Below are 57,520 nucleotides of genomic sequence, written 5' to 3'. Positions count from 1 at the left end.
AGCAGTTATCCATAACCAATTGACTCTCGGCATCGTGGTTGCTTCCGAAGACCAGACAGCAACGGCTTTGGCCATGAAAGATATTCTGATTTTAGCACACGATATTGGTCTTACTGTGCGCTTTAAACCGATCGATTCAGAAGATTATGAGCAATGGGTGAAAGAGGGTGGACGTACACGATATATCGTGACGGCATTGGCACCTGAACTTACTGCAGCACATTTGCAAGCAGTGACTAATATTGTTTCAAGTCAAGGGTTTAATATTGAAACAGTCACTCGTTTGTCTGGTCGCCCAACGTTGAATCATTTTGAAAATGAACCAAAACGTGCTTGTGTGCAATTTGGTTTGAGCGGTCAGATGTTAGATGCTGCAACGATGCGAGCGGCATGTTTAAGTTTATCAAATGACCTTAGTGTCGATGTTGCAGTACAAGAAGACACGCCGTACCGTCGTAATCGTCGTTTAGTTTGCTTTGATATGGATTCAACGCTGATCGAACAAGAAGTGATTGATGAGCTTGCAATTGAAGCAGGTGTCGGTGCACAAGTCGCAGAAATTACTGAGCGTGCTATGCAAGGTGAGCTGGACTTTCAGAGCAGTTTCCGTGCGCGTGTGGCGCTACTGAAAGGTATGGATGCTTCTGTATTGCCTAAAATTGCAGAACGTTTAACGATTACTGAAGGTGCAGAACGTCTTATTTCAACCCTGAAATCTTTGGGTTATCGTACGGCTATTTTATCTGGTGGCTTCCAATACTTCGCTGAATATTTACAAGCAAAACTTGGGATTGATGAAGTTCATGCCAATATCTTGGATGTTCAAGATGGGCAGGTCACTGGCGAAGTTAAAGGGCATATTGTGGATGGCGCTCGTAAAGCATTTTTATTAGGCCAAATTGCGGATGAAATGGGCATTTCACTTGAGCAAACGATTGCAGTAGGTGATGGTGCGAATGATTTGCCAATGCTCTCTATAGCGGGCTTGGGCGTTGCATTCCGTGCTAAACCATTGGTGCGTCAAAATGCAAATCAAGCCATCTCAAGTGTTGGTTTGGATGGTGTTCTGTACCTGTTAGGTGTACATGATAAAGATTTAAGTCGAGCTTAAAATCAAAAAAAGCTTATTAAAAAGGCGACCAAATGGTCGCTTTTTTTTATCTAAGTAAATCATTCTTAGACAAATTTTAATCAGTTAAGTTCAGACGAAAAAACAGATGATCATCATCGAAAAAAAGATGTTTTGACAAAAAATTACGAGGTATTTTTTTGTAATGACACGCCAAGTTTGACTGATTCTGACTCTATGAAAAATGTCTAATCTTAAAAAATGTAATGACAAAAGAATGTTGCGACAATATGTGTCGCTTACAAAAGCATCAGGTCTTTTTTTCTGAAAAAAACTCACCATAATGCTTTCATAGACGCCAACAAGACCATTGAAGAAAGTGAAGCGTTATTTAATTTGTTGTGAAACACCATTAGGCAGTATTTGAAACATCTAAATTTTGACGGAGATTTTTATGGTCACTTTAACTTTTGCAACGATACTCGGATTTGCTTTGATCGCTGTAGCATTGGCGGCCGTATTCTTTTCACCTTATCGTCATTGGCTAGGCTTTATGTTAGCGGGTATGGTCTTCTGGGGTTTACTTGAAGGTATTCGTTATAGTGTTCAACACGTCTTTGACATGTCCTTGGCATATAGTTATTTAACAGCGATTAGCTTAGCCATGGTGGCTTTAACGGCTTTCTTACTTCGCGAAGATAGTCGTGCGCAAAAGGCTTTAGAAAATCGTCGTTATATTGAACATACTCCTGTATATGAGGACGATTAAATCCAGCTCATGACAGATGAGATGTAGACCAAAACTGCGTAGTAACAATTTTATATTTAAAGGTGTATCAAAATGATATACCTTTTTTTTGCCTATACGTTTTGTTAAACAAAGCTGCATTTCCTTACTTATAAGATATGCTAGGATGAATCAATTATTTTTGATATTAAAAAAACGGACTTAAATTGTCATGAAACTATCTTCAATACCTGTTGTGAAATTACCTATCGTTGATGCAAGCACAGATCCACTAGACCTTTTGGTGTTAGGTTTGGCGTTGCGTATGAAACAATTGTCACGTACGAGTCCAAAATTTATTGAGTTAATTCATGATCGTCAGTTCCGTATTCAAATTGGTACAGATCTAGGTGTTGCACGTCAGATTTTAGTCAACAATGGCCAGATTGATTCTGTTTCAGGTGATGCAGAGAAAGCAGATTTCGTACTTCAGTTTGCTGATAGCGAGCAAGGTGTTAAAACCCTGATGAAAGGTGATCCAACTGCATTCATGACGGGTATGCAAAATGGCAGTATTAAAATGGAAGGTGATTTCAGCTTATTGGTATGGTTTAACCAAGTCGCTAAATTAATTCCACCAAAAATTCCTAAACCTGTAAAAGAAAAAATACAATTTGCTCGACAATTTATTAAAGAAAAAACGGGTAAGTAATACAGCACCTATACGGACTTTTCTCGTTTTGATTCTAGAGATAAAAAAGCCCTCATAAGAGGGCTTTTCTAGTCATTCAACTTCAAGATTAAAGGTTACCGGACCATCATTGATGAGATGCACTTTCATATCCGCTGCAAAGATTCCTGTTTGTACAAGTTCAAACTGAGATTTTGCGTATTCAACTAACTGTTCATACAGTTCTTTTGCTTCGAGAGGCGGCATTGCAGGGCCGAAGTCAGGACGCAAACCTTTTTGGGTTTGTGCCATCAGGGTAAATTGCGAGACTAATAATAATCCGCCTCCGGCTTGGCTAAGATTCCAACCCATTTTTCCTTGGTCATCATCAAAAAAACGGTATTTTAAAATCTTATCGATGAGCTTCTTACCTTTTTCAAAGTTATCTTCTTTGCCAATACCAATAAAAACTAAAATCCCTTTTTCGATTTGACCAGTAATCTCACCATCCACAACGACTTTCGCTTCAAGGACGCGTTGGAGTAAAGCACGCATAATTCAACCAAGTTTGATGTTTTTTAATTCAAATGAATTGTATCAAATTGGAAAAAAGAAAAGGGATAAAGTCGTCATCAATCCTCATAAGTTATTGATAAAAAAATAATTAATCGGAGTATATACTTTTGATCTAATAAAGCGATTGAAATAATAAAAATTAACCTTTTTACCAATTTTGTTAAAGAAGGTAATTTACGCGTGCAGGAAAGGTAAATTTGAGAGAGAAAACGATGTTTAAGCGTTCAATGTTGGTTGCAATGCTTGCAACTGCGACAGCAGCATCAGCTGCACCATTAACAAAAGATAACGGCGCACCAGTGGGTGATAACCAAAACTCAATCACTGCAGGTCCAAATGGTTCTGTATTATTACAAGATGTACAGTTGATTCAAAAACTTCAACGTTTCGGTCGTGAGCGTATCCCTGAGCGTGTTGTACACGCACGTGGTACGGGAGCTTATGGTGAATTCGTTGCAACTAAAGATTTATCAGATCTTACTATTGCTTCACTTTTCAAAGCAGGTACGAAAACTCCAGTATTCTTACGCTTCTCTACAGTAATTCATGGTAAGCATTCTCCAGAAACTTTACGTGATCCACATGGCTTCGCAATTAAGTTTTATACTCAAGAAGGTAACTGGGATTTAGTTGGTAACCAAACGCCTGTATTCTTCATTCGTGATGCGATCAAGTTCCCAGACTTCATCCACGCAATGAAACCAAGCCCAATTGACAACGTTCAAGACGCTAATCGCGTATTTGACTTCTTGTCTAGCCAGCCATGGGCAACAAATATGTTGACTTATGTATATGGTAACCAAGGTGTTCCTACGAGCTACCGTGAACAAGACGGTTTCGGTGTACATGCATTTAAATTGTACAACGACAAAGGCGAATATAAATACGTTAAATTTAACTTCCGTTCTAAGCAAGGTGTTAAAGGTCTAAACGTTAAAGAAGCTGCTGAATTACAAGGTAAAGACTTCAACCACTTAACGAATGATCTTTATAAGAACATCAATGCGGGCAATTTCCCGAAATGGGATCTTTATATCCAAGTATTGGATCCTAAAGATTTGAATAGCTTCGATTTCGATCCACTTGATCCAACTAAAATCTGGCCTACTGATTTAGTACCAGAAACAAAAGTGGGTACTTTGACGTTAAATCGTATGCCGAAGAATTTCTTCCAAGAAACGGAACAAGTGGCAATGGCTCCGGGTAATTTAGTACCAGGTATCGAGCCATCAGAAGACCGCTTACTTCAAGGTCGTATCTTCTCTTACTCTGATACACAAATGTACCGTTTAGGTGCAAATCACCAGCAAATTCCAGTAAACCGTCCATTGGTAAATGTGAACAACAATAACCAAGACGGTTATATGAATGTTGGTGCAACTTCATCTAATGTGAACTATGAACCAAGCCGTATGGAGCCAAAACCATCGACTCCTAAAGCACGTGCTGTTGAAACTCCACTTTCTGGCACAGTTCAGCAACGTGGTGTGAAAGAGCAAAACTTTAAGCAAGCGGGTGATTTATACCGTTCATACTCTGCTAAAGAGAAATCTGACCTCATTATGAACTTAGCAGTTGATCTTGGTAACGTAAAAGATTCAGAAACTAAACACATCATGTTGTCTTATTTTTATAAAGCAGATGCGGATTACGGCACACGTATGACTAAAGCTGTAAACGGTAACTTAGCGACTGTTAAAGCGAAAGCGGCAGCTTTAAAAGACTAATCAAGATTAGTCCTTGAATTGGTGATTAGGGTCTAAGGTGTCACCTCAAAAAAGTCCTGTAAAACTCAATTCCTTTCCTGCAACCCTAGGGGAGTTTTACAGGCATTCATTATCGAATTTAAACTCAGGTGAGGGAAGAATGAAAAATATTGTATATAGTTTATTAATCGCTTTACTGAGTTTAAGTTCAGTAATGCTTCACGCTCAAACGACGTCTGTCAGTAGCTCACAACAATCAGATCAGAAAGAAGTGATTGACTTATTTTTTGCAGCAGCGAAAACAGGAAACAAAGAAGTTATTCATGAATTTTTGAAACATGGTTTTCCAGTCAATATTAAAAACCATGCTGGTTTTACACCATTAATGATGGCGACCTACTATGGTCATCAAGATATTGTAACGACTCTATTGGAAAACGGTGCAGACCGCTGTGCTCGTGATAATAAGGGTAATACAGCTTTGATGGGTGCTATCTTTAAGCTTGAATGGTCGATTGCCAAACAATTACGCCAGGTCGATTGTGATGCTCAAGCGAAACAGACAGGACATAAGACCACAGAAGAATTCGCAAAAGTTATTGGGCAAGATAAAGCATTGAAAGCTTTGACTGAGTCATATAGTCAAGACAATGCAAAAAAATAATCAGTTTAAGTTTTAGTAATTAGTCGAATAATCTTCGACAATTACTAAAACGAGCTATGAATCGCAACAAAATGTGCTTTAATGCAATAAGTTGCTAAAAACTGAAAAATAATATGTCTGCCATTATTCAATCCTTACTTGATACTGACTTGTATAAATTCACGATGTTACAAGTGGTATTACATCAATTTCCTCAAACGGATAGTGTCTATCAATTTCGTTGTCGTAACCTTGAAGATACAGCCTATCCACTCGTGGATATATTAGAGGAACTGAACGAACAGTTAGATTTACTGTGTCAGCTCAAATTTAAAGAAGACGAATTACAATATTTAAGAAGTTTGCGCTTTATTAAAAGTGATTTTGTAGACTATTTAGAATTATTCCAACTTAAGCGCCGCTTTATTAAAGCCAGTATCGATGATCAAGGTCGTTTAGATATTCGTATTGAAGGACCTATGGTTCAAGCAATGATGTTTGAAATTTTCGTGCTTGCAATCGTCAATGAACTCTATTTTCGTCGTATTCGCGATGAGCAGGTATTGGCAGAAGGAGAGCGCCGTCTTAAAGCTAAAATTGAATTGTTGAAACACTATGAAAGTAGTCAACAACCGAATGATCCACCATTTCTTGTTTCCGATTTTGGAACACGCCGTCGCTATAGTTTTGACTGGCAGAAACATGTGGTGGAAGAGTTTAATAAGGCTGCACCACATATTTTTCGTGGCACCAGTAATGTTTTATTGGCAAAGCAGTTGGGTATTACACCCATTGGTACGATGGCACATGAATTTTTACAAGCTTTCCAAGCACTGGATGTTCGCTTACGTGATTTCCAAAAAGCTGCACTTGAAACTTGGGTGCAGGAATATCGCGGAGATTTAGGCATTGCACTGACAGATGTTGTTGGTATGGATGCATTCCTAAGAGACTTTGATTTGTATTTTGCCAAATTGTTTGATGGTCTACGACATGACAGTGGTGATCCATATGCGTGGGGCGATAAAGCCTACGCACATTATAAAAAGTTAAAAATTGACAGCAAAACTAAAATGCTCACTTTCAGTGATGGTCTAAACTTAGAGAAGGCATGGGATTTGCATCAATATTTTAAAGATCGTTTCCAAGTCAGTTTCGGGATTGGTACTAACCTCACCAATGATATGGGACAAACTGCTTTGAATATTGTTCTAAAGTTAGTCGAATGCAATGGTCAATCGGTAGCTAAACTCTCTGATAGTCCAGGAAAAACGATGACTGATAATGATACCTTCCTCGCATATTTGCGTCAGGTATTTGATGTTGAGTCTCCTTAATCATAATTTCCCTTTTCTGATTTTTTGCTAATACCATGCAAAAAATCAGAATAATTTTGAAAAAGTCTTGTGCTAAGATTTGAACAAGGCCAATAGAACTATTCAATAAATATGACCACTAACGCTTTTGATTTCGGTCTGCTCATTGAAGCAGAACAACTTGTTCCTCATTTAGGAAGTGAAAAGTTACGTATTGTTGATTTGACCCGAAGTTCGGTCTATGAGCAATTACATATTCCGCATGCTATACATCTGAAGCCAAAATTTTTAGTGCGCCAAGAGGAACAAGCTACGGGTTTATTGCCTGATGATGAAGGGCTTCAGCAGCTAGTCCAGATATTAAACATATCACCTGAGCATCATGTCGTGGTCTATGATGATGAAGGTGGGGCATGGGCTGGTCGACTGATATGGAATCTACACTGTATGGGTTTTTATAACACCAGTTTATTAAATGGTGGTATTCATGCATGGTTAGGCGCCAACTATCCTACTTCTTCAGAAGTTGAAGAGGTTCAGCCAGTCACATGTCTTTTTCAAGTTAAGATATCCAATGTTGATCAACACCGTATTGATTATTCAACTTTGATAAAAAAAATTGAAAATAAAACTTGCCAAGTATGGGACTGCCGAACGGCTGAGGAGTATACCGGGCAACGTCTCGCGGCACGTCGTGGGGGACATATTCCAACGGCTAGACATTTTGAGTGGAGTACTGCACTTAATCGTCAAAATCATTTAAAATTGCACCCCTTAGAACGCACGCAACAACGTTTAGAACAATTGGGCTTTCAATTTGATCAGCCAGTCGTCGTATATTGTCAGTCTCATCACCGTTCAGGTTTAGCTTACATTATTGGTCGATTACTGGGTTGGGATATCCAAGCTTATGATGGTGCGTGGAGCGAGTGGGGCAACCGCCTCGACAGTCCAATCATTACTGGAGAGTCACCTGAGTGAGTCTGACAAATTTAAAAAAGAAACTATTTATTCAAGCGCAGCAAATCGTCCCGCAACAAAAACTCAGCCGTTTGGTGGGTAAAGTCGCAGCCAGTGAAAACCCAGTATTAAAGAATGTTGTCATTCAAGCATTTAAAGCAAAATATGGCATTGATATGTCAATTGCTGAGCAACAAAATGCCTTGAAATTTAAATCCTTTAATGAGTTTTTCACTCGCTCTTTGAAAACAGGCGTTCGTTCAATTGATCCTAATCCTAAAAGTGTCGTGTCACCTGCAGACGGTGCAATTTCACAATTAGGTAAAATCAATGAGGGCGATATTTTTCAGGCAAAAGGTCAAAGCTTTTCAGTTGAAAAGTTAATTGGTGATCCTCAATTGGCAGCACCATTCAAAAATGGTGAATTTGCAACAGTGTACTTATCACCGCGTGATTATCATCGTGTGCATATGCCTTATTCTGGTACATTGACTGAAACTTTATATATTCCAGGTGAATTATTTTCAGTCAACCAAACTACAGCTGAAAATATTCCGGGTTTGTTTGCACGTAATGAACGAATGGTATGTTTATTCGATACTGATATTGGTCGTATGGCTGTTGTTTTAGTTGGCGCAATGATTGTTGCTGGAATTGAAACTGTTGCGACAGGTAAAGTAAAACCAACAGGTCGCTTAGAGCTGAACCATCATGCGATGAAACTTGAAAAAGGTGATGAGCTCGGACGTTTTTATTTGGGTTCAACGGCTGTAGTTTTGTTTGAGAAAGATAAAATGCAATGGGACCAAGCATTTAAGGCGAACTCAACTGTAGTAATGGGTGAAGCGTTGGGTCATCTTATTTGAGTATATCTTTTGAATAAGAAAAGCGCCTAAGGCGCTTTTTTTTATTCGTGCATTTTATACAAGCGTTCTTTGGGAAACACGGCAATAAATGTAGAGCCTTCGTTTTCTTTCGACTCGATTTCAATATGTGCGCCATGTTGCATAAGTACGTGCTTAACGATGGCAAGGCCTAAACCAGTACCACCTGTTTGACGACTGCGTGCACTATCCACACGATAAAAACGCTCAGTTAAACGCGGTAAGTGTTTTGGATCAATTCCAATACCAGTATCCTGAACAGAAAAATAGCCACGTTCTCCATCATCATGCCAGCCGATGGTGATGGTGCCACCTTTCGGGGTGTACTTTATGGCATTGGTAATTAAGTTGCTAAATGCACTCGCCAATTCCATATCTGAACCAATTAAGTCACAGTGGCTGTCTATATCAAGGTTAAGTGTATGACCATAATCAATATTGTAAGCTTGCGCATCATCAAACAGATGGTTCATTAAACTTGGCATTTCGATAATTTGATTTTTCGCAATTTGTTTTTCATTTTCTAAACGAGACAAAAGCAAAAGATCATTGACCAATGCATTCATGCGTTTAGTTTGCGATTGCATTTGTTCAAAGGCACGTTTCCAACGCGGATTGATATCTTCTTGATCTGTGAATGTTTCGATATACCCACTTAACACTGTGAGTGGTGTTCTTAATTCATGTGAAATATTGTCAACAAAATCTGAACGCATTTGCTCGAGATTTTTCATACGCGTAATGTCGTGCGCAACTAAGAGGCGACTTTCATTGCCAAAGCGAGTCAGTTTGATTTGCGCGTACTTATTATCATGGTTCACCAATTTAATTTTTACACCATCTGGTGCTTGATTGGTATTATGAAAATATTCAATAAAATCTGGCTGGCGAATAATCGTGAGCAGGTTGCGGCCACGATCAACAGCTTGAATGCCAAATAACTTTTCCGCAGCAGGATTCCACCATTCGATTTGATGGGAATCATCCGTAAGAATAATCGCTTCTGATAAAGCCACGAGAGAAGATTGAGTTCGATCGATCAGTCCAACCATTTCAGACTGAACAATACGTTCTTGGCGTTGAGCCCGATATACATTGAACAGTAATGCCCCCCAGATTCCATTTAAATTTGGTGGTACATCGTAAGGACGATTCGAAATCCAATCATTGACTAAATATAATGAGCGTAATTGGATACCAAAAAATATGAGACAGGCAATGCCTAAGCATATCCAAAGATAGCCAATCCCTAACCCGATACAGCCCGCAATAATCAGTAGAAATACCAGTAAACGTAAGTCTTGCTTGGCAAAAGTCCATAAACTGCTATATAGAAACTTTTGATGTTCACGTGCCAATTCTGGGACGGGGTAGGGTTCGTACATAAAATCTAAATTAACCTAAAGCAACATCAGCTCGTGTTGAAAAACGATAGCCAGTACCACGCACAGTTTGAACATAACGGTCTGCACCATAAGGTTCGAGCACCTTACGTAAGCGACGGATATGGACGTCGATGGTTCTGTCTTCAATATACACATTTCCACCCCATACCTGATCAAGTAATTGAGCACGGGTATAGGCACGTTCTGGATGAGTCATAAAGAATGCCAATAGACGATATTCTGTTGGCCCCATATCAAGAATATTTTGATTATAGCTGACACGTTGGCTTACTGGGTCAAGAATTAAGCCATTTGCATCAATGGTTTTTTCGCCATTTAACGCATTTGCACGTCTTAACACTGCTTTAATACGGGATACCAACTCACGTGTTGAAAATGGTTTCGTCATATAGTCATCTGCACCAGCATCAAGACCTTGAACTTTATGGTCTTCTTCGCCACGCGCAGTCAACATAATGACTGGAATTTCTGAAAGTGTTTCATCACGCTTAAGGCGACGACACAAATCTACGCCACTCACGCCACCCGGTAACATCCAGTCGAGTAGGATAAGCGCTGGACGTTGATCAACAATCATTTGATGTGCTTGTTTCGCATCTTCTGCTTCCAAGCATTGAAAGCCTGCCATATCTAAAGAAGTATGGATCATTTCCCGAATTGGGAGCTCGTCGTCGACAATTAAAATGTAGTCATCTTTCACAACGCAATATCCTATGATGAACGGTGAACCGTTTTATATTTATGACAGGCTTATTACAAAGATTAATTATGACAGTATCATTGCAAGATGGAAATCGAAGTTAAATATAGCAATGTTTTGTGACAATTAGGCTGATATTTTGTCTCATTGATATTTATTAATCTGAAATTAAATCAATATCTTAAATTTACTTACGATTTGTCACAATTTCTTCATCTTAATTTGATGCTACTTTTTCATTAGATCATTCAATAGGGCGAGAAAAACGGTTTTACATGCCTGAACGACCTCAGCACGTGGAAGTTTAAAACCACCTACTACCCAGCGAACAGCAACTTGAGTGACATAGCCATTTAGACCAGTTGCAATCAAGGAGATCTCTTTTTCAGTGAGATGGGTATGTGGCATCATTAATGTGACAAAGGCATGAATCATTCGGTCGAAACGGCCCATTGTTTCTTGAATGGTTGCATGATTATGAAGTTCTTGGACGAGCATTGCATCAATATAAATAATCCGAGCGGTACGCGGATCATCTTCTAAAAAACTAAAGAACGCATTTAGACCTGCATCAATCATGTTGAGAGGCTCAGGAGAGGCTTTCATAATAGCTTGCATTAATGTTTGTTGAAGCTTCTCAATCAGTTCTAAAAAGATCGTTTGGAATAAGTTTTCACTTTTCTTAAAAGATTCATAAAAGTAACGTTCAGTTAATTTCGCTTGTGTGCAAATATCTTTAACGGTTACTGAGAAAAAACCATGAGTTCCATATGCTTCAATACCCGCTTCAATAAGTTTCTCACGGCGTGCTTGTTTGCGTTCAGTTAAGGACATCCCTTTAAATTGACGCTCTTTTGCGGGAGGCTTTTCAATCGCTTGCTCGTGTTCTGATGGAGTGAGGTTCTCTGGGTTCATAGCAATTCGAGTCTTTTTATAAAAGTGTTATGCTGCGGTCAGTATAGAGTACTGATCAGCTAAAGATACTAAATTGGCCTATAGTAACAATAAAAATGGTCGATAGTTACATTGACAATAATAATTGTCAAAATTATAGTGAACATGAATGACCCAGATCAACGCTGTGGTGCATAAAAATCAAAAAAAGGATTCACAATGAAAAATTTTAAAAACAAAGTGGCTGCAATCACAGGTGCAGGTTCTGGTATTGGTCAACAACTTGCGGTGTTACTGGCCAAGCAAGGTTGTCATTTGTCTTTAAGTGACGTAAATGAAAAGGGCTTAGCAGAAACAGTTGAACTGACGAAGAATGCAAATGTACGAGTCACAACCAAGAAAGTAGATGTTGCGAATCGTGACGAAGTTAAAGCATGGGCGGCTGAAACTGTACAGAATCATGGTTCAGTGAACATGATTTTCAACAATGCTGGGGTGGCATTGGGTTCGACCGTTGAAGGCGCAACATACGAAGAGTTGGAATGGATTGTTAACATTAACTTCTGGGGTGTCGTGTACGGCACCAAAGAATTCTTACCATATATTAAGAAAACAGGTGATGGACACATTATCAACATTTCAAGTTTATTCGGTTTAACTGCGCAACCAACTCAGTCTGCGTATAATGCAACTAAATTTGCTGTACGTGGTTTCACTGAATCTCTTCGTCAAGAGCTAGATATTGAAAATGTGGGTGTGAGCGCGCTTTGCGTACATCCAGGTGGCATTCGTACCAATATTGCGAAAGCTGCAAAAATGAATGACAGTTTAAAATCTTTGGGCATGAATCCACAGAAATCTGCACAGACATTTGATAAATTATTACGTTGTCCACCTGAAGAAGCAGCGCGTCAAATTCTAGAAGCAGTGCAAAAAGATCGCCGTCGTTTACTGATTGGTAACGATGCGAAAGTGATTGATTTAATGCAACGTGTGATGCCAACGGGCTATCAAAAAGTGACTGCATTTGCGACTAAAATGAGTAAACGTTTCGATTCTAAATAATCGTTAAAAAAACCCGCGTCATGCGGGTTTTTTATTTTCTTGATTTCTAATTTAAATCAGTACTTGAACAGTTTTCTTTTTCCAAACAAATTGATAATACAAACCTTGCATCACACATAAGCAAACGAAAGCCAAAGCATAAGCGTACCAGATTCCCGCCAGCCCCCACCATGCGCTAAATAGATAAGCTGCTGGGAGTTCTATACAGAGTATGGCTACAATATTGATGATCATTGGCATAGTCACAGTGCCACTTGCACGCATAATTGAGGCGAAAATAGCACTCGCGCCAAAAAATAAAATTGACCACAGCACAATAAACAATAATTGTTGCCCGAGTATCACGACTTTTTCATCTGTAATAAATAATGCCATGAGATATTTTGAGAACAAATAAGCCAAGATTACGAGCCCGCCTGTAAAGACAAAATTCATCCCCAGTGCTGTTTTAGTTACACGTGATAAAGAATCCGCTTTACCTGCACCGATCGCTTGAGCCCCAAAAATAGAGGCAGCAATTGCGATAGACAGAGCAGGGAATTGGATGTAGTTCAAAACCTGATTAACTGCGCCATAAGCAGCTGTTGCTTCTGAACCATAGCGATTGACCAAGCCGACAATGACTAATCCTGCCACAGAGGTCGTGACCATTTGAATGCCTGTAGGAACGCCAAGTCTGAGAATAATTTTGCTCAGTTCAGGATTGTGGCGTACATGTTTACACATTGCTAAATCTGGACGTAATGGATGATTTTTTTTATTTAAATAAACGTACAGAAAAATAAGCACGGCCAGATAACCCACAATCGTGGCGATGGCAGGTGCAATGATACCCAATTGAGGAAATCCAAAATATCCAGCGATGAGAACAGGGGTAATAAAGAGCCCAATTAAACTGGTCATTCCCAAAGCGATGAGAGGTGTAATGCTATCACCGACACCACGTAAGATAGAGGTATAAATAATATAAATAAAAAGGAGTGGGCTACCTGCTAACATCCATTGAACATAAGGCAAAGATAAATGCATGACACTTGGGTCTGTGCCCAAGGCCTCAAGAATGTGGCGTGCAGATAGAACACCTAAAATGGCAATAATCGTCCCGCCGATCAATGTCATAAAAATAGTAGAGCCGACAACCGCTCTTACTTTTTCTAAATTTTGTGCTCCCCACGCTTGACCAACCAATACCGTCGAGCCAGCCGAAAGCCCAATTACAAAAGCCAAGAGACAGAACAAAATAGGGAAGAAGACGGAAACAGCAGCAATTGCTTGAACGCCCATCATTTGCCCGACGAAGATCGTATTAATTGTGCCGGATAAATTTTGCAGGATATTGGTTGCAATCAGCGGAACTAAAAAAACTAAAAAAACTTTCCAGAAACCAGGTTCATCAATCGGCCGTAAGGTTCTCGCCATATATAAGTCTTATCCATTATTGTTTTCTATATCAACGGATTGACCTTAGCACCTTATCATTCAAATTGATTTAGTAATAAAGTAATCCGTCTCGTCTCTTTTCGTTATTGTGATTGAACCTTCGTTAAAATTTCTCCTGCAAGATGCAAGGTTTCCTCTCGTTTTGCAAAACAGACCCGAATGAGCTTCAGATCTTGAGGTGGCTGTTGATAAAACACTGATATAGGAATCGCTACCAGTTTGTGTTGTTCTGCAAGATATTGGCACATTTCTATATCTGTGAGCTCAGGTCTTAGTGTACTGAAATCTAAGTTTTGAAAATAAGTTCCTGGTGACGGCACATATTGAAATTTTGAATGTTGAATTCCATGGATGAATAAGTCACGTTTAGCTTGATAAAAATTGGGGAGATCTAAAATATGTTCAGGATGTTGTTCGATGAATTGATTAAGCGCGATTTGAATCGGATGGACACCACAGAAATTGGCAAATTGATAAATTTGACGAAATACTTTCATCAGTGCCTGAGGTGCAACGCAATATCCAGTTTTCCAACCAGTAACATGAAACGTTTTTCCGAATGAACCAATCACAAAACTACGATCTCGAAGTTCAGGAAAACTAAGCGCAGAATAATGTTGTTGACCATCAAACACTAAATATTCATAGACCTCGTCAGATAGTACACAAATGTTTTTATCCTGAATCAACTCGATCAGTTGTTGCCAATCTTGCTTGGACCAAATTGCACCTGAGGGATTATGTGGTGTATTTACAATGATTAATCGCGTTCGTTCATTTATTCGATCTTTCACCACATTCCAGTCAACATGGAAGTCTGGATGTACCAAGTTGATATGGATCGCTTGCGCCCCAGCGAGTTTCACTGCAGGTGCATAACTATCATAAGCAGGATCGAAAATAATTACTTCATCTCCAGCATTTACAACAGCTTGAATCGCACACAAAATTGCAGTCGTTGCACCAGGTGTAATGGTGATTTCGCTGATCGGGTCTAAATCGACTTGGTCTCGTTGGCAGAATTGGGCTGCAATTTTTTGTCTTAAACTCAGCAGACCGTCACCAGGTGGATATTGGTTATAGCCTTGTTGTGTGGCTTGAGCTAAAGCTGCAATTAATTCAGGAGGAGGTGGAAAATCAGGAAAACCTTGAGAAAGATTTAACGCGTTCAACTTTTGGGCGAGTGCTGACATCACGCTAAAAATAGTGACACCTAAGTCTGGTAATTTAGATTCAATTTTAATCATGCTGGATAGTAATATTTAGCCCGTTTCTTCGTAGTTTAGCAGTTGAAATGCCTGCACTAAATACAAATATCTGCGACATATTCGTTTTAATTTTCATAAGATTCTAATGATCTTCAATTAAGTTTAAAACCTTAGATGATCTATGTGATCTCATGTTAAAAATGATTGATCTGACTTTGCTTCATTTCATTTTTTAACCAATTTAAAAAAATAATCTTCCGAGGATCTTCAATAAATCTAGTATGGGACAGTAGATAATAGGCAGAACCATCCTGAAGAATTGGTGTTATTTTTTTTACAGACTTGAGCTCTAATTCTTTTTCAATCATGTAGATAGAAATGATCGTCTTTCCTAGGCCAGCCAAGCAGCCTTCTAAACATAAGTAAAAATGCTCTAATTCTATTTTGGAATGTTTCTTCAGAATATCTTTGAGTTCATCCAATTGGTGTAATTTTTTTGAAAAATAAGGGCGTGATTTAGAAATTAACAATTCTTTGGTTTTAGGGTGGTGAGATGCTTGGACTGCCACAATATATTCATCGCCAATTTTCTCACTAAACAGATGCGATCCCCATTCAAAATCATTTCTTCGTATTGCGATATCGATATTATCTTTTTCAAAGTCGACTACACCACCACCTGTGAGCAAAACCACTTCAAAATCATGTCCAAGTTTTTTAAATTCAACAAGTCGTGGAATTAACCACTTCATCGAAATGGTTGGTTCACAGGACAGTACCAATTGTTTGTTTTCAGTTTTATTTTGAGTTAGTCCAATTAAACAATCATCCAATTGATTGAAAATATTCTGAGCGCAATGAAAAAGAGTTTCTCCTTCTTTGGTGAGTATCAAGGTTTTATTTCGTCGTTCAAATAATGTGATATTTAATATTTCTTCGAGATTGTAAATTTGCTTACTGACGGCACTTTGCGTAACAAATAATTTCTTTGCTGCAATCGTGACACTGCTGTATTTAGCGACAAAATAAAAAAACTTCAGTGAATTCAAAGATATTTTTTCTATCATTCCAAAAACTCATATATTTTTAGTCGATTTTATTGATTTTATTTTTTTAACTTTTGTTCAAAATGAAGATTACCAAAAGCAAAATAAAGCTAATACAATGGAAAATATATTAAAATTCAGTCCATTTAACAAGCAGCATCTCCATGAATACACATATTCAAAAGAGATAATCAAAAAGGGTTATGCGTTTATTGATTTAAATACATTCCAAGAAATACAGAAAAATAATAATTTTCACGATGTTAATGAGCAAGATGTCAGTGATTTTATAGACAGTTGGAACGCTCTAGATTTAGATCAATTTATGTCGGATAAAGGTAAATATCGAACAAGAAAACATGCAACTTTTACTATTAATGATAAGCATAAAATTTTACTGAAAAATTCTTATATTCCTCATTTTCAGACGATTGAATACAACACTTTGAATGGTGGAATTGCGAGATATTTTTCAGAGATTGATAAAAATACAATTGAAAATCCAATTTTTAGAAATTTACTACAATTCGCATATCTCACCTTTTCAGAAATTGAAACTGAAAATTGGTTTATCGAAGCGCATCAATTTCGCATTGAAGCAAAATTTAACGATAGTGGTAAGCCAACCCCTGAGGGGATACATCGAGATGGGGTGGATTTCGTTTTAATGGCCATGATCAACCGTCAAAATGTTCAGGGTGGAATGACCCGAATTTATGACTTAAATAAGAATTTGAAAGCAGAATTTATGCTTGAAAATTTTTTAGATATCGCACTTGTGGATGATCATCAGGTCTATCACAGCGTAACGGAAATCAAAGTCAATGATTTTACGTTGGGTGATACTGGATTAAGAGATGTATTAGTGATCACGTTTAAAAAGGCATAATGAATGGGTGAGTTTATAGCAGTTATTCTCATCACCATACTCGCTGTTGTGAGTCCTGGTGCTGATTTTGCTATCGTGACAAAAAACAGTTACTTATATGGTAGAAGGATAGGTGTTCTCACTTCACTGGGAATTTCTTTAGGTGTTTTGATTCATGTGACTTATACGCTTATTGCTGTCGCATTTGTCATGGCGTATACACCTCAAATTCTAAATATTGTGAAGTATATTGGAGCCATCTATCTCATCTATATCGGTTATAAAACTTTTGTACAAAGTCCGGTTGTCGAGACGTCATCAACTGCTGCAATTAATCCTTTTCAAGCAGTGAAATATGGCTTTTTCACCAATGCACTTAATCCTAAAACGACTTTATTTGTGATTAGTACATACACTCAGATCATCAGTGTGAGTACGCCGAAAGCGATTCTGGTCGGTTATGGGCTATTTATGTCTTTTGCTCATTTTTTATGGTTTGGATTGGTGGCTTTGCTTTTTTCATCGATTGTTTTAAGACAGAAAATGTTAGCTAAGCAAGTACAGATTAACAGAGTGATTGGAACTGTATTATGTCTGCTAGGGATAGCACTTCTGTTTGCTAAATTTCAATAATAGGGTAGCAATATGAAAAAGATGGCTTTTATCGATATGGAAGGTGTTCTTGTCCCTGAAATATGGAAACACTTCTCAAATGTATACAATATCCCAGAGTTGGCGATTACAACTCGAGAAGTCGCAGACTATAAGTCTCTGATGGAATTTAGAATTAATTTACTGAAAGAAAATAAAATTCCTTTAAAACAATTAATCGATGACATTAAAGAACTGGATGTCATTCCAGATGCTAAGGAGTTTTTAGAATATTTGCAAAAGGCTGAAAATTTTGAAGTTAACATTATTTCAGATTGCTTTTATGAGTTTTTATTTCCCTTTTTTGAAAAATTAAATCTTCCTGTTAAAAATACATATTGTCATCACTTAGAAATTGGACCAGATGGATTTATAGAAAATGTTCTGTATACACGAGATAAAGGGAAACATGAAATTATTGTAAAGTTCCAAAAAGAAAACGTTTCAATGACCAATAGTATTGCGATTGGTGATGCATTCAATGATTTTTCGATGTTGCATTTAGTTGATTATGGTTTTTTATTTCAACCCTCAGAAGACGTGAGAAAGAACTCCCCAGCTTATTTTTGTAAAGTAGACTCTTATCAAGATATTATTTCACATTTAAATCGTAAAAAAATTATGTAACCTTATAATATTATTATGGTTTATATAAGATGAAGCAGATAGGAATGACTCTAGTGATAGCTTAGTTCTTTAAATGGATTAAGAATAATAAATACAGCCCATTCATGCAGAAATGGGCTTTTTGATGACGTCAATTCACAATGAATTCAATTTTAGTCAGCGACCAAATTTAAATTTCATTTCTAAGTTAAATCAAAAATTCAACTGCTGCTCGGATGATCCCTAACACTAAACCGATAAATGCACCAACGACAACACCGTTGACGCGAATCATATGTAAGTCACCACCGACTTCATTTTCAATTTTATCGATCATTTCTCGTGAGTCCCATTCGTGAATGCGTTCACTGATAAATAAAATGACTTTTTCGCTGTATTGATCACTGAGATTGACTGCCATTGAACTCATTTTTTCATTTAATAATTGGCGTAATGCAGGATTGGAAATGATGTTTTGACCGACTTGTTGAATCGCAACACGTAAATTTTCAGCTATACCTGAATCTGCTTTCTCCAAATCTTCACGAATGGCATTGCACAGAATGACGACGGCACCAGTAATAAAATTTAAAACTTGAGGACTATCTAACAATGCATTTTTAGTTTCATTTAATTTAAGACTCGCCTGACTTTCAGGATTTGCGAGTTCAGTCATTAAATGCTGTGCAATACTCTCAATTTTTTGACGCCATGGATGCTCTGGATCTGCCAACATTGACTCGACACGCTCTATTAAAGAGTCAATCGTTCTTTGTTGAACATCGATACCGATCCAACTTGCGCCTTTGGCTAAACGCCACACTCCGAGTTCTTTAAATAGGGTGCGGGTTAGCTCCCGAGTTTGTTCAGGATGTGAAGTCACCCAACCGTGCGCAACATCGAGACCACGTTGTAAAACATCTTGGTGGAAGTCATTTTCTAATACGGCACGAATCATTTCACTGGCCAGGGTATTGATTTGAGTGTTCTTTACCCATTGCACACTGTTAGTTTGAATAAACCTACCGACTTGTTCTTGTCCAACAAACTCAAAAACTTTAGGCACTGTCTGTTGAATCACTTGAGTCACTTGACGATTGTTATCTGGATTGGCTAGCCATTGTCCTACTGCCAAACTCACATCTGTTTGACTCAAGCTTTTTGCCACAATCTGTGGCGATAGGAAGTTTTCTTGAACAAAACGTCCCATGGATTCTGCAATACGCGCTTTGTTACGTGGAATAATTTCGGTGTGATCTTTTAAAAACTTAGGAATAGGGATACGGCCGAATGGGTTCCGAAACAAAACCGTAATGGCATACCAATCTGCTAAACCACCAACCACACCTGCTTCAGCAGACAACATTAAAATATGAATAAGCCAAACATATTCTGGAAAAATTTTGGCAGCTACCATGAGCGATATCCAAGCCAATACAGCGACAACCAGTGCGATCATGGCAAACCGTTTGCTTCGATCCAGACTAGGGGTAGTCATTGTTGGTGATACACTCATGCATAATTCCTATGTAAGCTGTTGTATTAATATTATTTTATTGTGATTGAGAAGGCTGTGTTTGTACAGGCAGTATGTCGCCTGTAGCACTTAAACCATATTTAGACCCTAAGGCCTGTAAAATTAAACGTGCATCAAAAGCATCTTGAGGTGCTGTTTTTTGATCTTTAAAACAGGTGATGGTATAGGCTACTTGAACTGGCTCTAAACTGACCACCTGTGGCAGATCATAAAAAGGATCAAAGAACATAGGATGTCTACGATATCCATAACCATACGGGTAAGGATTGGAATAAACCACAGCTTGACGAGGTGGTTGTTGTGTGCGATTGCTTGGATCATCTTGGACTTTAAAAAAATGAAAGCCCTGTTTGACCGTTGTTTGTGCAGCTTTAAGTAAGGTTATTTCTTCAGCTGTACCATAGCTCATGTTGGATGAGCCTTGAAAACTAATACGATACGTTGATTGGTTCAAGGGAATAGTTGCGAATTGCCCAAGCTGATCAAATGTAGGCGGTTTACTTGGCGTCGTGACACAACCAGACAGCAGGATCATGCCAGATAATCCCAAAATCATGCATAAGTTCTTCATTTCGCTCTCCTGAAGTCTGTTGTATCAATATCAATTTAGAAGCTACTGTTTGGCTGTTTTAAAAATTCTATTTCCTCAGGTGTAGAGAGACGATTTAAAATTTCATTACGATGAGGATAGCGGCCGAAACGTTCAATGATGACTTGATGCTTTTTCTCAAAGTCTAAATTTACAGGGTTGCCTAATGCCTCAAACAAACGAAGCGCTTGAGTGTGAATGATTTTTGATTCGCTATGCATGAAAGGCATATATAAGAAGCTACGTTGTTCAGGTTCCAGTTCGAGATCTAAACCAAGACGAACCGCTTCTTGAGCTAGCCCAAGTGCTAATGGATCTTGGGCAAAAGATTCAGCTTTGCCACGATAAACATTACGAGAAAATTGATCCAAGACAATGATTTCTGCTAAGCGTCCTAAAGCAGTTTCCCGCCATGTCCATAGTTCGCCTGCGGCAGCTTGTTGGATGGTGTGACCAAATTGCGCTTGAATAAGTTGATCGAAAGCATCGCTTTTCGCAAACCAATGTGGTTGAGTTTCAGCACTGAACCAAAAATCTATAACGTTGTGATAATTCATATTCTTTACAGTTTGTTAGCATTTATTCTGCAATAAAATCACAAATTTCAGATGTCTTAAAGACTAAGATTGTGTTAAAAATTTGCCAAAATAAAAGGTTTATCCAACTGAAATGTATATGCAAACTGCATTTGGGAATATAAATCACGGTATACTTGATATAAATCAATAATTTTTTATCTCAGTCGTTCTTCTAGATAAGCGAGTAAGTAATGAGTCAACCCGAAGCGCTCTCTGAAACAATTTTACCAAATTGGGTGGATTCGTCGGTGTTTAAAGGTATGTTACGAGGCATTGAGCGCGAAAGCTTAAGGATGCAAAGTGATGGCTTTATCTCCCAGAAAGATCATCCTAAGGGTTTAGGCTCTGCGTTAACTCATCCTCATATTACGACAGATTATTCTGAAGCCTTACTTGAGTTTATTACGCCTCCTCAATCTTCAATTCCTGAAGCATTAAGCTACTTAGAAGATATTCATGCTTTCACTCATCGACATCTAGAAGATGGTGAAAAGCTATGGCCAATGTCGATGCCATGTATGTTGGATGATGAAGAAGAAAGTATTCGTCTTGCGCAATATGGCTCGTCCAATATTGGTAAATTCAAAACCTTATACCGTCGTGGTTTAGGTGTACGTTATGGTCGTCGTATGCAGACGATTTCAGGTGTACATTACAATGTTTCATTCCCTGATGCGTTGTTTGAGCAGTTGCAAGCAAACGAGCAAGATGAAGCTTTAAAACAGCTCAGTTTGCAGGATTATCGCAGCCATCGATATTTCGCTTTAATTCGAAATTTCATTCGTTTAACCCCATTGGTTATGTTTTTGATAGGTGCAAGCCCATCGGTCTGTCGTTGTTTTATGACGGGTCGTGAACATCATTTATTGCCTTTAATTAAGGGAACATTGTATTTGCCATATGCCACTGCATTGCGTATGGGGCGCTTTGGATATCAAAACTCGGCGCAGAAAGAGTTAGGTATTCATTACAATGATTTGAAAGGATATTTAGCAGGTTTACAAAAGGCGGTGAAAACATCTTATGCTGCTTTCAGTCGTTTGGGATTAGATGACGAAGCGGGTGAGCCGATCCAAATTAATGATCACGTACTGCAAATTGAAAACGAATACTATAGTCTTGTACGTCCTAAACAAGTACCACAGTCTGGTGAAACACCATCTGATGCATTAGCAAACCGTGGGGTAGGGTATGTTGAATTACGCGCAGTAGATGTGAATCCATACAGCCCTATTGGTATCAATGAAGATACTGCAGGATTCCTTGAGGTATTAGCGCTTTATTGTTTATTAAAAGACAGTCCTGAACTGCTAGATGATGAACTTGAAGTGATTGAACAAAACCAGCAAGAAGTTGTGAATCGTGGACGTGCGCCAAATGCTGCCATTGTTGAAAATGGTCAATCAATTGAAATTGAGACATGGGCAAATAAATATCTCAAACAGATGCAGCCTTTAGCAGAAACGTTAGATCAAGCTCACTCGACCTCGTTGTATTCTGATGCAATGCAAATTATGCAATTACGAGTAGATGAAGTGGATGAAACCTTCTCTGCGAAAATAGTAGAAGATACACTAAAACATAGTGGTACTTGGAGCTTAGGTAGTGTGCTCGCGCATCAACATGCTGATCATTATCAAAATTATGTGTTATCTCAGGATAAAGTCACCTATTTTGAACAACTTACAGTGCAATCACTTGAGCAGCAACAACAGTTGGAAGCAGAGTCTAGTTTAAGCTTTAAAGAATATCTAAAAGCATATCGATAAAAATATTGAGGAAAGTATATGCAGTGGCAAAATTACCGCATGGTGAGTGGCCTGTTGTTTATAGCCAGCGTGATTGGAATGGCCTTCGCGTTGTATCTCGAACATGTCCAAGGTCTTGAACCTTGTCCATTGTGTGTATTTCAACGGTTAGGTCTGATCGGATTGGGGCTGATTTCTTTTATTGCGTTTCTACACAATCCCGTCCGTAATGGTTTAAAACGAGTATATGCTTTCCTAGGGACATTATCGATTTTATGGTCAGCGGGTGTTGCTGCACGTCATGTCTGGCTGCAGAGTTTACCTCCAGATAAAGTGCCAAGTTGTGGGCCTGGTTTAGATTATTTGGTAGATGCTTTGCCGCTTAAAACAGTGCTTCAACAAGTGCTGTCAGGATCAGGCGAATGTGCGGTAGTAGACTGGACTTTCCTAGGTCAGTCTTTACCTGTGTGGTCTTTGGTATTTTTTAGTATTTTGGTGATCATCTCGATTTGGCAGTTATTCAGAAAGTATTCTGCTTAATATAAAAAAGCCAACTAATAGTTGGCTTTTTTATTGAAGATGGTCAGGTTTCTACGATTCCTTCCATGCTTTCTAATTTGATTAAATATTTACGGATTTGCTCTTCAGCTAATTCATCGTGATGTGGATAGAACCATTTAACGATTTGCTCAGCAACACTGGAATGGTATTGAATTTCCATATGATTGAGCCCGTAGAACACCGCTTTATGTGATTCTGGCAATTTCAGTTGGAATCGCGGATTTGGATGCTCACCCAAAGCACTTTGCACACTCACTAAGTAATCGCCAATGACTTTAAGTGTACGATTTTTACGATTTTCAAACTCAATTGTTCCAGCTACTAAGAATGTATTGATATGTGAAGGCAGCGGTGCAGGTTTACGATTATCATCCATCATGCCAATACGAGCGTGATTGTGTTCCCAGTCATCATCACGGACACTACCATGGCGTAAATCCAAAATACCATCACTGCGAATATTCACAATGTGGCTGGCTAACTTGATGATGGGAAAGTGTCCAATTTTTTCTTGAACGGCAAAGCCAATACGTTCTAGAACCGCACCATGATGTGGAGAACCTAAGCAGACCAAATTCTCTGCCATGTGAAACCATTGATGGAGATTTTGTTTACCATAAAACAAAGCACTTCGAGAAACCAAACCACCCATACTGTGACCGATTAAATCAAGGCTGGTGATACGTGGATTGCGCTTTACCAAGTCTTCAAGCATATTGGCCAACGAACGACCATTCGCTGAAATTCTGCGCCCAGTGTTGTAATGCAAATAAAGCATGGTGTTGTTGTCGCGTTGTGCAAGCAGTTTTTCACCAATACCGCCATAGTTGCGATTGGTCCAATCAAGATGATTCATGCACAGACCATGGCAAAAGATCACGACACGACCTGACAGGTCACCCTGTTGTAACTCTCCATAGTGATCATACAGATTACTGGTAATCGCCAACGGATTTTGATTTTTGAGTAAATAGTCGCCAATCACGCCATTAAGAGCACTGACCAAAAAAATCATTTTTGGCGTGAGGGGTTTATCATGGAGTTTCGGAAATTGATCAATGATTTTGCGCAGGGCTGGTGCGACCAAATAATTTCCGTAATTTAGAAGCGTGTCATATGAAAATTGATATAACTTTCGAACGTAGGTTTTTTTTTGAAATTCTTTTGATGTTTTTTTACTTAAACCAAATACGGTTAAGAGCACTTCACGTTGAAGTGATTGAATGAGATTTTGAACAGCAAGGTTGATTGGAGTGCTGACCAGTTGTGCCAAACCTTCAAGCACATCGGCCTGACTCGGAGGAGATCGATCCCATTTACAATAGGTTTCATGTAGTGGCGTTAAACTCGGCATCTAGTCTTATCCTGATAGTGCATGATCATCTAAAGACACTTTATTTTTAGCAATGATCACTGTATAAAATTCCTTGTATTTATCTTATGTTGTTCATCCCGAACAATTTTTAAGATAACTTTGATTTCAGATCGGCTCTAATTTTTTTGTCTGACAATATTTGTTATCGTACAAAAGAGAAACAAATATGTGATCTGATTCACAATAAAAATTAGAACAATTTTGAGGAAAATGCAATTAATCAGTTCATGAATATTATCTATCTACATGGATTTCAAAGTAGTCCTTTTTCGATTAAAGGGCAACTGATTCGTCAGTATTTTGAAAGACATGAACATGTACAAGTGCATTTGCCCGATTTAAATATGCCGCCTGATCAGGTCATTACTTCGATTTCGACGCTCATCGAGTCTATGTCAAATGTCGTTTTGATTGGGAGCAGTTTAGGTGGATTTTATGCGACGCAGCTTGCCGCGAAACATGGAGTCGCAGCTGTACTGATTAATCCCGCTATGCAACCATGGAAATTATTTAGAAACTTGTTTTCAACGGCGCAGTTTCCTTATCCAGTCACTGCGAATTGGTCGTTAGATGAAGCTCAGCTTGATCAATTGGAGCATATGGCAGTTCCGTTTGTGCAAGATGCAGACAAAATCTTGGTCTTGTTACAACAAGGTGATGAAGTTTTGGATTATCGTGAAGCGGAACGTTATTATAATTGCGATGGTCATCAAGCGTTCCTCATTACAGAAACATATGGCAATCACGCGATGGATGATTTCGCGGATAAAATACCCTTGGTATATCAGTTTTTAGCTGACAGCTTAAAATAAGGAAACAATTCAACGTGTCTCAATATACGGCCCAATCCCTTGAAGTCTTATCTGGTTTAGATCCTGTACGCCGTCGTCCAGGCATGTATACCGATACCACACGTCCAAACCATTTGGCGCAAGAGGTCATTGATAATGCGGTCGATGAAGCATTGGCAGGACACGCGAATAAAATTACAGTGACTGTGTATAAAGATGGTTCATTGTCAGTAGAAGATAACGGGCGTGGTATGCCAGTTGATATTCATCCTGAATATGGTCAAAGCGGCATTGAAATTATTCTGACTAAACTGCATGCAGGTGGGAAATTCAGCACAGATAATTATCAATTCTCTGGTGGTTTGCACGGGGTTGGTATTTCTGTTGTAAATGCGCTTTCCACACGTGTGGAAGTTCAAGTTCAGCGCCAAGGTAATTTATACAAAATGGCCTTTGAGCAAGGTGAAGCAACGGCACCACTTGAAGTTCTGGAAGGTAAAGCCCCTAAACGTGCATCGGGTACCTCAGTTCACTTTTGGCCTGAAGCGAAATATTTTGATTCACCTAAATTTGCATTAAAGGCACTTAAACACAATTTAAAAGCGAAGGCGGTATTAGCTGCTGGCTTACAAATCAATTATGTTGATGAAATTAACGACGAAAAAATCACTTGGCAGTTTGAAAATGGTCTCGTCGATTATTTGATGGATGAATTAGAAGATCGTGAAATCATCCCTATGCCTGCATTTGTCGCTACAGGTGACGCGGAACGTGCCAGTGCGGAGTTTGCGATTTGTTGGAATGTTGAAGGCGGAGAGAGCATTCAAGAATCTTATGTGAACTTGATTCCAACGGCGCAAGGTGGCACACATGTGAATGGTCTTCGTTCAGGTGTGACGGATGCGATCCGTGAGTTCTGTGAGTTACGTAATCTCTTACCACGTAATATGAAGCTTTCAGCGGAAGATGTGTGGGATGGCGTGAACTATATTCTGTCTTTGAAATTTCAAGAGCCACAATTTTCAGGTCAAACCAAAGAGCGTCTTTCAAGTCGTGAAGCCTCTGGGATTGTACAGAACATCGCCAAAGATGCTTTTGCCTTATGGTTGAATCAAAACTCTGAAATTGCAATGCAATTGGCTGAAATGGCGATTTCAAAAGCGGGACGTCGTTTAAAAGCAGCGAAGAAAGTTGAGCGCAAAAAAATCGTTTCAGGTCCAACTTTACCAGGCAAATTATCTGATTGTGTGGGACATAGTTTGGAAGAGTCAGAACTATTTATTGTGGAAGGTGATTCTGCTGGAGGATCTGCTAAACAGGCGCGTGATAAGAATTTCCAAGCGATTATGCCGATCCGCGGAAAAATTTTAAACACTTGGGAAGTCTCTTCAGATGAAGTACTTGCTTCTCAAGAGGTTCATAATATTGCAATCGCAATAGGAGTCGATCCGGGTTCTGATGATTTGTCTGAACTTCGCTATGGCAAGATCTGTATTCTTGCCGATGCAGACTCAGATGGATTACATATTGCGACTTTGCTATGTGCATTATTTGTGAAGCACTTCCCAAGTCTAGTTGAAGCAGGGCACTTATTTGTTGCGATGCCACCTTTATTCCGTATTGATGACGGTAAAGATGTGCATTACGCGCTTGATGAAGCAGAATTAGAAGGCATATTGAAAAAAGCCAAAACTAAATCCCCACAAATCACACGATTTAAAGGTTTGGGTGAGATGAATGCAAGTCAGCTCCGTGAAACAACATTGGATCCCAATACTCGTCGTTTGGTGCAACTAGATTTGGATGATGTGCATTTTACTTCAGGTTTATTAGATAAATTATTAGCCAAGAAACGCGCAAGTGATCGTAAAGAATGGTTGGAACAAAAAGGCAACTTAGCTGAATTAGTCGTTTAATTGTCCGTAGACACGAGCATTAAAGCCCGCATCTGCGGGCTTTTTTATACTTCACAGAGTGAACAATTCACACCACGACAATTGTGTAGCACTGAACTGCGCGCACTATTTTTATTGGTACCTGGACCGCCGACTAAAGGTCCTGCAAGTTGTTCTGCGCCTGACCCTGGGCGCCATTTGGTCTTCATGTTGATTTGTTGTCTGCCAGTTATCATCGGTTTTGCTAAGGTTTGTTGTTGGCAGTATTTACATTCGATGGTGTCAGTTGCAATCCTAGAAATAGGCACACGTTGTTCAAAAATTCCTTCGCAGTGATCACAGCGGAAATCGTATAATGGCATGGTCGTGCTCCTACTTATTTTTAAGCATGCGCATGTTTAAAAGTTAAAAAGGAGGTAGCTCGCATGCTTACTCAAGCTACCCCGTAAAATGGTGAAACCTGTAACAACAATAATGCGCTAATTAGCGTTTATGCCCCCAAAATTTATCGTCATTTAAAGCACCTTGCGGCAAGATATTTTGTTCAAAAATGGAGGTTGGGAGTGAGACGGTACATGCACAGTTTGGAATATCTACAATACCTCCGATACGACCTTCAACCGGTGCAGCGGTAAGTAACATGTAGGCTTGTGACCCAGTAAAGCCAAAGTTTTCAAGATACTTAATAGCTTTTAAACATGCTTGGCGGTAAGCCACTGTCGCATCGAGATAGTGATTTACACCATCTTCAACACTGATCCCTTCGAAAGTCAGCCATTGATCATAATTTGGACGTACATTGCTTGGAACAAAGATAGGTGAATCAATATTGTATTTTTCCATTCCACCTTTGATTAAATCGAAACCGACACGTGTAACGCCATCCATTTCAATCGCACCACAGAAACCAATTTCACCGTCACCTTGTGAGAAGTGGAGGTCGCCCATTGAGAAGCCAGCACCTTTTTGATAAACAGGGAAGTAAATACGGCTTCCTGCAGCAAGGTCTTTAATGTCTGTGTTACCCCCATGTTCACGTGGAGGAACTGTGCGTGCAGCTTCAGCCGCCATACGATCAAATTCTGGACCTTTCACACCACGCAGAACGGCTGTACGTGGATCAGGAGGGTTTGCCTGACCTTTAGGAACGAGCAATGCTTCACGGCGATTCCATTCTTTCAGTAAATCATGTGATGGTAGAGTTCCCATCAAGCCAGGATGTTTTAATCCTGCAATACGTACACCAGGGATATGACGTGAAGTTGCAAATAAACCTTTCAAATCCCAAATGGCTTTATCTGCCTCTGGGAAATAGTCCGCCAAGAAGCCACCACCATTTTCCTTGGCAAAAACACCCGAAAAACCCACATCAGAAATCGGTTGAATGTCTAGTAGATCAATGACCAACAAATCACCTGGTTCTGCACCTTCAACATAGAATGGACCTGTTAAAGGATGAGCACGTGTTAAATCCACATTTTTAACATCAGAAATATCGTCAGTATCTTTAATTTGTGCGTCAAGGAAATCCAAACTTTCAATCAGAATTTCTTCACCAGGTTTTACTGATGTCAGAAAAGGTAAGTCTGGGTGCCAACGGTTGTGACCAATTTCGGCTTGCTCCGCAAGTGGAACTCCTGGTTTGATTTTAATATGTTGCATAATGTATCCCCTGTATTGAGGTCAAATAAAGTTTAGGTCTCAGTGTTGTTGTGATGCTTCGTGTATCAGTAACGGATCAAGTTGTTTCACTGCAGGCTCAATCATCTGAATTTGAAGCTTCGTATTGTCGTAATCGATGATGAATTCACTAATGTGCTTGTTGTTTAGAAAAGCTTTCGCGAGTGCAGGTTCAACTAACACTTTAAAACGACGGCTTAAACCCCGAGCACCAAATCGAACATCATGTCCTGAACTCAGGAATCGAATGGCAGCATCGGTCAAAGCAATGGTTCGACTTTGCTTTTTTAGACGTTGGTTCATTTTGTCAATTTCGAGTTGGACTAAGGTTGCAGCAAAATCAGATTCAACTGGCTGATAATGTAAGATTCGCTCAATTCGATTTAGAAACTCAGGATCAAACTTTTTATCGAGTGCTTTTGTCGTGATTTCACTGTCATCTAATTTCAAATGCTTGGCTAAATTCTGGAGTGGTTTTGGTAATTGACTGAGTTGTTTCAGACGCTTTTGAGCATCTTTGGCACCCACATTACTCGTCATAAAAATCATGCAGTTTTTAAAGTCTAAAACCTTTGTACCCGCAGTTAATTTTAAAGTTCCTGTTTCAAGCACATTGAGTAGCCCTCGAATGACTTCAGTACTGGCTTTTTCAATTTCATCAAAGAGAACAATGCCAGGTTTGGAGAAACTCCCTTGAATCAGGGCTTCATCGAATAAAGTATTTCCTTCTTTAGAGCCGACATAGCCTGGTGGGGCACCTGTCAGGGCGGCTGCATAATGCTCTTGTGCCAATGTATTCATATCAATTCGACAGAATGCATCAGCTTTACCGTGTATCGCTTCAGCAATGAGGCGGACTGTTTCAGTTTTTCCTACACCGGTAGGACCTAACATCAGTGTGACACTTAAAGGACGATGAGCTGCGTTAAAATCTGCTTTCACTGTGGTGAGCATATTTTCAATTTCATCAAGTGCGGCTTCTTGTCCAATAATATGTTCACGTAGATGGGTCATCACGGCATCTGGTTCAAAACTGAATCGGGAAGTACGTGCAATACATTCCTTGCTTTGCATGTCATAGCGTTGTTTTGCCAAACTTTCCTGATTGGCATGTATACGGTCACTGGCAAATGTCATGTTCGAAACCTCCTGCAATCAAGTCGGACGAAGCTTCTTTAAGAAGCTTCTTTCTCTAACCCTTCGTGAGGTAAGTTGCCAATTGGGCACTCTGCAACGCCAATGGTTGAACGCGTAAACTGCTCAACATTTTCCTGTGCTTTTTGTGCGTCTAAGACCCATGTCTTGTAGAAGTCGAATGGACAATCGGCAACCCCTTTATCACCATCACCATTGTTGTATACGCCTGTATAGCCACGGTGTAGCAGCTTGAACAAGTGGTTTTGTGATTGATCGTATTTACGTGCATCACGTATTTCTGTGAGTGATAACTGTGCGTATTGGATACCATTTTCTTCCGTACCACATTCACCTAATGTACGTCCGTCAAAGCCGACCACTGCCGAATGTCCAAAGTAGGTATATACCCCATCAAAACCAGTACAATTGGCAACAGCGACATAAACGTTATTTGCCCAAGCCATACATTTGGCCATATTGATTTGCTGTTCATCAGCCGGGTACATATAACCTTGGCATCGCACCACAAGTTCAGCACCTTTCATCGCACAGTCGCGCCAAATTTCAGGGTAATTACCGTCGTCACAGATAATGAGTGACATTTTGATGCCTTTAGGGCCCTCTGTCACATAAGTCGTATCTCCAGGGCACCAGCCTTCAATTGGGCACCATGGAATAATCTTGCGATATTTTTGAACGATTTCACCTTTGTTATTGATGAGCACTAAGGTGTTATATGGCACTTTATGCGGGTGTTCTTCGTGCTGTTCCCCAGTAATTGAGAATACGCCCCAAACATTTGCTTCAATACAAGCTTGAGAGAAAATTGCCGTTTCATCACCTGGGATTGTGGCTGCCGTTGCCATCATTTCATCATGATCATACATAATGCCCATGGTGCTGTATTCAGGAAAAACAATGAGATCCATACCTGGAATACCTTGTTTAATTCCTTTCAACATTTCAGCAATTTTTTTTGCATTCTCAAGTACTTCTGCTTTGGTGTGCAAGCGTGGAATTTTATAGTTCACTACTGCTACACCTACTGTATTTGGACTACTTGAGATATCACCGTGACGCATTCAACTTACTCCCCATATCTTTAAAATTAAAATCTATGTAAGGAGTTTCTCGTGAAATTGATCGATGCAAAATACGGTGAATTGCGTATATGAAGCGATATTTTGAATGAGTCTTTAGATCGAAATAACAATACCACTCCAACAAATGGTCAAAAAAAATCCCCCGAAAAATCGAGGGAGATGCCAAATTAAGAATTGATGAGATGACGTGCTTTAAACTGAAAGATATTTGCTAATGGTCGCTTCATCGACATTCGCTCTGACATCTTCATAAGCAAAACGGCCTTTATCGATGACCAAGAAGCGATCTGCCATCGCCATAGTAAAGCTCAGTACTTGCTCGGAGACCACGATAGTGAGGTCTCGTTGATCGCGAATTTCTTTTAGCGTTTTCGCAATATCTTTAATAATCGAGGGCTGGATTCCCTCGGTAGGTTCATCGAGCAGCAATACTTTGGGATTGGTGGCGAGTGCACGTGCAATTGCCAATTGTTGCTGTTGTCCACCAGATAAATTTCCCCCTTTGCGTTTACGCATATCCCAAAGTACAGGGAAAAGCTCATACAGATCGTCAGGTACTTTGCCATGGGCAGACGCAGGGAGACCTGTTTGAATATTCTCTAGAACAGACATGGTTGAGAAAATCATACGACCTTGAGGAACATAAGCAACACCATTTTCTACACGTTGATACGGGTCAAGCTTTTCTAAGTTTTTACCATCGAGCTTGATTTCGCCTTGAGTATTTTTAATATCACCGATAAGGGTTTTAAACAGTGTGGTTTTTCCCATCCCATTTCGACCCATAATCGCCACAATTTCTTTGGGTTGAATTTTAAGTTCTAGATCATGAATGACTTGGCTTTGTTTATAACCTGAACACAAAGAACTAATTTCTAATAATCCGCTCATAAGGTCTCCTTAGTGTCCGAGATAGACTTCAATGACTTTTGGATCACTTTGCACATCATCCATTTTTCCTGCTGCGAGGATTTTCCCTTGGTGCAATACTGTCACTTTATCTGCAATGGTTTTTACAAACTCCATATCGTGCTCAATCACGAGGACTGAGCGTCCTTTACTGATTTCACGAAGCAGTTGTGCTGTCTGTTCGCGCTCAGAAACACTCATGCCTGCCACAGGTTCATCCAGCATTAACAACTCGGGGTCTTGCATAAGCAACATCCCTATTTCAAGCCATTGTTTTTGTCCATGAGACAATAGGCCTGCGGAGGTGTGTAATAAATCAGTGAGGAAAATTTTTGAAGCGACTTCTTGGATACGCTCTTTGACATCTTTGGTTCGCTTAAAGAACAAAGCCCCAAACACATTACGACCACGTGGGAAAGACATTTCGAGGTTGTCATAGACTGAAAGGTTTTCGTAAATATTGGGATTTTGAAATTTACGACCGACACCTTTACGAACGATTTCGAACTCTTTGAGCTTAGTCAGTTCAATATCATTAAATTTGATCGTGCCAGAAGTTGCTTTAGTTTTACCGCAAATCAAATCCAATACTGTTGTTTTACCTGCACCATTAGGGCCGATCACCACGTGAACTTCGTTTTTATCGAGATAGAAGTTGAGATCGCTGACGGCTTTAAAGCCATCAAACGAGACTGTGAGATCTTCGATAACAAGTACAGGTTTTGCCATTTCTACGCCGACTTTACTCATTTCACACCTCCTTCTACTTCAATATTGCTATCTTTTTTGGACTCCGTGGGTTGATGGGGGATAGGCGAAGCCGTTGTTTTTTTATCTTTGAAGATAAGTGGGCGAACATATTTTTCATATAAGCCAGCTAAACCATTCGGTAAGAACATCACAACGCCTATGAACAATGCACCAAGGAAGTACAACCATACTTCAGGGAATGCTTCAGAGAAGTAAGTTTTACCGAGGTTAACTAAAACTGCACCATATACAGCTCCAATCAGTGATAAACGTCCGCCTACTGCAGCCAAGATCACCATTTCAATAGATGGGACGATGCCAATAATCGTTGGAGACATGAAGCCGACTTGCAGTGTAAACATTGCCCCACCGACGGAAGAAACGACTGCCGCAAAGCAGAAGATAAAGACTTTGTACATTGAAACGTCATAGCCAGAAAAACGTACACGTTCTTCTTTTTCACGCATTGCAGAAAGTAAGCGACCTAACTTTGAGCTGAGAACAAAGCGACTGATCATGATGACTGCAATGAGTAATAATGCATTGATGTAATACAAAACGTACTTTGCTTCATCCGTACGGATGTCCCAGCCATGTAATGTTTTGAGATCAGTAATACCGTTGATACCACCAGTAAAGCCTTGTTGACCAATAATCAAAATTGTCAAAATCGCCACAATCGCTTGCATGATGATAGAGAAATACACGTCTCCTACACGACGAGTAAACATTGCAAAACCAATAATAAAAGCCAATAAAATTGGAATAATTACAATCGCGAATAGGGTAAATGTGAAACTATGGAATGGTTCCCAGAACATTGGTAGGCTGGTAATTTGGTTCCAGTCCATAAAATCAGGAATACCGGGTGTGGTTTGAGCTGCTGTGGATTGCATGTCAGAAGCTTCAAGTTTGAGGAACATGGCCATACAGTAGCCACCGATCCCAAAGAAAATACCCTGACCTAAACTTAAAATGCCGCCGTAACCCCAGCACAGCACTAAACCAATCGCGACAAAAGCAAACGTAAGATATTTACCCATTAAATTGAGACGGAAAACATCTAAAAACATGGGCATTACAAATAGGATCAGTACTGCCAATATAGCCAGTCCAATCGCACCTTCTTTACCGCCTAACAAGGCATTCATTGGATTACTCATATCAATCTCTCCTGAATACCTATTTACGAACTTTGATTGAGAACAAACCTTGAGGACGTAACATCAAAATGATGATGACCGTCGCTAAGGTAATGACTTTGGCAACAGAGCCTGACAGGAAGAACTCTAGGATTGATTGGGCTTGTGCAATACTGAAAGCCGAAGCGATAGTGCCTAATAGACTTGCAGCTCCACCAAACACCACAACCAAGAACGTGTCTACGATATAGAGAGAGCCTGCAGTTGGACCAGTTGAGCCAATTGTCGTAAACGCCGCACCAGCAATACCGGCCAAACCACAACCTAATGCGAATGTTAGACTGTCCACACGCTTTGTATTAATACCAACGGCACCACTCATGAAACGGTTTTGGTTTGTCGCACGAAGCTGTAAGCCCCAGCGAGAACGATAGATAAGGAAATAGACAAAAGCAGTCACGGTGAGTGTGACACCGACAAGGAATAAGCCATTAATAGGAATATCAATCGTCTCTGTCGGTTGATAAGAGCCCATAAGCCAATCAGGTAGTGTTGGACTCACTTCTTTGGGACCAAATGTAGAGCGAAACACTTGTTGCATGATTAAGCTCAAGCCCCAAGTTGCAAGCAAAGTATCGAGTGGCCGCTGATAAAGCCGACTAATCATGAGCCGTTCGACCATATAGCCGATAATGCCTGCTGTCAGAAAAGCTGCCACAATCGCTACAATAAAATAATAAGGAAGCAATTGAGGAAAATAGCTTTCAGTCAGGGTTGAAATGACAAATGTGGTATACGCGCCTATTGTGAGGAATTCACCATGTGCCATATTGATGACACCCATTTGCCCAAAAATAATTGCAAGGCCCAGTGCCATTAACAACAGCACACAGAAAACAGAAAGACCATTAAAGCCTTGCATCGCAAATATTGCACCGAAGTCAGCTAAAGATAAATCCATCGCCTCATCCTCCAAGCTTTAAATAATAGGTTTGAAATGAAAAGATCAGGAGAGGTCTCTCCTGATCATGTGCTGTCGATTAGTAGCCTTTAGGGAATGGATTAGGCTTGATTAAACCTTTTGATTCGTAGACCACTTTGAATTGACCATTGGTTTGCACTTGTGCAATACGTGATTTGCTCCATAAATGATGATTGGCATCAATTTTCACGTAACCTTCAGGCGCATTTTTCATTTCGATGCCTGGAGAGGCTTTGGTAACTTTGGCAACATCAAAACTACCAGCTTTTTCAACTGCGGCTTTCCATAACCACGGACCAAGATAAGCGGCTTGAGTCACATCACCAATTACTGCTTTAGGACCGTATTTCGCTTTAAATGCTTTTACGAAAGCTGCGTTACTTGGATTATTTAGACTTTGGAAATATTTCATTGAAGAGTAGAAGCCCTTCATATTTTCGCCACCAATACCCAGTAATTCATCTTCTGTCACAGAGAAGGTGAGCAGTGTTTGCTTATCGCCAGTCACGCCTGCAGCTTTCATTTGCTTGTAGAATGAAACGTTTGATCCACCTACCACGGCAGCGACAATTGCATCTGGTTTACGAAGTTTGGTTTTGTTAATTAAAGAACCAAATTGCGTATGGCCAAGCGGGTAGTATTCTTCACCGACGACTTTACCTTTCAACACTTTTTCAATGTGTGTACGGGCAATTTTCATGGTGGTACGTGGCCAAATATAGTCAGAACCGATTAAATAGAATGTTTTGGCTTTTTTCTCACGTGCAAGCCAATTCAGAGACTCAAGCACCTGTTGTGTAGCTTCTTGACCGGTATAAATCACATTTTTAGATTGTTCTAGACCTTCATAGAATGTTGGGTAATACAGAAGCGAATTATTTCGTTCAATAATAGGTAATACGGCTTTACGAGAAGCTGAAGTCCAGCAACCAAAAATTGCTGCAACACGATCCTTTTCAGTTAATTTTCGGGCTTTCTCAGCGAAAGTTGGCCAGTCAGACGCACCATCTTCTTGAACAATTTTAATCTGACGACCTAATACACCACCTTGTTTGTTGATCTGCTCAATGGCTAAGCGTTCTGCTTGGATGGCCCCTGTTTCAGAGATTGCCATCGTTCCCGTCGCTGAATGAAGCTGACCGACATAGACGAATTTATCATTTACGTTAAGTTTGGTTGTATTTACTTTTGCTGTCGCTGGAGCACTCGCAGTGGTCAAGACAGGTGCCAGTAAAAAAGGAACAGCGAGTAGTCCTGCGAGTAAGCCAGATGTTTTAACTTTAGATTTTAAGGTCATTGATGTTCCCCTGATGAAGTGGATAAGGCCATTGCGCGATTTATTGTTTGCGCTTGCTATGGACTTAAGCCTAAGGGGTGTTAAAAAATGAGCATATACGTCACTTTACGTATATCGATGTTCCTCAAAATGTTTTTTGATGAAAGTTAAGCTGGGCATAGATTTTGCTAACTGTAAGGGTCTATTTAAATTGCCTAGCTTTATGGTTTCATCTAGCAATACTCCTCAAGCACCGCAACGGGTGATTCATACACGCCGTAAATACAATACTTGGGTGGTTGATGAGAGTATTGAAGACTATGCACTACGCTACGCACCGAGGTCAGTAAGACGATGGTCCCTTTGGACGGTGACCAATACAGCGCTTGCAGCAGTCAGTTTTCTAGCGATGGAAGCGCTTGGTGCAACCATGTTATGGCAATATGGCTTTAGCAATGCATTCTGGGCCTTAGTGGTCGTTTCAATTATTATCTTTTTGACCAGTTGGCCTATTGGATATTACGCGGCCAAATACAATGTTGATATTGACCTACTTACACGGGGCGCAGGCTTTGGCTATATCGGCTCATCTATAACTTCAGTCATTTACGCCAGTTTTACTTTCATCTTCTTTGCTTTTGAAGCCGCTATCATGGCTTTGGCGCTTGAGCTTGGTTTAGGTGTGCCGCTGAGTCTAGGTTATTTAATTTCTGCGCTTATTATTCTGCCCCTAGTGATCAAAGGCATAGGATTTATTAATAAAGTACAAGCGTTTACCCAACCATTATGGATTTTTTTATTATTACTACCATGGTGCTTTGTTTTGGTGAAGCATCCGACTCTGCTCTCTGAAGTTGCCCTAATAGAAGGCGCGCAAAGTCAAAGTGCAGGATTCAATTTGGCTTTTTTTGGCGCATCTTGCACTGTTTTGTTTGCGCTGATTACGCAGATTGGTGAACAAGCTGATTATTTAAGATTTTTGCCAGACAAAAAAAATGCTCAAAAGAAATGGAATTGGGCGGTATTTTTAGGCGGTCCTGCATGGATATTGGTGGGATTCATTAAAATTTTTATGGGCATGATTTTAATGGTACTCGCCCTTAAATTTATGGTACCGAATCATGAGTTAAGCAATCCGAATTATCTATATTGGATCGCCTACCAACAAGTGATTGAGCATCCTGGTGCTGCATTATTTCTTACAGTCATGTTTGTGTGTATCGCACAGTTAAAGATCAACGTAACCAACGCTTATGCTGGCTCATTGGCATGGTCTAATTTCTTTGCACGCTTAACGCACAGTCATCCCGGACGTGTGGTCTGGTTAGTATTCAATATTTTTATTGCGCTATTGTTGATGGAGCTGGGTGTCATCCATGCGGTGGAGCGTGTATTAGGGCTTTATAGTAATGTGGCCTTGGCATGGGTGGGTGCCATCGTTGCTGATCTCGTCATCTGTAAGCCATTGGGGCTGAGCCCGAAAGGAATTGAGTTTAGGCGTGCTTACCTCTATGACATTAATCCAGTCGGTGTTGGCAGTTTATGTATTGCATCCTTATTGTCGATTTTATGCTACTGGGGATTATTTGGTGATATCGCAAAATCCTTAGCAGGATTTATTGCTTTAGGTTCAGCTATCATCTGTGTCCCAATGCTTGCTTATTTTACTCGTGGCAAATACTACATCGCACGTCATGAAGATAAATCATTAAAACCAATAGAGACACAACGATGTGTGGTTTGTGAGCATGAGTATGAAATGGCTGACATGGCGACTTGTCCTGCTTATAACAATATGATTTGTTCTTTATGCTGTACCTTAGAAGCTCGTTGCCATGATTTATGTAAGCCTCATGCACGGTGGTCTGCACAACTTAAGCATTTTGCAGTTTGGTTTCTACCGCGCCAATGGTTGAGATACATCAATACTAGATTGAGTCTTTATATTTTGATGATCTTTGTTCTGAGTGTGGTTTTGGCAGTCAGTTTAAGTCTGGTTTATTTACAAGAACTGAGTAAATTCGGCACAGTATTTGGATCAACTCAACAGCATGAGTTGCTGATGCTATTTGTGAAAATTTATGCCGTATTATTTTTACTGTTATGTGTTGCAGCATGGTGGTTGGTACTCAATGATGAAAGTCGCCGACAAGCTCAGCTTGAAAGTAATATGCAAACACAACTGCTCATGGACGAAATTGAAGCGCATAAAATTACAGATCGGCAATTACAAGATGCACGAACTCAAGCTGAAAAAGCCAATGAGGCCAAAAGTCGTTATGTTGTTGGGATTAGTCATGAACTGAGAACACCTCTAAATAGTATTTTAGGATATAGCCAGTTACTCAATAAACAAGAACAACTCTCTGAACAAGGAAAAGCTGCGCTGGGCGTGATTCGTCGTAGTGGGCAGCATTTAACGTCCTTGATTGATGGTTTACTTGATCTTGCAAGGATTGAAACAGGTAAAATTTCTTTAGAAATGTCGAATATTGAATTTCCGAAGTTTCTCCAACAAATCGTGAATATGTTTGAGCCACAATTCCAACAAAAACAACTGAAATTTACGGTCGAAATTAGTGAAAAAATACCACAATACGTACGTATAGATAAAAAAAGACTTGAACAGATCCTTATCAATTTAATGGGAAATGCTTTGAAATTTACGCTCGAAGGAGAGGTGAAATTTCGAGTAGATTATCGCTTTCAGACGGCATATTTTGAAATTCATGATACGGGATGCGGGATTGCTCAAGCAGATCTAGAGCGAATATTCCAGCCTTTTGAGCGCGGACAAAATGTTGTACAAGGGAGCTTTGCTGGAACAGGTTTGGGTTTACCAATTGTTAAACTATTGGTGGATATTCTCGGTGGGGAGTTAAAGGTAAGCAGTACGTTAAAAAACGGTTCAATTTTTAAAATAAAACTATATTTACCTTCAAAGTCGGTCATTCATCCGATTGCTGATGTCGCATCGAATACAGTATCTGGCTATACGGGACATCGCCGTAAAATATTGGTCGTAGACAATGAAGCAACTGATCGTGGACTAGTTTTAAATTTCCTTAAACCTCTCGGCTTTATTCTTGAAGAAGCAGAATCGGGATTGCAATGTCTAAGAAAAGTCCCTGAATTTCGACCAGATTTAATTTTAATGGATTTGAGTATGCCTTTGATGGGAGGGTGGGAAACTGCGAAATTATTGAGAAATAATAAAATGACCAATGTTCCCATCATCATTATTTCCGCAGATGCCAATGAACGAATGCAGAACCCTGAAACCGATGTATTGAATGAAGACTTTCTGGTCAAACCCGTGGACTTAAATCTGCTACTGAACAAAATTGGAGATAAATTAGGCTTGAACTGGGTTCATCAGAATGAGCCAACTCAAGTCGCAGAAGAACCTCAAAAACAGGTTGAACCCTTACACTATGATAGTAACGCTTTATCTGTCAGCGTGATTGATGAGGATGATGTAGCACCAGAACAAGCGCTAATCAAACTAGAAGATTATTTGAGTATTGGTTATATCCGTGGAGCCAAAGAGATCCTCGAAATTTGCAAGAAACGCAATGTCTGTGATCCTTCTATATGGCAACACATAGAATTTGATATTCAACGCTTCGATACCCAACGTGCATTACAACGATTACACGAGCACCTATCTGATATCAGATCTGATTTGGAAGGGAGTTAAGCTATGTTAGAAAGCATTTTAATTGTGGATGATATTCCTGAAAATCTAAGTTTATTACATGAGAGTCTTGATCAAGCAGGCTATCAGGTCTTAGTTGCTACCAATGGTTTTACTGCTATTGAAATTGCGCACCGTTCACAGCCAGATATGATTTTATTGGATGGGAGTATGCCTGAGATTGATGGTTTTGAAACCTGTATCCAGCTTAAAGCGAGTCCAATGACTGAGCACATCCCTGTCATATTTATGACGGGTTTGACGGAAACCGAACATATTGTAAAAGGCTTTCAAGTCGGCGGCGTAGATTATGTGACAAAGCCACTGAATATCGATGAAGTACAAGCACGTGTCAAAACGCATTTACTGCAAGCCCGTTTAATGCACCAACAGAAACAAATGCTCGATGCAACAGGCAGTGCAATTTTGTCGATGGATATGGATGGGGAAATTATTTGGCAGACACCTGTAGTGCAAGGTTTATTAACGCAACATGGAATTGATATTACTCATTTTAGAAAGAGTATAAATCATTGGTTAAAAGCACTTTTCCAGCAATCGAATCAAGAAGAAATGCTACATGGTCAATATGGTCATGGGCATCAGCAATTACAATTAAATTTATTAACCAAGTTGAAAGAAGGACAATTACCTAAACATGTTTTGGTTCAGCTCAAAGAGCAAACACACATGCCAAGTGTTGAAGAGATCGCTCAAGCTTGTCCGAATTTAACACCACGTGAAGCTGAAGTTATGCATTGGGTAACACTTGGCAAAACCAACCGAGATATTGCAGAAATTTTGGAGTTGAGTCCACGCACCGTCAATAAACATTTAGAGCACGTTTTTGAGAAGCTGTTTGTGGAAACGAGAACTGCTGCGGTGTTACATGTGATGTCAGCTTGTCAAAATCAAGCAGTCGTATAGAACTCATCGTTTCTAGCAAAATCTTTAAATCGCTATACCAGCTGATAGTGATCTTTCACTCTCCCTTCATTAACCTCTTTTTATCCTAAGATAAAAAGAGTAAATAAAATGAGTATGATCAATTCACTTCAAATCATAGACCAAATGTTTGAGGCATTTAGGTCTCAAGATTTACAGGCTGCTGTTGCAACAGTAACTGAGGATACGGTATGGACTCACCATGGCTCACAAAAACTGCCTTCAATTCGATTTGAAGGAAAAACGGGTGTAGAACAGTTCTTCAATACCAATTTCACAACCATGCATGTCGCATACTTTGATATTTTACGTATGGTCAAAGAAGGTAACAAAGTGGTGGTTTTTGGACGTGAAAAATTTACGATTGATGGTCAAGATGGTGAATTTGAGCAAAAATGGGTACAAGAGTACACCATTGAAAATGGACTGATTTCAAGAATGGAAGAATATGCGACATCGGTGAATGACAATGATTACCTAGTTGTAAAATAATAGTCAAAGATGGACATAAAATTAGATGGTCTCATGATCTGCATAATTGAGATGCATAAGCACCAGATTCAATATGATATTTCAATTTGATCAAACTTAAACACATCACAATTAGATCCACTGCCAATCCGATCCACCACCGCAAAATCACTCGGGCTTTCCAATGTTAAAAGTGGATGATGCCAAGTCCCTGCCCGATAGTTTACACCTTGAGAGCCATTGGTTATAAAAGCTTGTAGGTTTGAAATATCGGGCTGATCCGCATTTAAGTTTGGTGCAACCACTACTAAAAACTTTTGTCCCTGCATCGGGATGAAAGCTTGTGATCCATGAGGATGACGTTCAAGCATCGAAATTTTGAACGGAATATTGGTACTTTGAATATTTCGAAAAATACTAATCCCGGCTTTGGCATCGCCAATAATTTCAGTGGTCACTAAAGCATGATAGCGCTCTGTATGCGCATCGTTAATATGAAAATAATCATTTCCTTGGCAAGCAATGACGTCACCAAAAGGTGCAAAATTTTCGGAGGTTAAAGGTTGTAGGGTAATGGTATGCATCATAAAATTCGCTAAAAAGATACTGCATTTTCAATTTAGAATTGTGTCGAAAATGCAGTCAAAATAAGATCACTTTAAAAGTAACAAATGCTCAACTAAGGATTTACTTTACCCCAGAGGCGTATACGGCTAATCCCTCCATCAGGAATCATATTCACCCGAATATGAGAAATTTTTTCGTGTCCCAATACTTCATTTACAAAGTTATGAATGTGATCCATTTGCATTGGTTGAGCATCTAATAAGAAAGGCCAAAACATACTTTGTGGAATCAATTGAGGATCCGTTGCATCTTCTATATAAATGGCTTGAATGGACACTTCAGCAGGATAATTTCCTTTAAAGTGGGCTGTATCAATCTCGATCTTTTCAATGTGACCAGCTTGCCCTAAAGCTAAAATACACCAGTCGAAACCGGGTGCACGACGGCGTGCGGTTTCCCAACCATCACCCATATTAATCCCACGTCCTGGATTGATCAGATTACGTGGATGTCCGAAGTGTGCATCACTATAGGCAATAACACGTCCACCATTTTCAAGTGCAAGCAGGTCGAGGGTTTGGCTTTGATCTTGGATTTTAACGCTGACTTCACCATATACGCGGAATCGTGCGATACCCCCATCTGGAAAAATATTTAAACGAAGATGGGTAAAGATCTGATTCATTGAAACTTCAAAGACATGGTGCTGACTTGGTCCCAATATACTATTTGGTAAAATTTGGTGCCATTCAGCATCATCTAAGTTTTCATTTGGTGCATAACACCCTTCTACTGAAGCAGAAGCGGGATAATTACCACTAAAAAAAGTGGTATCAATATCGAGTGCTTTAATTTTACCTGCAACACCTAACTGAACAATCGCCCAATCATAACCACTGTGACGTTTACGACGGGTTTCCCATCCATCCATCCACTTGCCATGATCATCAAATTTACCTTCTACAAAGATAGGCGCATCAAACTGAAGCATACGTTGAGCTTCAGCAAAAAAATCATCAGAACATGTTGTGACTTTTGCACCAATTCGGGCATCTGCAAGGTTAGTAAGTTGCTGTAAAGGAGTAGGGATTTCAAATTCCGGTGCCAATAGTGTTGCCATGTCATCTTCCATTATTGCTTTAAAACTTGATTCTTATCAAAAGAATGCATTCTTAGAATCGTAATGCGTTGTTATGTCGCATCTGCTTAAGGGCTTTAAAAAGAATGCACAGCATGTGCCAACCTTGCACTTATGTAGCGCTATATTGGTGGAAATGGCACGTTTTTCGCTTTAAGCAGTGGGTTAAAGCAAAAAAAATTGTGGAAGTAAAAATGAATATCACCATTATTGGTGCCGGAATGGCAGGATTAACGACCGGAATTGCGCTGAAGAAATTTGGTCATCAAGTTTCAATATATGAACAAACTGAAAAAATTTTACCCGTGGGTGCTGCGATTTCATTGTGGTCAAATGGTGTGAAATGTTTGAACTATCTAGGACTCACGGATCAAGTCGCTCAACTTGGTGGGAAAATGGATCACCTTGCTTATGTCGATGGGCTCACGGGTGATGTCATGACGCAATTTAATTTATATCCGTTGATTGAAGAAGTTGGGCAGCGACCTTATCCAGTTTCTCGCGCTGAATTACAAAATATGTTGATGGATGAGTTTGGGCGTGAAGATATTCATCTTGCAAAAAAATTGATCGGACTTGAGGATCAAGGTGATGACGTCAAAATCCATTTTGCTGACGGAACAGAAATCACCACGGATTTATTGGTCGGCGCGGATGGCACTCATTCGATCACGCGTGCCTATGTTTTAGGTGAGCAAGTTGAGCGTCGTTATGCCGGTTATGTGAATTGGAATGGGTTGGTCGAAATTTCTGAGTCGCTGGCACCTGCTGATCAGTGGACCACCTTTGTGGGAGAAGGGAAGCGAGCTTCTTTAATGCCAGTCGCAGGTAATCGTTTTTATTTCTTCTTTGATGTACCACTTGAATTAGGTTTGGAAAATGATCGTACTCAATATAAAAAATTATTGAAACAATATTTTGACGGTTGGTGTCCGCCAGTACAAACTTTGATTGATTCTATTGATGAACAGCGAACCAATCGTGTTGAAATCCATGATATAGAACCATTTGCAGATTTCTATAAAGGGCGAGTTGTGATTGTTGGCGATGCAGCACATAGTACAACACCTGATATTGGGCAGGGCGGTTGCCAAGCGATGGAAGATGCCATTTATTTGGCTCGGGCATTACAGATTAATACACTGGGAATTCAGGATGCTTTAAGACGTTATCAAAACAAACGTAATGAACGCACTGCTGAAATGGTATTGAGAGCGCGTAAACGTTGTGATGTGACGCATATGAAAGACGAATCGATTACTCGTGAATGGTATGAGGACTTAAGAAAAGAACAAGGACCTCATATTATGAAAGGTATTATCAGTAATATTGTTGGAAATCCTTTGGATTAAAAAATTTTAACTAAAAGGGCTAAATGCCCTTTTTAAGTATTTAGATTCAGTTGGAATAAGACGAGATTGCGCCAAGATCCAAATTTTTGTCCGACTTCAGGTAAATAGCCTGTTTGTTTAAATCCAAAGTATTCATGTAATTTGATGGATGCAAAATTTTCATGATCTATAGCAGCGATCATGACATGAATTTTATGTTGGCTTGCGTATTGAATTAAATGTTGGAGTAAAGCTTTGCCTAAACCCAAACGTGTAAAATTGGGATGAATATACACAGAGTGTTCGACAGTTTGTCTAAAACCACTGATCGCTCTAAATGTACTGTATTCAGCATAACCTGCAATTTGTTGGGTGAGTTCGTTTTCAACCACAAAAATAGGGAAATGATCTATTAGATGCTGACGATACCAATTCTGATAATAATAAATGTCTTGATCTTGCTCATTCCATGTTGCAAAACCATTCAGAATTTCATCGTTGTAAATATCTTGGATTTGAGTTAAATCCTGTTCAGTTGCGAAACGAATTTTAAAAGACATTTTTTATTCTAATCGTCAGTATTTATAACTTTATTTTGATTATTGAGCATAAAAAAAGCAAGACACTAGTCTTGCTTTTTTATTATAAATATCAATTAGAAATGATATTTAACCAATGCGCTTACATCGTTTTGGTCTTGACCTTTTTGACCGAATTTATTGTTCCAAACAGAGTGTTCAACACCTACATACAATTTGGTTTTTGGAGAGATATGTTTACCAACATTCCATTTATATTGGCTTGTCCAGTTCAATTCACTCGCATGACCAGGACCTTCATTTGTAGACCAATCAAGGAATGCATCTGCCAAGAATTCTTCATTGCCTAGCTTGAATGGAACAGCGTAAGTGATCGTCATTTGGTAGTCATCTTCAGTCAAGTCATTGTCAACTCGATAGAAGTTAATATTTGCATATTGCGTGTAAGGAATATCTAAAGCAAAGCCTACGCCATACAAGAAGTTATTGAACTCAGTATTGTTGTTATAACCAGCGTTGTGTTCCCAAGTCGTTGCAATCAATACATCTTTGATTGGACCAGCGCTTAGTTTTTGGCCAGAAACTTCACTTAAACTTAATCGTGGAGCTAATTCAAGGTAAGTTGAATCGCCATCTTTTCCGCCCCATTGTTGATCGACGAAAAAGAAAACATCCGAGTACTTAAGCTTTGCAGCATATTCAGCAGTGATGGTATAGCGTTCACCTTCTTGTTGAGAGAAAGGGTTTAGGTAGTTATCGCCATAAAGACCAGTTAGGCTGAAATCTTGCCAAACAATTGGACTTGCTTGAGTAAACGCTGCTGTAGAAGCTAATGCGCAAAGTGCTGCGATTTGATTAAGTTTCATAAAAGAATCCCCAGAGAAAGCGGTAACAGAATAACGATTCTTTTGCAAAAATAAAGCCAAAATTGGATGAAAGGAAAAATTAATGCCCACGTATGCAGGCATTGATACAAAGATGGTTTAAATTAATGATGAGAATCAATTATTTGTTTACTTTTAATACTAATTTTCGGTCCAAATAATTTTAAGTGATTAAATAATATATTGAGGATTATCGCCATTAAGCAGGTTGAGCTAATACCCGAATGGAACAAGGTTTGGACCCATTTTGGGAAGTCGGAATAGAATGAATGGTCAATAATGGGTACCATTCCTGCAGCAATTGAAGTCGCGACAATAATTAAGTTTTTCTGATCGTTATAATCAATTTTTGCCAGTGTACGGATACCACTCGCGGCTACTGTACCAAATAAAACAAGGCCAGCCCCCCCAAGTACAGGCACAGGAATCGCTGCAATAAAACGCCCCATCACTGGGAGTAATCCAAGTACGACCAGAATTATCCCGCCAGCAGCGACAACATAGCGACTTTTAATCCCTGTTATTGCAACTAAACCAACGTTTTGCGCAAACGCACTTTGCATAAATGAACCAAAGATCGGTGCTGCTGCACTTGATAACATATCTGCGCGTAGACCATCTGAAATACGTTTTGAATCTACATCCGTACCGATAATTTCACCGACTGCAATAATATCAGCTGTAGTCTCAGTCATAATCACGAGGGTAACAATGATCATGGAAAGTATTGCTGTAAACTCAAAGGTCGGCATACCAAATGCAAAGAAGCTAGGAACCTGTAACCAATGACCTTCCCCAACTTTGCTAAAATCACCAAAGCCAAACATAAATGCTAAGACAGTGCCAAGAATAATTGCCAGTAAAATTGAAAGGCGTCGAATTGTGGCACTGCCAGCCATATTCAATATTATGACGATTGCAAGCGTCGCTAACGCTAAACAAATATTTTCAGCACTTCCCCAATCAGGTGCACTTTTATTGCCGCCCATCATCCAACGCACAGCAACTGGCAGGAGTGATAAGCCTATGATTGTAATTACACAGCCTGTAACAACTGGGGGAAAAAATCGAATAATTTTAGAGAAGTAGGGCGCTAAGAAAAACCCTAAAAGTGATGCCACAATGACGGCACCATAGACTGCCTGTAATCCGCCACCTGTGGTGACAATTGCGACCATTGTGGCTACACCAGCAAAAGAGACACCCTGAACCAAGGGCAATTGTGCACCAATATGTTTAACGCCTATGGTTTGTAAAATTGTCGCTAAGCCACCGACAAATAAAGCAGCAGCGATGAGTAGCCCAATTTCCATACCTGATAAGCCTGCAGCCGTACCAACGATCAGAGGAGGCGCTATAATACCACCATACATGGTTAAAACATGTTGTAAGCCATAAGCAGCACTTTTACCAGTACCAAGATATTCATGTTCGGGTGATTGTTGTTGTTCGTGTGCAGTCATAATAAATCCCTCTATATTTTAAATTTGCGAGTGCTCAGCTGCCACGATAGGTGGAGTAGGCATAAGGGCTAATCAGCAAGGGAATGTGGTAATGTTGGTGAGCGTCGTTTACTGAAAAATGAATGACGGCTTTTGGAAAAAAAGTTGGGATGTTCTGCGCTGAGAAATATGCTTGCGTCATAAATTCGATGCTGTATTCAGCGACATCAATTTGATCGAGTCCAAAATCTGCTGCTGTCACACGTCCATCAGAATTGGTTTTGGCTATCGCTAATAACTCTCCAGACGCAGAAAAAAGCTTAACTTCAACATTACTTGCAGGACGTCCAAGGTGGGTATCTAAAATATGTGAGCTGATCATGCTTGAATTTCCTGTGAGAGGCGCAATAAAGCAATTTCTAAAAGTTGGCGATGGACGATTCTTTTTTCGGTCTCAAAATCGTTTAGTAAGCGGTATTCCAATGCAGTCAGAATCTCTTCACTATTCAAACCAGAAGCTTTAATCAGAAAAATAAAACCGAATTTTTTTTCATAGGCCAAGTTGCCTTTATATAACGCATCTAGAACTTCTTGATCATGTGTGATGCGTGCTTGTTCACGCCTTGAAAAAGTTTGTTCTTGTTCTGATAATTCAAGTTTTGCTTTTCTTTCGCCAATCCTTGGGTGTGTATTTAGGGCTGCTAAAATTTCATCCCATGTCCATGTAATGGCATGTTGTTCAGCATACTTTAATAGTCCTTCTCGTGTGTCAAAAGGACCGTGATGAATGATTTCCTCGCCCCATCGTGGGATATGAACACATTGCAATAAAAATGCTTTCTGATGTTCAACAGATGTTTGATTAAATTCTGAAAGCAACACAATTCAAACCTATACATTGAAACTTTAGGCTTAAATTGCAATAACAATGCCAACGTAGATTTGGTGGAAAAAGTGACTGAAAAAGATCAAAAGAGCACTTTATAAAGCACTCTTTTTCTCATGAATGTGAAATTATGGTGCGAAATGATCGATCCAATGTTGCGCAATATCTCCACGACGACAAATCCAAACATGTTCATGAGATTGAACATAGTCTAAGAACTGTTGTAGTGCCTTGAAGCGTCCTGGGCGTCCTAAAAGACGGCAGTGCATCCCAATAGACATCATTTTTGGTGCAGTTTCCCCTTCGGCATACAAGACATCAAAGGCATCCTTTAGATATTGATAAAATTGTTCACCATGATTGAAGCCACCTGCTGAACTAAACTTCATGTCGTTGGTGTCCAGAGTATAAGGAATAATTAAATGCGGATGCTGCTCGCCATTGGGATGGGTGAGCTGTGTCCAAAAAGGTAAATCATCGCCGTAATAATCACAGTCGTATTTGATTTGAGGAAATTCAGTTAAAAGTTGACGTGTGTTAGGACTATCTCGACCTGTGTACCAACCGATTGGGGCTTGTCCGAATAGCGTTTCAAGTACACTAATGGCTTGATCCATATGCTGCCTTTCGGTCTCAATATCCATATTCTGATAATGCAACCAACGTTGACCATGAGATACCACATCGTAATCCGCAGATTTAATTGCTTCGACCACATCTGGATGACGTGCCAAAGCCATTCCCACACCAAAAATAGTCATGGGTAATTGACGTTTCTTGAACTCATTATGAATACGCCAAAAACCGACTCTTGACCCATACTCATACATAGAATCCATTGACATATGCTTAGCATTAAAACTGGCAGCACCAACGATTTCAGATAAAAATTGCTCTGAACCTTGATCACCGTGCTCAATGTGGTTTTCACCACCTTCTTCATAATTTAAGACAAATTGCACTGCGATACGCGCTTGATTAGGCCAATGAGGATGAGGTGGATTCGCCCCATAACCTCTCAAGTCTCTGGAATAAGGTGCATTTTGAATCGAATCAATAAGCGCCTGTCCGCGTAAGTAAGTACTTGTCACAATGAGTAATCCTTTTATTAATTTTTTAAAATACCACTTGCATATTTTTGAGTTAGGCCCGATATTCAAAGTATAAGGACACGGTTCTGCAGACTCAAAAAGTGTTCATCATTCAATGTGGAGGGACGTATTCCAAACAGCAATTGAAGATGTTCGATGCAATTAGATTGCAAGCTACAAACGTGCCAAGATAAAAAGTTTTGCACAAAAATGATTCAGAAGAAGAGTGAGGATGATATTTATGAACATAGAAATCCGTACAGATAAGAATATTCAAAACAGTGAGCGATTAATTGATTATGTACGTGCAGAACTAAATACAGAGTTTCAACGCCATAGTGAAAGAATTACCCATTTTTCGGTTCATTTAAGTGATGAAAATGCCCATAAAGGCGGTGCAGACGATATTCAATGTATGATCGAAGCTCGCCCAGCTGGACTAAAACCAGTTGTGGTCAATCACAGAGGTCATAATATCGACACAGCGATTCATGGTGCGATTGACCGATTAAAGCGTAGTCTTGAACATGTATTCGAGAAAAAAGAGAACCCTCGTGGAGCGCCCATCCAACTGAAAGAAGATGAAGTGGATGTGGAATAGCAAAAAGCCCTTCGGGGCTTTTTTTTTTGAATAAAATTTTGAATGAACAGTTTTGATTTATTTAATTGAATAATGATCTGCATTATTAGGCATAATGTCGTTATAGATAAATAGTAGAGAAAGTAAATGCTAACAGCACATCAACAAGTGTTTTTACAGGCCTTAGAAGAATTAGACCTAGCACAGGTACAGCGCCTGTTAGCAGAAGGTTTAGATCCAAACTTTATCGCAGGAGAGAAAGGCCCTGCGGTTTCTGTGTGGTCAGACACTTTATTTCAATGGTGGGAAGAAATTTGTGAAGCGTATGAGCAAGGAAATGCGCTTTCAACAGAAGAAAAACAACAGAAATTACAAGTACATCTTGATATTCTAGATGCACTGATTGCAGCGAAAGCTAATTTCCATTTATGGGATGCAGAGGAATGTTACGGCCCACTTTGGGATGCTGCGAGTGCTGCATGTGTGCCTGCAGTTCAACGCTTACTTGATCATCAAGTTGATCCTAATACCAAAGATGAAGAGGGGAATACCATTCTGAGTTCAATTAGTGATTTATTTTTCGACTGCGATTTTGATACCATTGATTGGTCACAGGCTTTACCGGAAGAACGTGAGACACTCGAGTTATTACGTAGCCGTGGCGCAAAAATGACGAAAGAATTAAATTAATTTGGGTGCCCCATGACAAAATTAAAACAACTGAGCTTGATACTTTGCTCAACCGCGAGTGTAAGTGCGATGGCTGCAGATTTTGCCTTCGATCGACCTGGTACGAGTTTCAGCACAGGCATTACGCCCGTAGGTCAATTGGCATGGGAGCAGGGACTTCCAACTGCACAGTATGTTGAAAGTACTGAAAATGGTTTTAAAAATAAATCATTGCGACTCAATGCTGATGTCCTGTTGCGTACGGGATTGAGTAAGAATACTGAGCTTCAATTGGGTTGGGATGGCCCAGCGTGGGAGCGGACCCGAATCCAAAATCGAACTGATGACCATGATGGTTTAGGTGATGTTTCTGTTGGGATTAAGCATCACGTTGACTTACAAGATGATCAACTGAAAATGGCAATTTTGGCACAAGCTAAAATCGCAACAGGAAATGATCGTTTTACTTATGTTGATGATATTTATACTTTGGGCTCATCTGTTGAGTATCAATATAACGATACTGTAACGACAGGAATAGGAATGTTCTATTCGGCTCAAAATAGTGACTGGTCGGTGACTGCTGTACCTACTATTGGGTATAAAATCGTGGGTAATTTATCGGGCTATTCTGAAGCAGTATTTACCAAGAAAGAAAGCCAAGAGCGAGAGTATGGACTGGCATCTGGTTTAATCTATGCCTTGAATGATCGTGCGCAGTTAGATGCAAGCATCGGTGTAGACCTAAGTGGATCCGATCGAAGTTATCATGGTGGATTTGGTGTCTCATACTTATTCTAAATGAATAAAAAAGGAGTAGCTTACGCTACTCTTTTTTATGTTTACTTCAGTTTTGATTCAATCAGTCTTTATCCAAACGATGGGCAAACTCTGTGATATCGGTCAAAGCTTGCTTTGCTTCATCAAACCAAGCGCTAAACATTTGGAAGTTATGCCACATACCGGTGTATAACTTAAACTCAACATCCACTCCAGCTGCTTTAGCCTTTTCTTCAAATCGCGTAGAGTCGTCTAACAAAATTTCTTTTGAACCCACCTGAACCAATGTCGGTGGCAATCCTTTGAGATCTCCAAAAATTGGGGAAATTTCGGGAATTGAGACATCTACACCTTTAGGAACATAATGATTTATGCCTGCTTCTAAAGCTTCAATTGACAATAAAGCATCATGCTTTTGATTGTAGCGTAGAGATTCACTGGTCAAAGTTAAGTCAAGAAAGGGTGACATTAAAATCAAGCCACTTGGAAGAAGTTTTGGATTTTCTTCTTTTAAACGTAAAGCCAGTGCAAGTGCTAAATTGGCACCACAAGAATCGCCAGATAAAATAATATCTTTTGGTTGAGCACCTTGCTCTACCAATAATTGGTACACATCATAGATTGCTTCTCCGAGATCGGGGAAACGTTGTTCAGGTGAAAGAGGGTAATCGATATGTAGCACTTGCATTTGAGTCCGAAGTGCCATTTCAGTCATCAATGCGCGATGTGTATTTAACGATCCTAAAAAGAATGCGCCACCATGAATGTGAAAAATGAGCTGAGTCGTTTCAGGTTGAGGCAAAATTTCTTCGGCACGAATACCTGCGATTCTTAGTTTTCGAATACTGACATCTTTGGACTGTGGAAAAACACGCGTCATCTGCTCTAAGGCAACACGAAGTACGGTGGGGGGAAGATTAAAGCGACTCGGAAAGCGAAGACTCGTTTTTAAAAAAGACTCTGTTATGTATTGTTTCAAAACCGGATTGATCTTCATTGTTTTTCCATATTAATGAAATTATGTTTATTATCAGCACACAGCATTACAATGGTACACTAAATAGTCACATTCAAAAATTGCTTAAATGTTATCAATTTTTAATAATATTAAAGTCAATTCAGCAAGGGAAACAAAAAACAATGAAAAAAATTGCACTAGCGTTAGGATTACTCGCTTCAGCAGTATTTGCAAATGCTGCAGATCCACTCAATGGTACCGTGTGGAATACGATTGATGAGAAAACTAAAAAAGCTAAAGCTTTTGTAAAATTCACTGAACAGCCAAACGGAACATTGAATGCAACGATTCAGAGTGTTGTCACACCGGGTCAAGAAAATTCATGTACGAACTGTGAAGGTCCCTATCACAAGAAATCTTTAAAAGGTTTAACCATTGTGAAGGGTCTTAAAAATGTAGGTGGAACGAATTACGATGGTGGTTCAATCTTAGACCCACAATCTGGAAAAACTTACAAATTGAAGGGTTCATTGAAAGACGGTGGTCAAAAGCTCGAACTTCGTGGTTTCATCGGCGTATCAGCGCTTGGTCGTAACCAAACTTGGGTACGCGTGAACTAATTTAAGATTCATAAAAAAGCCGAGTAGTTGCTCGGCTTTTTTTATTTCTTATTTCTTTAATGCTTTTATCGCATTCTCATCAAAACCTACTACATAGCCTGATTCAGTAGTGATCACTGGTCTTTTAATAAGGCTCGTATGTGTAGTCAGTGCTTCAATCAAACCCTGTTCAGATGCAAGGGCAATTTGTTGATCTTCCTCAGACAATTTACGCCAAGTCGTTCCCTTTTTATTGAGGACAAGTTCAGCACCAAGATCCTTTAGCCATTTTTGTACTGTTTCAGCATCAATACCTTGTTTCTTATAATCGTGGAACTCATAACTAAGCCCCAACTCATTGAGTAAATCGAATGCTTTTTTCATCGAGTTGCAATTTTTAATGCCGTAAACTTTAATCATCTCTAACAGTCTTATTCATTGTGATCAGTCTAGAGCTTAGCAAAATTTACGCAAAAACATAAATGTGATCAGAATATTTTAAATAGGTTTGAAATCTACAGTGTGGCTTCATGGTGGTTATCAATAAAATGGTGGAAAATTTCTTATCTTAAAATTTGTATTGATCTTTTAAATAGAGAAAACCCGCATTAAATCATCCTGATCATGCGGGTCTCAATTCAACGTCCAATGTCTTCATCCTTGGAAAATAAACCGAAATTTATTTTCTTTTCATCCTACGGCTTCCAATCCCTATTGTCATCCTGACATGTCCCTGTGCCGTGCGACAATAATGCACTGAATTAGTCGGAATAAAAATACGTTAACACGACAAGATTTGTGAGCAATTAGCGTGCATTTAGTAAACAGTTGTTCACTCAGTTTGCACGGCACTAAATTTTATAATCGATAATGACAGGGGCATGATCACTAAACCACGTTTCTTTATATACCCATGCATTCACAGTACGATCTTTCCAATCTGGTGAGCAAGCTTGATAGTCAATCCGCCAACCCACGTTCTTGGCACGGGCTTGTCCTCGGTTTGACCACCATGAATAAAGTTCTGCTTCTTTACGCACTTCACGGAAGGTATCGACATAGCCTAAATCATCATAAATATGATCGAGCCATGCACGTTCATGTGGTAAACAACCTGAAGCTTTTTGATTGCCTGACCAGTTCTTAATATCAATGCGTTTATGTACGATATTGTAGTCACCGCAAACAATCACAGATTTACCTTCATCACGCCATTGTTTCAAGATCTGCTTGTATTCATTTAGAAAGTGATCTTTACGGGCTTGTGCTTCTTCACCAGAAGAACCTGATGGTAAATAGAGTGAGCAAATATGAGCTGTTTTCTCTAAGCCTAGATCAAATTCTGCTGAGATAAAACGACCTTGTGAATCAGCCAATTCAAAACCCAGACCATCGGTAACTGAGATAAACGGCAAACGACTATAGATTGCGGTACCAGCATAGCCAGGACGCTCAGCTGGGAATAGGTGTGTATACCAACCTTCTGGCTTAAATTTATCTGTCCATTGTTCGTGTGTAATACGGGATTCTTGCATGCAAATGACATCGGCATCTGAAGTTGCCATCCAGTCAAAAATTCCTTTTTTTTCTGCAGAACGAAGACCATTTACGTTGATTGATACGACACGTAAAATTTTTTGATCACTAGGATAGCTACTCTTTGGTATCATGCTCGAGTTTAACCTCAATTTAATAAATGGAGCACCTCATGACAGCGCAAGCGGCATTTAATCCACAAGCTTTTATCGAACTGGCATTATCACGTGGTGTGCTTAAATTTGGTGAGTTTACTTTAAAATCAGGTCGTGTGAGTCCTTATTTTTTCAACGCCGGTTTGTTAAATGACGGTGAAGCCTTAACTGGCTTGGCTTCTGGCTATGCAGCAAAGTTAACTGAATGTGATCACGTTGAAGTGATATTTGGCCCTGCATATAAAGGGATTCCATTTGTCGCTGCAACGGCTGTAGCATTGTCACAAAACCACGGTGTAAGTGTACCTTGGGGCTTCAACCGTAAAGAAGCTAAAGATCACGGTGAGGGTGGTGTGCTTGTGGGTGCTTCGGTAGAAGGTAAAAAGGTGTGGATCATTGATGATGTGATCACTGCGGGTACAGCCATTCGTGAAGTTGTGACCATTTTAAAAAATGCAGGCGCGCAAATAGCGGGTGTATTGGTTGCGCTTGACCGTCAAGAAAAAGGTCAGGGTGAATTGTCTGCGATTCAAGAAGTTCAAAAAGAGCTTGAAATTCCTGTGCATGCGCTTATCACAATGAAAGATTTAATGGATTACTTAGATGCTAAAGGCGATAAAGATGCTTTAGCGAAAATGGAAGCATACCGTGTGAAGTACGGAATTTAAGACTTATAAAGTTCTACTTAATATTAATGTGAAACATTGCTTAATAAATAAGCGTGGAACTTGAAGAATCTATAAAAAAGCCCAGATTTATAGGTCTGGGTTTTTATATCGATATAAGTTATTGATTTGTATTTAATAAAAAATCATTTCGCATAAGGTGTATTATGTTAATTTTAGTTTTTCTTTACTTTAAAATGAATGTCTAAATACACTAGAGAATGGTTCTAGGAATATGAAAACTGAACCTTGGATTGAGGATAATGATCCATTAAAGCCCTATTATGGAAAATTGAGTAATAAGGAATATACCGATATTTCTAATATATTTACTTTATGGATTAATCATAAGAATTATATTGATCCTTCAATAATTTCTAAAAATAAAAAATTAAATTTATTAGATTTTTCAAATAGATATAAAGAAAAATGTAATCAAGCCTTATATGAACTGCTATGTGAAAGCCTAAAGCAAACAGATGGATATCTCTATTGGCTACCTATGAACAATGTAAAGAGTGAAAATATCTTTGCCGCATATTCTCCAGCAATGATTGCTAAGACCCCAATAGAAGCCAAGTATTTAGATTATGCTTCTCGCTCTTTTCTGCAAATGCAAAATGGTGGATATGCCATTGTTGAAAGCAACCTAAATTTTATAGCCCTGGTTATTGATGGCTACTATATGCAGGTAGCATTACATTCAAACTTTATGAATGAGAAATTTCAAGAATATCTCGATAGTTGGAACGAGATCGAAAAAAACCTTGATGAAATTACAGCACAGTGCCTTTCACACGCTCATTCTATACAGTAGAAATTAAAGAGGAATGAAGTATGTAAGCACCCTATTTAATATAATAGCTGTTATACAAAATGAAAAAGCCTAGATACTGGTTTAGGCTTTAAAATTTAAAAAATAAATAAAAATCAGCATCATATACTCTGTTTTAAAACTTCGTATAACGTGTATTATGTTAATTTTAAGAAATCTAAATACTCTTTTGATTCACACGCTTTGAAAGCTCTTCTGCACTTTCTACACGTTCAGAGTAACGGTCAGTGAGATATGAGGACTGTCCCCTGGTTAAAAGCGTAAATTTATAAAGTTCTTCCATCACATCGACAATCCTTATGTAATAAGAAGAAGGCTTCATACGACCATCCTCTTCAAACTCTAGAAATGCTTTAGGGACTGAGGACTGATTTGGTATCGTGATCATACGCATCCAACGCCCTATAATACGTAATTGATTTACAGCATTAAAGGATTGCGAACCTCCACAAACTTGCATTACAGCTAAGGTTTTACCTTGCGTTGCACGGATTGCACCCGCTGCTAATGGAATCCAATCAATTTGAGCTTTCAATATCGAACTCATTGAGCCATGACGCTCAGGAGAGCACCACACCATGCCTTCTGACCATGCTAAGAGTTCATGGAGTTCCTTAACCTTTGGATGTTGCATATCACCATCTTCAGGGAGGGGTAGCCCTTTTGGATGGAAGATTTTCACTTCCGCACCAAAATATTCAAGGATTCGACCAGCTTCCTGAACAGCTAAACGGCTATATGATCTATCACGATTTGAGCCATACAAAAGCAGTATTCTTGGTGGATGTTTAAGGTTCTTTGCCTGAACTTTTTCTAAAGTCGGTTTTTCTAAAAGACTAGGATCAATATTTGGTAGGTTCATTCGACTCATGCCTCTTTAAACACTTTTTTTCTAAGCCATAGCGACACTGTCACTAAAGCAATCAATACAGGAACTTCAACAAGCGGACCAATCACGGTTGTGAAAGCTACAGGTGAAGCTAATCCAAAAGTGCCAATCGCTACAGCCAGTGCTAATTCAAAATTGTTGCCTGCCGCAGTAAAGGAAATAGCAGTCGTTTTAGGGTAATCATTGCCCATCCACTTACTCATAAAGAAGCTGATGAAGAACATCGCAACAAAGTAAATTGTCAAAGGAATAGCGATTCTAAGCACGTCTAGAGGAAGGCTAATCACTTCACCACCTTTAAGACTGAACATGGCTACAATCGTGAATAAAAGGGCAATAAGGCTGATTGGGCTAATCTTTGGGATAAATTTATCC

59 protein-coding genes (1 of these 59 cut by a window edge) are annotated in these 57,520 nt (G+C 39.4%); 26 read left to right on the top strand and 33 right to left on the bottom strand.

Features of this window, described 5'->3' with window-relative positions; genetic code table 11:
* The 3 genes from serB to AC1M9L_RS09570 all read left to right on the top strand — a co-directional run.
* A protein-coding gene (gene serB / locus AC1M9L_RS09580) for a phosphoserine phosphatase SerB (RefSeq protein ID WP_035264823.1) crosses the window boundary here: on the top strand, positions 1-1,111 show its 3' portion. Its footprint begins 110 nt before the window's first position; only the last 1,111 of its 1,221 coding nucleotides appear in the window; its start codon lies off the left edge, out of view; the stop codon is at positions 1,109-1,111.
* Between the two features lie 412 nt (positions 1,112-1,523).
* Positions 1,524-1,838: a ciprofloxacin tolerance protein AciT gene (gene aciT / locus AC1M9L_RS09575; protein WP_035264816.1), complete on the top strand. Its 315-nt coding sequence runs from the start codon at positions 1,524-1,526 to the stop codon at positions 1,836-1,838.
* Between the two features lie 190 nt (positions 1,839-2,028).
* Entirely contained in the window at positions 2,029-2,508 is a 480-nt protein-coding gene (locus tag AC1M9L_RS09570; RefSeq protein WP_092766561.1) for an SCP-2 sterol transfer family protein, read from the top strand.
* A gap of 72 nt (positions 2,509-2,580) precedes the next feature.
* Here the strand turns inward: AC1M9L_RS09570 and dtd are convergent, their stop codons facing one another.
* Positions 2,581-3,021, bottom strand: coding sequence for a D-aminoacyl-tRNA deacylase (gene dtd, locus AC1M9L_RS09565; RefSeq protein ID WP_481591978.1), 441 nt, complete (start codon positions 3,019-3,021; stop codon positions 2,581-2,583).
* Positions 3,022-3,254: 233 nt separating this feature from the next.
* Here dtd and AC1M9L_RS09560 point away from each other — a divergent pair, with 233 nt between their 5' ends.
* From AC1M9L_RS09560 to asd, 5 genes are all read left to right on the top strand, one after another.
* Positions 3,255-4,769 carry a catalase gene (locus AC1M9L_RS09560; protein WP_481591977.1) on the top strand — a complete coding sequence of 505 codons (1,515 nt, stop codon included), beginning with the start codon at positions 3,255-3,257 and terminating at the stop codon, positions 4,767-4,769.
* A 139-nt stretch (positions 4,770-4,908) separates the two neighbouring features.
* On the top strand, positions 4,909-5,412 hold the full coding sequence (locus AC1M9L_RS09555) for an ankyrin repeat domain-containing protein (RefSeq protein ID WP_180028377.1): 504 nt from the start codon (positions 4,909-4,911) through the stop codon (positions 5,410-5,412).
* A 113-nt stretch (positions 5,413-5,525) separates the two neighbouring features.
* On the top strand, positions 5,526-6,728 hold the full coding sequence (gene pncB / locus AC1M9L_RS09550) for a nicotinate phosphoribosyltransferase (protein ID WP_481591976.1): 1,203 nt from the start codon (positions 5,526-5,528) through the stop codon (positions 6,726-6,728).
* Between the two features lie 111 nt (positions 6,729-6,839).
* Positions 6,840-7,688, top strand: coding sequence for a sulfurtransferase (locus tag AC1M9L_RS09545; protein WP_481591975.1), 849 nt, complete (start codon positions 6,840-6,842; stop codon positions 7,686-7,688).
* Positions 7,685-8,533 (top strand): archaetidylserine decarboxylase, encoded by an 849-nt coding sequence (gene asd / locus AC1M9L_RS09540; protein WP_035264801.1) that lies wholly within the window; start codon positions 7,685-7,687, stop codon positions 8,531-8,533. Before AC1M9L_RS09545 ends, asd begins: the two co-directional genes overlap by 4 nt.
* Before the next feature lie 41 nt (positions 8,534-8,574).
* On the opposite strand, the gene phoR is transcribed toward asd, so the two are convergent.
* From phoR to AC1M9L_RS09525, 3 genes are all read right to left on the bottom strand, one after another.
* The gene (phoR, locus tag AC1M9L_RS09535) at positions 8,575-9,936 is read right to left on the bottom strand and encodes a phosphate regulon sensor histidine kinase PhoR (RefSeq protein WP_481591974.1); all 1,362 of its coding nucleotides are present in this window, start codon (positions 9,934-9,936) and stop codon (positions 8,575-8,577) included.
* 10 nt (positions 9,937-9,946) lie between these two features.
* Entirely contained in the window at positions 9,947-10,657 is a 711-nt protein-coding gene (gene phoB, locus AC1M9L_RS09530) for a phosphate regulon transcriptional regulator PhoB (RefSeq protein WP_035264799.1), read from the bottom strand.
* A gap of 228 nt (positions 10,658-10,885) precedes the next feature.
* Positions 10,886-11,572: a TetR/AcrR family transcriptional regulator gene (locus tag AC1M9L_RS09525; RefSeq protein WP_035264798.1), complete on the bottom strand. Its 687-nt coding sequence runs from the start codon at positions 11,570-11,572 to the stop codon at positions 10,886-10,888.
* 198 nt (positions 11,573-11,770) lie between these two features.
* Here AC1M9L_RS09525 and AC1M9L_RS09520 point away from each other — a divergent pair, with 198 nt between their 5' ends.
* A complete protein-coding gene (locus AC1M9L_RS09520) occupies positions 11,771-12,616 on the top strand; it encodes an SDR family NAD(P)-dependent oxidoreductase (protein ID WP_035264797.1) in 846 nt (281 codons plus the stop codon).
* Positions 12,617-12,667: 51 nt separating this feature from the next.
* Here the strand turns inward: AC1M9L_RS09520 and AC1M9L_RS09515 are convergent, their stop codons facing one another.
* From AC1M9L_RS09515 to AC1M9L_RS09505, 3 genes are all read right to left on the bottom strand, one after another.
* Positions 12,668-14,035, bottom strand: a complete 1,368-nt coding sequence (locus AC1M9L_RS09515) for an MATE family efflux transporter (protein WP_092766554.1) — start codon at positions 14,033-14,035, stop codon at positions 12,668-12,670.
* Between the two features lie 104 nt (positions 14,036-14,139).
* Positions 14,140-15,303, bottom strand: coding sequence for a methionine aminotransferase (locus tag AC1M9L_RS09510; RefSeq protein ID WP_481591973.1), 1,164 nt, complete (start codon positions 15,301-15,303; stop codon positions 14,140-14,142).
* A gap of 155 nt (positions 15,304-15,458) precedes the next feature.
* Positions 15,459-16,331, bottom strand: coding sequence for a LysR family transcriptional regulator (locus AC1M9L_RS09505; protein ID WP_035264791.1), 873 nt, complete (start codon positions 16,329-16,331; stop codon positions 15,459-15,461).
* A 97-nt stretch (positions 16,332-16,428) separates the two neighbouring features.
* On the opposite strand from AC1M9L_RS09505, the gene AC1M9L_RS09500 reads away from it, so the two are divergent.
* The 3 genes from AC1M9L_RS09500 to thrH are packed head-to-tail and all read left to right on the top strand — an operon-like array spanning position 16,429 to position 18,456.
* Complete coding sequence (locus AC1M9L_RS09500; RefSeq protein ID WP_035264789.1) at positions 16,429-17,199, top strand: 2OG-Fe dioxygenase family protein; 771 nt, start codon at positions 16,429-16,431, stop codon at positions 17,197-17,199.
* 3 nt (positions 17,200-17,202) lie between these two features.
* A complete protein-coding gene (locus AC1M9L_RS09495) occupies positions 17,203-17,811 on the top strand; it encodes a LysE family translocator (RefSeq protein ID WP_035264787.1) in 609 nt (202 codons plus the stop codon).
* A 12-nt stretch (positions 17,812-17,823) separates the two neighbouring features.
* Complete coding sequence (thrH, locus tag AC1M9L_RS09490; RefSeq protein WP_092766549.1) at positions 17,824-18,456, top strand: bifunctional phosphoserine phosphatase/homoserine phosphotransferase ThrH; 633 nt, start codon at positions 17,824-17,826, stop codon at positions 18,454-18,456.
* Between the two features lie 187 nt (positions 18,457-18,643).
* Here the strand turns inward: thrH and AC1M9L_RS09485 are convergent, their stop codons facing one another.
* The 3 genes from AC1M9L_RS09485 to AC1M9L_RS09475 are packed head-to-tail and all read right to left on the bottom strand — an operon-like array spanning position 18,644 to position 21,118.
* Positions 18,644-19,951: a DUF445 domain-containing protein gene (locus AC1M9L_RS09485; protein ID WP_481591972.1), complete on the bottom strand. Its 1,308-nt coding sequence runs from the start codon at positions 19,949-19,951 to the stop codon at positions 18,644-18,646.
* Positions 19,952-19,988: 37 nt separating this feature from the next.
* Positions 19,989-20,543, bottom strand: a complete 555-nt coding sequence (locus tag AC1M9L_RS09480) for a CC0125/CC1285 family lipoprotein (protein ID WP_481591971.1) — start codon at positions 20,541-20,543, stop codon at positions 19,989-19,991.
* Positions 20,544-20,578: 35 nt separating this feature from the next.
* On the bottom strand, positions 20,579-21,118 hold the full coding sequence (locus tag AC1M9L_RS09475; protein ID WP_035264779.1) for a DUF924 family protein: 540 nt from the start codon (positions 21,116-21,118) through the stop codon (positions 20,579-20,581).
* A 212-nt stretch (positions 21,119-21,330) separates the two neighbouring features.
* Here AC1M9L_RS09475 and gshA point away from each other — a divergent pair, with 212 nt between their 5' ends.
* A complete protein-coding gene (gene gshA, locus AC1M9L_RS09470) occupies positions 21,331-22,908 on the top strand; it encodes a glutamate--cysteine ligase (RefSeq protein ID WP_481591970.1) in 1,578 nt (525 codons plus the stop codon).
* 18 nt (positions 22,909-22,926) lie between these two features.
* Positions 22,927-23,427 carry a disulfide bond formation protein B gene (locus AC1M9L_RS09465; protein ID WP_092766544.1) on the top strand — a complete coding sequence of 167 codons (501 nt, stop codon included), beginning with the start codon at positions 22,927-22,929 and terminating at the stop codon, positions 23,425-23,427.
* A gap of 43 nt (positions 23,428-23,470) precedes the next feature.
* Here AC1M9L_RS09465 and AC1M9L_RS09460 read toward each other — a convergent pair whose 3' ends face one another.
* Positions 23,471-24,802 carry a PGAP1-like alpha/beta domain-containing protein gene (locus tag AC1M9L_RS09460; RefSeq protein WP_092766543.1) on the bottom strand — a complete coding sequence of 444 codons (1,332 nt, stop codon included), beginning with the start codon at positions 24,800-24,802 and terminating at the stop codon, positions 23,471-23,473.
* Positions 24,803-25,050: 248 nt separating this feature from the next.
* On the opposite strand from AC1M9L_RS09460, the gene AC1M9L_RS09455 reads away from it, so the two are divergent.
* Positions 25,051-25,635 (top strand): YqiA/YcfP family alpha/beta fold hydrolase, encoded by a 585-nt coding sequence (locus tag AC1M9L_RS09455; RefSeq protein ID WP_035264764.1) that lies wholly within the window; start codon positions 25,051-25,053, stop codon positions 25,633-25,635.
* 14 nt (positions 25,636-25,649) lie between these two features.
* Positions 25,650-27,530 carry a DNA topoisomerase IV subunit B gene (gene parE, locus AC1M9L_RS09450; protein ID WP_481591969.1) on the top strand — a complete coding sequence of 627 codons (1,881 nt, stop codon included), beginning with the start codon at positions 25,650-25,652 and terminating at the stop codon, positions 27,528-27,530.
* Between the two features lie 44 nt (positions 27,531-27,574).
* On the opposite strand, the gene AC1M9L_RS09445 is transcribed toward parE, so the two are convergent.
* The 9 genes from AC1M9L_RS09445 to urtA form a co-directional block, all read right to left on the bottom strand.
* Positions 27,575-27,871 (bottom strand): FmdB family zinc ribbon protein, encoded by a 297-nt coding sequence (locus AC1M9L_RS09445; RefSeq protein ID WP_481591968.1) that lies wholly within the window; start codon positions 27,869-27,871, stop codon positions 27,575-27,577.
* A 121-nt stretch (positions 27,872-27,992) separates the two neighbouring features.
* A complete protein-coding gene (gene fmdA, locus AC1M9L_RS09440; protein WP_092766540.1) occupies positions 27,993-29,171 on the bottom strand; it encodes a formamidase in 1,179 nt (392 codons plus the stop codon).
* A 39-nt stretch (positions 29,172-29,210) separates the two neighbouring features.
* A complete protein-coding gene (locus AC1M9L_RS09435; RefSeq protein ID WP_051586508.1) occupies positions 29,211-30,326 on the bottom strand; it encodes an AAA family ATPase in 1,116 nt (371 codons plus the stop codon).
* A 38-nt stretch (positions 30,327-30,364) separates the two neighbouring features.
* Positions 30,365-31,408 carry an aliphatic amidase gene (locus AC1M9L_RS09430; protein ID WP_035264753.1) on the bottom strand — a complete coding sequence of 348 codons (1,044 nt, stop codon included), beginning with the start codon at positions 31,406-31,408 and terminating at the stop codon, positions 30,365-30,367.
* A gap of 213 nt (positions 31,409-31,621) precedes the next feature.
* Positions 31,622-32,320, bottom strand: coding sequence for an urea ABC transporter ATP-binding subunit UrtE (gene urtE, locus AC1M9L_RS09425; RefSeq protein WP_035264750.1), 699 nt, complete (start codon positions 32,318-32,320; stop codon positions 31,622-31,624).
* Positions 32,321-32,329: 9 nt separating this feature from the next.
* Complete coding sequence (gene urtD / locus AC1M9L_RS09420) at positions 32,330-33,088, bottom strand: urea ABC transporter ATP-binding protein UrtD (RefSeq protein ID WP_481591967.1); 759 nt, start codon at positions 33,086-33,088, stop codon at positions 32,330-32,332.
* Positions 33,085-34,251, bottom strand: a complete 1,167-nt coding sequence (gene urtC / locus AC1M9L_RS09415; RefSeq protein WP_481590162.1) for an urea ABC transporter permease subunit UrtC — start codon at positions 34,249-34,251, stop codon at positions 33,085-33,087. Before urtC ends, urtD begins: the two co-directional genes overlap by 4 nt.
* Positions 34,252-34,270: 19 nt before the next feature.
* The gene (gene urtB, locus AC1M9L_RS09410; protein ID WP_035264743.1) at positions 34,271-35,191 is read right to left on the bottom strand and encodes an urea ABC transporter permease subunit UrtB; all 921 of its coding nucleotides are present in this window, start codon (positions 35,189-35,191) and stop codon (positions 34,271-34,273) included.
* 79 nt (positions 35,192-35,270) lie between these two features.
* Complete coding sequence (gene urtA, locus AC1M9L_RS09405; RefSeq protein WP_179999684.1) at positions 35,271-36,509, bottom strand: urea ABC transporter substrate-binding protein; 1,239 nt, start codon at positions 36,507-36,509, stop codon at positions 35,271-35,273.
* 202 nt (positions 36,510-36,711) lie between these two features.
* Between urtA and AC1M9L_RS09400 the strand changes: the two genes are divergently transcribed.
* The 3 genes from AC1M9L_RS09400 (at position 36,712) to AC1M9L_RS09390 (ending at position 41,622) form a co-directional block, all read left to right on the top strand.
* Complete coding sequence (locus AC1M9L_RS09400) at positions 36,712-40,188, top strand: hybrid sensor histidine kinase/response regulator (protein WP_481592018.1); 3,477 nt, start codon at positions 36,712-36,714, stop codon at positions 40,186-40,188.
* 3 nt (positions 40,189-40,191) lie between these two features.
* Positions 40,192-41,112: a response regulator gene (locus tag AC1M9L_RS09395; protein ID WP_481591966.1), complete on the top strand. Its 921-nt coding sequence runs from the start codon at positions 40,192-40,194 to the stop codon at positions 41,110-41,112.
* Between the two features lie 108 nt (positions 41,113-41,220).
* Positions 41,221-41,622, top strand: a complete 402-nt coding sequence (locus AC1M9L_RS09390; RefSeq protein WP_481591965.1) for a nuclear transport factor 2 family protein — start codon at positions 41,221-41,223, stop codon at positions 41,620-41,622.
* Positions 41,623-41,690: 68 nt separating this feature from the next.
* On the opposite strand, the gene AC1M9L_RS09385 is transcribed toward AC1M9L_RS09390, so the two are convergent.
* Both AC1M9L_RS09385 and alc read right to left on the bottom strand, forming a co-directional pair.
* The gene (locus AC1M9L_RS09385) at positions 41,691-42,188 is read right to left on the bottom strand and encodes an ureidoglycolate lyase (RefSeq protein ID WP_481591964.1); all 498 of its coding nucleotides are present in this window, start codon (positions 42,186-42,188) and stop codon (positions 41,691-41,693) included.
* A 92-nt stretch (positions 42,189-42,280) separates the two neighbouring features.
* A complete protein-coding gene (gene alc / locus AC1M9L_RS09380) occupies positions 42,281-43,288 on the bottom strand; it encodes an allantoicase (RefSeq protein WP_481591963.1) in 1,008 nt (335 codons plus the stop codon).
* A 212-nt stretch (positions 43,289-43,500) separates the two neighbouring features.
* On the opposite strand from alc, the gene hpxO reads away from it, so the two are divergent.
* Positions 43,501-44,658 (top strand): FAD-dependent urate hydroxylase HpxO, encoded by a 1,158-nt coding sequence (gene hpxO / locus AC1M9L_RS09375; protein ID WP_481591962.1) that lies wholly within the window; start codon positions 43,501-43,503, stop codon positions 44,656-44,658.
* Positions 44,659-44,690: 32 nt separating this feature from the next.
* Here hpxO and AC1M9L_RS09370 read toward each other — a convergent pair whose 3' ends face one another.
* The 6 genes from AC1M9L_RS09370 to puuE all read right to left on the bottom strand — a co-directional run bounded on the left by AC1M9L_RS09370 (position 44,691) and on the right by puuE (position 49,479).
* On the bottom strand, positions 44,691-45,197 hold the full coding sequence (locus AC1M9L_RS09370) for a GNAT family N-acetyltransferase (RefSeq protein WP_092766530.1): 507 nt from the start codon (positions 45,195-45,197) through the stop codon (positions 44,691-44,693).
* A gap of 95 nt (positions 45,198-45,292) precedes the next feature.
* Positions 45,293-46,042: an outer membrane protein OmpK gene (locus AC1M9L_RS09365; RefSeq protein ID WP_035264928.1), complete on the bottom strand. Its 750-nt coding sequence runs from the start codon at positions 46,040-46,042 to the stop codon at positions 45,293-45,295.
* Positions 46,043-46,164: 122 nt separating this feature from the next.
* Complete coding sequence (locus tag AC1M9L_RS09360) at positions 46,165-47,523, bottom strand: nucleobase:cation symporter-2 family protein (RefSeq protein ID WP_481591961.1); 1,359 nt, start codon at positions 47,521-47,523, stop codon at positions 46,165-46,167.
* Positions 47,524-47,557: 34 nt separating this feature from the next.
* Positions 47,558-47,884, bottom strand: coding sequence for a hydroxyisourate hydrolase (gene uraH, locus AC1M9L_RS09355; protein ID WP_035264724.1), 327 nt, complete (start codon positions 47,882-47,884; stop codon positions 47,558-47,560).
* Complete coding sequence (gene uraD / locus AC1M9L_RS09350) at positions 47,881-48,384, bottom strand: 2-oxo-4-hydroxy-4-carboxy-5-ureidoimidazoline decarboxylase (RefSeq protein WP_481591960.1); 504 nt, start codon at positions 48,382-48,384, stop codon at positions 47,881-47,883. Before uraD ends, uraH begins: the two co-directional genes overlap by 4 nt.
* A gap of 132 nt (positions 48,385-48,516) precedes the next feature.
* A complete protein-coding gene (gene puuE / locus AC1M9L_RS09345; RefSeq protein ID WP_481588788.1) occupies positions 48,517-49,479 on the bottom strand; it encodes an allantoinase PuuE in 963 nt (320 codons plus the stop codon).
* Positions 49,480-49,720: 241 nt separating this feature from the next.
* Between puuE and AC1M9L_RS09340 the strand changes: the two genes are divergently transcribed.
* From AC1M9L_RS09340 to AC1M9L_RS09330, 3 genes are all read left to right on the top strand, one after another.
* Complete coding sequence (locus AC1M9L_RS09340) at positions 49,721-50,080, top strand: HPF/RaiA family ribosome-associated protein (protein ID WP_035264715.1); 360 nt, start codon at positions 49,721-49,723, stop codon at positions 50,078-50,080.
* A gap of 126 nt (positions 50,081-50,206) precedes the next feature.
* Positions 50,207-50,749 (top strand): ankyrin repeat domain-containing protein, encoded by a 543-nt coding sequence (locus AC1M9L_RS09335; RefSeq protein WP_035264700.1) that lies wholly within the window; start codon positions 50,207-50,209, stop codon positions 50,747-50,749.
* A 12-nt stretch (positions 50,750-50,761) separates the two neighbouring features.
* Positions 50,762-51,529 carry a transporter gene (locus AC1M9L_RS09330; RefSeq protein ID WP_035264697.1) on the top strand — a complete coding sequence of 256 codons (768 nt, stop codon included), beginning with the start codon at positions 50,762-50,764 and terminating at the stop codon, positions 51,527-51,529.
* 61 nt (positions 51,530-51,590) lie between these two features.
* Here the strand turns inward: AC1M9L_RS09330 and AC1M9L_RS09325 are convergent, their stop codons facing one another.
* Positions 51,591-52,505, bottom strand: coding sequence for an alpha/beta hydrolase (locus AC1M9L_RS09325; RefSeq protein WP_481591959.1), 915 nt, complete (start codon positions 52,503-52,505; stop codon positions 51,591-51,593).
* A gap of 143 nt (positions 52,506-52,648) precedes the next feature.
* On the opposite strand from AC1M9L_RS09325, the gene AC1M9L_RS09320 reads away from it, so the two are divergent.
* Positions 52,649-53,086, top strand: a complete 438-nt coding sequence (locus AC1M9L_RS09320) for a DUF2147 domain-containing protein (RefSeq protein ID WP_035264927.1) — start codon at positions 52,649-52,651, stop codon at positions 53,084-53,086.
* Between the two features lie 48 nt (positions 53,087-53,134).
* Here the strand turns inward: AC1M9L_RS09320 and AC1M9L_RS09315 are convergent, their stop codons facing one another.
* Complete coding sequence (locus AC1M9L_RS09315; protein ID WP_035264692.1) at positions 53,135-53,485, bottom strand: Spx/MgsR family RNA polymerase-binding regulatory protein; 351 nt, start codon at positions 53,483-53,485, stop codon at positions 53,135-53,137.
* A 431-nt stretch (positions 53,486-53,916) separates the two neighbouring features.
* Positions 53,917-54,735 (bottom strand): exodeoxyribonuclease III, encoded by an 819-nt coding sequence (locus AC1M9L_RS09310; RefSeq protein WP_092766525.1) that lies wholly within the window; start codon positions 54,733-54,735, stop codon positions 53,917-53,919.
* A gap of 38 nt (positions 54,736-54,773) precedes the next feature.
* Between AC1M9L_RS09310 and pyrE the strand changes: the two genes are divergently transcribed.
* Positions 54,774-55,424 (top strand): orotate phosphoribosyltransferase, encoded by a 651-nt coding sequence (gene pyrE, locus AC1M9L_RS09305; RefSeq protein ID WP_481591958.1) that lies wholly within the window; start codon positions 54,774-54,776, stop codon positions 55,422-55,424.
* A gap of 232 nt (positions 55,425-55,656) precedes the next feature.
* Positions 55,657-56,238 carry a hypothetical protein gene (locus AC1M9L_RS09300; protein ID WP_180095400.1) on the top strand — a complete coding sequence of 194 codons (582 nt, stop codon included), beginning with the start codon at positions 55,657-55,659 and terminating at the stop codon, positions 56,236-56,238.
* A gap of 175 nt (positions 56,239-56,413) precedes the next feature.
* Here the strand turns inward: AC1M9L_RS09300 and arsH are convergent, their stop codons facing one another.
* Together arsH and AC1M9L_RS09290 are read right to left on the bottom strand one after the other, a co-directional pair.
* Positions 56,414-57,118, bottom strand: a complete 705-nt coding sequence (gene arsH, locus AC1M9L_RS09295; protein ID WP_481592017.1) for an arsenical resistance protein ArsH — start codon at positions 57,116-57,118, stop codon at positions 56,414-56,416.
* Between the two features lie 5 nt (positions 57,119-57,123).
* The coding region (locus AC1M9L_RS09290) for an arsenic resistance protein (RefSeq protein WP_481591957.1) at positions 57,124-57,520 on the bottom strand (397 nt) is incomplete at its 5' end.

Source organism: Acinetobacter sp. ANC_7511, from assembly GCF_056779975.1.
Note: the sequence above shows the minus strand (reverse complement) of the source record. Positions and strands in the feature narration are given on the sequence as shown.

What these genes read in the sequence shown, in the direction of transcription:
- AC1M9L_RS09340 (WP_035264715.1), top strand. Translation starts at nt 49,721, where the DNA reads ATGAACATAGAAATCCGTACAGATAAGAATATTCAAAACAGTGAGCGA.
- arsH (WP_481592017.1), bottom strand. Translation starts at nt 57,118, where the DNA reads ATGAACCTACCAAATATTGATCCTAGTCTTTTAGAAAAACCGACTTTA.
- alc (WP_481591963.1), bottom strand. Translation starts at nt 43,288, where the DNA reads ATGGCAACACTATTGGCACCGGAATTTGAAATCCCTACTCCTTTACAG.
- AC1M9L_RS09335 (WP_035264700.1), top strand. Translation starts at nt 50,207, where the DNA reads ATGCTAACAGCACATCAACAAGTGTTTTTACAGGCCTTAGAAGAATTA.
- AC1M9L_RS09315 (WP_035264692.1), bottom strand. Translation starts at nt 53,485, where the DNA reads ATGATTAAAGTTTACGGCATTAAAAATTGCAACTCGATGAAAAAAGCA.
- urtE (WP_035264750.1), bottom strand. Translation starts at nt 32,320, where the DNA reads ATGAGCGGATTATTAGAAATTAGTTCTTTGTGTTCAGGTTATAAACAA.
- AC1M9L_RS09400 (WP_481592018.1), top strand. Translation starts at nt 36,712, where the DNA reads ATGGTTTCATCTAGCAATACTCCTCAAGCACCGCAACGGGTGATTCAT.
- gshA (WP_481591970.1), top strand. Translation starts at nt 21,331, where the DNA reads ATGAGTCAACCCGAAGCGCTCTCTGAAACAATTTTACCAAATTGGGTG.
- uraH (WP_035264724.1), bottom strand. Translation starts at nt 47,884, where the DNA reads ATGATCAGCTCACATATTTTAGATACCCACCTTGGACGTCCTGCAAGT.
- AC1M9L_RS09475 (WP_035264779.1), bottom strand. Translation starts at nt 21,118, where the DNA reads ATGAATTATCACAACGTTATAGATTTTTGGTTCAGTGCTGAAACTCAA.
- AC1M9L_RS09485 (WP_481591972.1), bottom strand. Translation starts at nt 19,951, where the DNA reads ATGAGTGTATCACCAACAATGACTACCCCTAGTCTGGATCGAAGCAAA.
- AC1M9L_RS09360 (WP_481591961.1), bottom strand. Translation starts at nt 47,523, where the DNA reads ATGACTGCACACGAACAACAACAATCACCCGAACATGAATATCTTGGT.
- fmdA (WP_092766540.1), bottom strand. Translation starts at nt 29,171, where the DNA reads ATGCAACATATTAAAATCAAACCAGGAGTTCCACTTGCGGAGCAAGCC.
- AC1M9L_RS09515 (WP_092766554.1), bottom strand. Translation starts at nt 14,035, where the DNA reads ATGGCGAGAACCTTACGGCCGATTGATGAACCTGGTTTCTGGAAAGTT.
- AC1M9L_RS09385 (WP_481591964.1), bottom strand. Translation starts at nt 42,188, where the DNA reads ATGATGCATACCATTACCCTACAACCTTTAACCTCCGAAAATTTTGCA.
- AC1M9L_RS09520 (WP_035264797.1), top strand. Translation starts at nt 11,771, where the DNA reads ATGAAAAATTTTAAAAACAAAGTGGCTGCAATCACAGGTGCAGGTTCT.
- AC1M9L_RS09330 (WP_035264697.1), top strand. Translation starts at nt 50,762, where the DNA reads ATGACAAAATTAAAACAACTGAGCTTGATACTTTGCTCAACCGCGAGT.
- AC1M9L_RS09435 (WP_051586508.1), bottom strand. Translation starts at nt 30,326, where the DNA reads ATGACATTTGCCAGTGACCGTATACATGCCAATCAGGAAAGTTTGGCA.
- AC1M9L_RS09495 (WP_035264787.1), top strand. Translation starts at nt 17,203, where the DNA reads ATGGGTGAGTTTATAGCAGTTATTCTCATCACCATACTCGCTGTTGTG.
- thrH (WP_092766549.1), top strand. Translation starts at nt 17,824, where the DNA reads ATGAAAAAGATGGCTTTTATCGATATGGAAGGTGTTCTTGTCCCTGAA.
- AC1M9L_RS09365 (WP_035264928.1), bottom strand. Translation starts at nt 46,042, where the DNA reads ATGAAACTTAATCAAATCGCAGCACTTTGCGCATTAGCTTCTACAGCA.
- urtC (WP_481590162.1), bottom strand. Translation starts at nt 34,251, where the DNA reads ATGAGTAATCCAATGAATGCCTTGTTAGGCGGTAAAGAAGGTGCGATT.
- aciT (WP_035264816.1), top strand. Translation starts at nt 1,524, where the DNA reads ATGGTCACTTTAACTTTTGCAACGATACTCGGATTTGCTTTGATCGCT.
- AC1M9L_RS09445 (WP_481591968.1), bottom strand. Translation starts at nt 27,871, where the DNA reads ATGCCATTATACGATTTCCGCTGTGATCACTGCGAAGGAATTTTTGAA.
- AC1M9L_RS09390 (WP_481591965.1), top strand. Translation starts at nt 41,221, where the DNA reads ATGAGTATGATCAATTCACTTCAAATCATAGACCAAATGTTTGAGGCA.
- AC1M9L_RS09560 (WP_481591977.1), top strand. Translation starts at nt 3,255, where the DNA reads ATGTTTAAGCGTTCAATGTTGGTTGCAATGCTTGCAACTGCGACAGCA.
- AC1M9L_RS09320 (WP_035264927.1), top strand. Translation starts at nt 52,649, where the DNA reads ATGAAAAAAATTGCACTAGCGTTAGGATTACTCGCTTCAGCAGTATTT.
- pyrE (WP_481591958.1), top strand. Translation starts at nt 54,774, where the DNA reads ATGACAGCGCAAGCGGCATTTAATCCACAAGCTTTTATCGAACTGGCA.
- AC1M9L_RS09460 (WP_092766543.1), bottom strand. Translation starts at nt 24,802, where the DNA reads ATGCCGAGTTTAACGCCACTACATGAAACCTATTGTAAATGGGATCGA.
- AC1M9L_RS09325 (WP_481591959.1), bottom strand. Translation starts at nt 52,505, where the DNA reads ATGAAGATCAATCCGGTTTTGAAACAATACATAACAGAGTCTTTTTTA.
- AC1M9L_RS09500 (WP_035264789.1), top strand. Translation starts at nt 16,429, where the DNA reads ATGGAAAATATATTAAAATTCAGTCCATTTAACAAGCAGCATCTCCAT.
- AC1M9L_RS09455 (WP_035264764.1), top strand. Translation starts at nt 25,051, where the DNA reads ATGAATATTATCTATCTACATGGATTTCAAAGTAGTCCTTTTTCGATT.
- urtA (WP_179999684.1), bottom strand. Translation starts at nt 36,509, where the DNA reads ATGACCTTAAAATCTAAAGTTAAAACATCTGGCTTACTCGCAGGACTA.
- AC1M9L_RS09430 (WP_035264753.1), bottom strand. Translation starts at nt 31,408, where the DNA reads ATGCGTCACGGTGATATCTCAAGTAGTCCAAATACAGTAGGTGTAGCA.
- AC1M9L_RS09555 (WP_180028377.1), top strand. Translation starts at nt 4,909, where the DNA reads ATGAAAAATATTGTATATAGTTTATTAATCGCTTTACTGAGTTTAAGT.
- AC1M9L_RS09510 (WP_481591973.1), bottom strand. Translation starts at nt 15,303, where the DNA reads ATGATTAAAATTGAATCTAAATTACCAGACTTAGGTGTCACTATTTTT.
- pncB (WP_481591976.1), top strand. Translation starts at nt 5,526, where the DNA reads ATGTCTGCCATTATTCAATCCTTACTTGATACTGACTTGTATAAATTC.
- AC1M9L_RS09395 (WP_481591966.1), top strand. Translation starts at nt 40,192, where the DNA reads ATGTTAGAAAGCATTTTAATTGTGGATGATATTCCTGAAAATCTAAGT.
- urtB (WP_035264743.1), bottom strand. Translation starts at nt 35,191, where the DNA reads ATGGATTTATCTTTAGCTGACTTCGGTGCAATATTTGCGATGCAAGGC.
- AC1M9L_RS09370 (WP_092766530.1), bottom strand. Translation starts at nt 45,197, where the DNA reads ATGTCTTTTAAAATTCGTTTCGCAACTGAACAGGATTTAACTCAAATC.
- hpxO (WP_481591962.1), top strand. Translation starts at nt 43,501, where the DNA reads ATGAATATCACCATTATTGGTGCCGGAATGGCAGGATTAACGACCGGA.
- AC1M9L_RS09570 (WP_092766561.1), top strand. Translation starts at nt 2,029, where the DNA reads ATGAAACTATCTTCAATACCTGTTGTGAAATTACCTATCGTTGATGCA.
- dtd (WP_481591978.1), bottom strand. Translation starts at nt 3,021, where the DNA reads ATGCGTGCTTTACTCCAACGCGTCCTTGAAGCGAAAGTCGTTGTGGAT.
- AC1M9L_RS09545 (WP_481591975.1), top strand. Translation starts at nt 6,840, where the DNA reads ATGACCACTAACGCTTTTGATTTCGGTCTGCTCATTGAAGCAGAACAA.
- AC1M9L_RS09480 (WP_481591971.1), bottom strand. Translation starts at nt 20,543, where the DNA reads ATGAAGAACTTATGCATGATTTTGGGATTATCTGGCATGATCCTGCTG.
- AC1M9L_RS09505 (WP_035264791.1), bottom strand. Translation starts at nt 16,331, where the DNA reads ATGATAGAAAAAATATCTTTGAATTCACTGAAGTTTTTTTATTTTGTC.
- AC1M9L_RS09300 (WP_180095400.1), top strand. Translation starts at nt 55,657, where the DNA reads ATGAAAACTGAACCTTGGATTGAGGATAATGATCCATTAAAGCCCTAT.
- phoR (WP_481591974.1), bottom strand. Translation starts at nt 9,936, where the DNA reads ATGTACGAACCCTACCCCGTCCCAGAATTGGCACGTGAACATCAAAAG.
- AC1M9L_RS09525 (WP_035264798.1), bottom strand. Translation starts at nt 11,572, where the DNA reads ATGAACCCAGAGAACCTCACTCCATCAGAACACGAGCAAGCGATTGAA.
- urtD (WP_481591967.1), bottom strand. Translation starts at nt 33,088, where the DNA reads ATGAGTAAAGTCGGCGTAGAAATGGCAAAACCTGTACTTGTTATCGAA.
- AC1M9L_RS09465 (WP_092766544.1), top strand. Translation starts at nt 22,927, where the DNA reads ATGCAGTGGCAAAATTACCGCATGGTGAGTGGCCTGTTGTTTATAGCC.
- AC1M9L_RS09310 (WP_092766525.1), bottom strand. Translation starts at nt 54,735, where the DNA reads ATGATACCAAAGAGTAGCTATCCTAGTGATCAAAAAATTTTACGTGTC.